Origin of the sequence: Neorhizobium galegae bv. orientalis str. HAMBI 540 (assembly GCF_000731315.1) — a bacterium.
In the GTDB taxonomy this organism is placed as follows: Bacteria; Pseudomonadota; Alphaproteobacteria; order Rhizobiales; family Rhizobiaceae; genus Neorhizobium; species Neorhizobium galegae.
In genome coordinates this window covers 3,780,173-3,836,043 of sequence record NZ_HG938353.1, presented here as the reverse complement: position 1 = coordinate 3,836,043, position 55,871 = coordinate 3,780,173, and the positions used below count along the sequence as shown (strand labels likewise).

56 protein-coding genes and 1 tRNA gene (1 of these 57 cut by a window edge) are annotated in these 55,871 nt (G+C 61.8%); 32 read left to right on the top strand and 25 right to left on the bottom strand.

Annotated features, from left to right (window positions below):
* Positions 1 to 162: 162 nt before the first annotated feature.
* From RG540_RS18680 to RG540_RS18665, 4 genes are all read right to left on the bottom strand, one after another.
* A tRNA-Gly gene (locus RG540_RS18680) sits at positions 163 to 237 on the bottom strand.
* A 193-nt stretch (positions 238 to 430) separates the two neighbouring features.
* On the bottom strand, positions 431 to 1,084 hold the full coding sequence (locus RG540_RS18675; RefSeq protein ID WP_038590999.1) for a hypothetical protein: 654 nt from the start codon (positions 1,082 to 1,084) through the stop codon (positions 431 to 433).
* 13 nt (positions 1,085 to 1,097) lie between these two features.
* Complete coding sequence (locus tag RG540_RS18670) at positions 1,098 to 3,251, bottom strand: xanthine dehydrogenase family protein molybdopterin-binding subunit (protein WP_038590994.1); 2,154 nt, start codon at positions 3,249 to 3,251, stop codon at positions 1,098 to 1,100.
* Between the two features lie 3 nt (positions 3,252 to 3,254).
* Positions 3,255 to 3,713 carry a (2Fe-2S)-binding protein gene (locus RG540_RS18665; RefSeq protein WP_038590992.1) on the bottom strand — a complete coding sequence of 153 codons (459 nt, stop codon included), beginning with the start codon at positions 3,711 to 3,713 and terminating at the stop codon, positions 3,255 to 3,257.
* A 319-nt stretch (positions 3,714 to 4,032) separates the two neighbouring features.
* Here RG540_RS18665 and RG540_RS18660 point away from each other — a divergent pair, with 319 nt between their 5' ends.
* From RG540_RS18660 to RG540_RS18640, 5 genes are all read left to right on the top strand, one after another.
* The gene (locus RG540_RS18660) at positions 4,033 to 4,542 is read left to right on the top strand and encodes a prolyl-tRNA synthetase associated domain-containing protein (RefSeq protein WP_038590989.1); all 510 of its coding nucleotides are present in this window, start codon (positions 4,033 to 4,035) and stop codon (positions 4,540 to 4,542) included.
* 58 nt (positions 4,543 to 4,600) lie between these two features.
* Complete coding sequence (trxA, locus tag RG540_RS18655; protein WP_038590986.1) at positions 4,601 to 5,575, top strand: thioredoxin; 975 nt, start codon at positions 4,601 to 4,603, stop codon at positions 5,573 to 5,575.
* A 171-nt stretch (positions 5,576 to 5,746) separates the two neighbouring features.
* On the top strand, positions 5,747 to 6,424 hold the full coding sequence (locus tag RG540_RS18650) for an LON peptidase substrate-binding domain-containing protein (RefSeq protein WP_038590983.1): 678 nt from the start codon (positions 5,747 to 5,749) through the stop codon (positions 6,422 to 6,424).
* 11 nt (positions 6,425 to 6,435) lie between these two features.
* The gene (locus RG540_RS18645; RefSeq protein WP_037081395.1) at positions 6,436 to 6,624 is read left to right on the top strand and encodes a Trm112 family protein; all 189 of its coding nucleotides are present in this window, start codon (positions 6,436 to 6,438) and stop codon (positions 6,622 to 6,624) included.
* Between the two features lie 146 nt (positions 6,625 to 6,770).
* Positions 6,771 to 7,655, top strand: a complete 885-nt coding sequence (locus RG540_RS18640; protein ID WP_038590979.1) for an alpha/beta fold hydrolase — start codon at positions 6,771 to 6,773, stop codon at positions 7,653 to 7,655.
* Between the two features lie 15 nt (positions 7,656 to 7,670).
* On the opposite strand, the gene RG540_RS18635 is transcribed toward RG540_RS18640, so the two are convergent.
* Positions 7,671 to 8,885 (bottom strand): ubiquinone biosynthesis hydroxylase, encoded by a 1,215-nt coding sequence (locus RG540_RS18635; RefSeq protein WP_038590976.1) that lies wholly within the window; start codon positions 8,883 to 8,885, stop codon positions 7,671 to 7,673.
* A gap of 87 nt (positions 8,886 to 8,972) precedes the next feature.
* Between RG540_RS18635 and tesB the strand changes: the two genes are divergently transcribed.
* The 6 genes from tesB to RG540_RS18605 all read left to right on the top strand — a co-directional run bounded on the left by tesB (position 8,973) and on the right by RG540_RS18605 (position 16,464).
* On the top strand, positions 8,973 to 9,857 hold the full coding sequence (tesB, locus tag RG540_RS18630; protein ID WP_038590975.1) for an acyl-CoA thioesterase II: 885 nt from the start codon (positions 8,973 to 8,975) through the stop codon (positions 9,855 to 9,857).
* Between the two features lie 223 nt (positions 9,858 to 10,080).
* On the top strand, positions 10,081 to 10,419 hold the full coding sequence (locus RG540_RS18625; RefSeq protein WP_007773854.1) for a P-II family nitrogen regulator: 339 nt from the start codon (positions 10,081 to 10,083) through the stop codon (positions 10,417 to 10,419).
* Between the two features lie 29 nt (positions 10,420 to 10,448).
* Positions 10,449 to 11,876, top strand: a complete 1,428-nt coding sequence (locus RG540_RS18620) for an ammonium transporter (protein WP_038590973.1) — start codon at positions 10,449 to 10,451, stop codon at positions 11,874 to 11,876.
* 242 nt (positions 11,877 to 12,118) lie between these two features.
* Positions 12,119 to 14,818 carry an FtsK/SpoIIIE family DNA translocase gene (locus RG540_RS18615; protein WP_038590971.1) on the top strand — a complete coding sequence of 900 codons (2,700 nt, stop codon included), beginning with the start codon at positions 12,119 to 12,121 and terminating at the stop codon, positions 14,816 to 14,818.
* A 75-nt stretch (positions 14,819 to 14,893) separates the two neighbouring features.
* Complete coding sequence (locus tag RG540_RS18610) at positions 14,894 to 15,550, top strand: outer membrane lipoprotein carrier protein LolA (RefSeq protein ID WP_038590969.1); 657 nt, start codon at positions 14,894 to 14,896, stop codon at positions 15,548 to 15,550.
* Between the two features lie 110 nt (positions 15,551 to 15,660).
* Positions 15,661 to 16,464 carry an exodeoxyribonuclease III gene (locus RG540_RS18605; RefSeq protein WP_038590966.1) on the top strand — a complete coding sequence of 268 codons (804 nt, stop codon included), beginning with the start codon at positions 15,661 to 15,663 and terminating at the stop codon, positions 16,462 to 16,464.
* Positions 16,465 to 16,473: 9 nt separating this feature from the next.
* On the opposite strand, the gene RG540_RS18600 is transcribed toward RG540_RS18605, so the two are convergent.
* Both RG540_RS18600 and RG540_RS18595 read right to left on the bottom strand, forming a co-directional pair.
* Positions 16,474 to 16,929, bottom strand: coding sequence for a cyclic nucleotide-binding domain-containing protein (locus RG540_RS18600; protein ID WP_038590963.1), 456 nt, complete (start codon positions 16,927 to 16,929; stop codon positions 16,474 to 16,476).
* Positions 16,930 to 16,938: 9 nt separating this feature from the next.
* Positions 16,939 to 17,622, bottom strand: coding sequence for a response regulator transcription factor (locus tag RG540_RS18595; RefSeq protein WP_007754919.1), 684 nt, complete (start codon positions 17,620 to 17,622; stop codon positions 16,939 to 16,941).
* Positions 17,623 to 17,860: 238 nt separating this feature from the next.
* Here RG540_RS18595 and RG540_RS18590 point away from each other — a divergent pair, with 238 nt between their 5' ends.
* Positions 17,861 to 18,412: a L,D-transpeptidase family protein gene (locus RG540_RS18590; RefSeq protein ID WP_038590960.1), complete on the top strand. Its 552-nt coding sequence runs from the start codon at positions 17,861 to 17,863 to the stop codon at positions 18,410 to 18,412.
* A 63-nt stretch (positions 18,413 to 18,475) separates the two neighbouring features.
* On the opposite strand, the gene leuC is transcribed toward RG540_RS18590, so the two are convergent.
* On the bottom strand, positions 18,476 to 19,885 hold the full coding sequence (leuC, locus tag RG540_RS18585; protein ID WP_038590957.1) for a 3-isopropylmalate dehydratase large subunit: 1,410 nt from the start codon (positions 19,883 to 19,885) through the stop codon (positions 18,476 to 18,478).
* A 322-nt stretch (positions 19,886 to 20,207) separates the two neighbouring features.
* Here leuC and ppk2 point away from each other — a divergent pair, with 322 nt between their 5' ends.
* Positions 20,208 to 21,122, top strand: coding sequence for a polyphosphate kinase 2 (gene ppk2, locus RG540_RS18580; RefSeq protein ID WP_038590953.1), 915 nt, complete (start codon positions 20,208 to 20,210; stop codon positions 21,120 to 21,122).
* Positions 21,123 to 21,318: 196 nt separating this feature from the next.
* On the opposite strand, the gene RG540_RS18575 is transcribed toward ppk2, so the two are convergent.
* From RG540_RS18575 to RG540_RS18565, 3 genes are all read right to left on the bottom strand, one after another.
* A complete protein-coding gene (locus RG540_RS18575; protein ID WP_038594218.1) occupies positions 21,319 to 22,551 on the bottom strand; it encodes a multidrug effflux MFS transporter in 1,233 nt (410 codons plus the stop codon).
* Positions 22,552 to 22,805: 254 nt separating this feature from the next.
* Positions 22,806 to 23,624 (bottom strand): amino acid ABC transporter permease, encoded by an 819-nt coding sequence (locus tag RG540_RS18570; RefSeq protein ID WP_038590951.1) that lies wholly within the window; start codon positions 23,622 to 23,624, stop codon positions 22,806 to 22,808.
* A gap of 4 nt (positions 23,625 to 23,628) precedes the next feature.
* Positions 23,629 to 24,423, bottom strand: coding sequence for a transporter substrate-binding domain-containing protein (locus RG540_RS18565; protein WP_038590948.1), 795 nt, complete (start codon positions 24,421 to 24,423; stop codon positions 23,629 to 23,631).
* 167 nt (positions 24,424 to 24,590) lie between these two features.
* Here RG540_RS18565 and RG540_RS18560 point away from each other — a divergent pair, with 167 nt between their 5' ends.
* Positions 24,591 to 25,871: an MFS transporter gene (locus RG540_RS18560; protein ID WP_038590944.1), complete on the top strand. Its 1,281-nt coding sequence runs from the start codon at positions 24,591 to 24,593 to the stop codon at positions 25,869 to 25,871.
* An 81-nt stretch (positions 25,872 to 25,952) separates the two neighbouring features.
* Entirely contained in the window at positions 25,953 to 26,507 is a 555-nt protein-coding gene (locus tag RG540_RS18555; protein WP_244446588.1) for a nuclear transport factor 2 family protein, read from the top strand.
* Between the two features lie 64 nt (positions 26,508 to 26,571).
* Here RG540_RS18555 and rplS read toward each other — a convergent pair whose 3' ends face one another.
* Positions 26,572 to 27,126, bottom strand: a complete 555-nt coding sequence (gene rplS, locus RG540_RS18550) for a 50S ribosomal protein L19 (protein WP_038594211.1) — start codon at positions 27,124 to 27,126, stop codon at positions 26,572 to 26,574.
* A 265-nt stretch (positions 27,127 to 27,391) separates the two neighbouring features.
* On the opposite strand from rplS, the gene RG540_RS18545 reads away from it, so the two are divergent.
* Positions 27,392 to 28,138 carry a sulfite exporter TauE/SafE family protein gene (locus RG540_RS18545; protein WP_038590941.1) on the top strand — a complete coding sequence of 249 codons (747 nt, stop codon included), beginning with the start codon at positions 27,392 to 27,394 and terminating at the stop codon, positions 28,136 to 28,138.
* Between the two features lie 10 nt (positions 28,139 to 28,148).
* On the opposite strand, the gene trmD is transcribed toward RG540_RS18545, so the two are convergent.
* From trmD to ffh, 5 genes are all read right to left on the bottom strand, one after another.
* Positions 28,149 to 28,844 carry a tRNA (guanosine(37)-N1)-methyltransferase TrmD gene (trmD, locus tag RG540_RS18540; protein ID WP_038590938.1) on the bottom strand — a complete coding sequence of 232 codons (696 nt, stop codon included), beginning with the start codon at positions 28,842 to 28,844 and terminating at the stop codon, positions 28,149 to 28,151.
* A gap of 5 nt (positions 28,845 to 28,849) precedes the next feature.
* Positions 28,850 to 29,416, bottom strand: coding sequence for a ribosome maturation factor RimM (rimM, locus tag RG540_RS18535; RefSeq protein ID WP_038546686.1), 567 nt, complete (start codon positions 29,414 to 29,416; stop codon positions 28,850 to 28,852).
* Between the two features lie 118 nt (positions 29,417 to 29,534).
* Positions 29,535 to 29,900: a 30S ribosomal protein S16 gene (rpsP, locus tag RG540_RS18530; RefSeq protein ID WP_038546684.1), complete on the bottom strand. Its 366-nt coding sequence runs from the start codon at positions 29,898 to 29,900 to the stop codon at positions 29,535 to 29,537.
* A 76-nt stretch (positions 29,901 to 29,976) separates the two neighbouring features.
* The gene (locus tag RG540_RS18525) at positions 29,977 to 30,291 is read right to left on the bottom strand and encodes a chorismate mutase (RefSeq protein WP_038590935.1); all 315 of its coding nucleotides are present in this window, start codon (positions 30,289 to 30,291) and stop codon (positions 29,977 to 29,979) included.
* Between the two features lie 14 nt (positions 30,292 to 30,305).
* Entirely contained in the window at positions 30,306 to 31,895 is a 1,590-nt protein-coding gene (gene ffh / locus RG540_RS18520; RefSeq protein ID WP_038594209.1) for a signal recognition particle protein, read from the bottom strand.
* A 300-nt stretch (positions 31,896 to 32,195) separates the two neighbouring features.
* Between ffh and RG540_RS18515 the strand changes: the two genes are divergently transcribed.
* The 12 genes from RG540_RS18515 (at position 32,196) to RG540_RS18460 (ending at position 44,321) form a co-directional block, all read left to right on the top strand.
* A complete protein-coding gene (locus RG540_RS18515; protein ID WP_038594206.1) occupies positions 32,196 to 32,441 on the top strand; it encodes a type II toxin-antitoxin system VapB family antitoxin in 246 nt (81 codons plus the stop codon).
* The gene (locus RG540_RS18510; RefSeq protein WP_038590932.1) at positions 32,441 to 32,878 is read left to right on the top strand and encodes a type II toxin-antitoxin system VapC family toxin; all 438 of its coding nucleotides are present in this window, start codon (positions 32,441 to 32,443) and stop codon (positions 32,876 to 32,878) included. Before RG540_RS18515 ends, RG540_RS18510 begins: the two co-directional genes overlap by 1 nt.
* Before the next feature lie 63 nt (positions 32,879 to 32,941).
* Entirely contained in the window at positions 32,942 to 34,036 is a 1,095-nt protein-coding gene (locus tag RG540_RS18505; RefSeq protein ID WP_038590929.1) for an MBL fold metallo-hydrolase, read from the top strand.
* A 239-nt stretch (positions 34,037 to 34,275) separates the two neighbouring features.
* Complete coding sequence (locus RG540_RS18500; protein ID WP_051909518.1) at positions 34,276 to 34,806, top strand: RNA polymerase sigma factor; 531 nt, start codon at positions 34,276 to 34,278, stop codon at positions 34,804 to 34,806.
* Positions 34,799 to 35,728: a FecR family protein gene (locus RG540_RS18495; protein ID WP_038590926.1), complete on the top strand. Its 930-nt coding sequence runs from the start codon at positions 34,799 to 34,801 to the stop codon at positions 35,726 to 35,728. The genes RG540_RS18500 and RG540_RS18495 overlap by 8 nt, the downstream gene beginning before the upstream one ends.
* Before the next feature lie 136 nt (positions 35,729 to 35,864).
* The gene (locus tag RG540_RS18490; protein ID WP_038590923.1) at positions 35,865 to 38,411 is read left to right on the top strand and encodes a TonB-dependent receptor; all 2,547 of its coding nucleotides are present in this window, start codon (positions 35,865 to 35,867) and stop codon (positions 38,409 to 38,411) included.
* Between the two features lie 28 nt (positions 38,412 to 38,439).
* Positions 38,440 to 39,030 (top strand): biliverdin-producing heme oxygenase, encoded by a 591-nt coding sequence (locus tag RG540_RS18485; RefSeq protein WP_038590920.1) that lies wholly within the window; start codon positions 38,440 to 38,442, stop codon positions 39,028 to 39,030.
* Between the two features lie 191 nt (positions 39,031 to 39,221).
* Positions 39,222 to 40,154 (top strand): diaminopimelate epimerase, encoded by a 933-nt coding sequence (dapF, locus tag RG540_RS18480; RefSeq protein WP_038590917.1) that lies wholly within the window; start codon positions 39,222 to 39,224, stop codon positions 40,152 to 40,154.
* Complete coding sequence (mtaB, locus tag RG540_RS18475) at positions 40,151 to 41,437, top strand: tRNA (N(6)-L-threonylcarbamoyladenosine(37)-C(2))-methylthiotransferase MtaB (RefSeq protein ID WP_038590914.1); 1,287 nt, start codon at positions 40,151 to 40,153, stop codon at positions 41,435 to 41,437. Before dapF ends, mtaB begins: the two co-directional genes overlap by 4 nt.
* Positions 41,438 to 41,452: 15 nt before the next feature.
* The gene (gene ftsY / locus RG540_RS18470; protein ID WP_038590911.1) at positions 41,453 to 43,033 is read left to right on the top strand and encodes a signal recognition particle-docking protein FtsY; all 1,581 of its coding nucleotides are present in this window, start codon (positions 41,453 to 41,455) and stop codon (positions 43,031 to 43,033) included.
* A gap of 53 nt (positions 43,034 to 43,086) precedes the next feature.
* Positions 43,087 to 43,737 (top strand): septation protein A, encoded by a 651-nt coding sequence (locus RG540_RS18465; RefSeq protein ID WP_038594200.1) that lies wholly within the window; start codon positions 43,087 to 43,089, stop codon positions 43,735 to 43,737.
* A gap of 59 nt (positions 43,738 to 43,796) precedes the next feature.
* The gene (locus tag RG540_RS18460; protein WP_407668914.1) at positions 43,797 to 44,321 is read left to right on the top strand and encodes a DUF2585 domain-containing protein; all 525 of its coding nucleotides are present in this window, start codon (positions 43,797 to 43,799) and stop codon (positions 44,319 to 44,321) included.
* Positions 44,322 to 44,722: 401 nt separating this feature from the next.
* Here RG540_RS18460 and RG540_RS18455 read toward each other — a convergent pair whose 3' ends face one another.
* From RG540_RS18455 to ccmA, 5 genes are all read right to left on the bottom strand, one after another.
* Positions 44,723 to 45,325, bottom strand: coding sequence for a DsbE family thiol:disulfide interchange protein (locus tag RG540_RS18455; RefSeq protein ID WP_038590908.1), 603 nt, complete (start codon positions 45,323 to 45,325; stop codon positions 44,723 to 44,725).
* The gene (gene ccmD, locus RG540_RS18450) at positions 45,322 to 45,492 is read right to left on the bottom strand and encodes a heme exporter protein CcmD (RefSeq protein ID WP_038546646.1); all 171 of its coding nucleotides are present in this window, start codon (positions 45,490 to 45,492) and stop codon (positions 45,322 to 45,324) included. Before ccmD ends, RG540_RS18455 begins: the two co-directional genes overlap by 4 nt.
* A 5-nt stretch (positions 45,493 to 45,497) precedes the next feature.
* The gene (locus RG540_RS18445) at positions 45,498 to 46,256 is read right to left on the bottom strand and encodes a heme ABC transporter permease (RefSeq protein WP_038590904.1); all 759 of its coding nucleotides are present in this window, start codon (positions 46,254 to 46,256) and stop codon (positions 45,498 to 45,500) included.
* A gap of 89 nt (positions 46,257 to 46,345) precedes the next feature.
* The gene (ccmB, locus tag RG540_RS18440) at positions 46,346 to 47,005 is read right to left on the bottom strand and encodes a heme exporter protein CcmB (protein WP_037081467.1); all 660 of its coding nucleotides are present in this window, start codon (positions 47,003 to 47,005) and stop codon (positions 46,346 to 46,348) included.
* Positions 47,006 to 47,234: 229 nt separating this feature from the next.
* Positions 47,235 to 47,879, bottom strand: a complete 645-nt coding sequence (ccmA, locus tag RG540_RS18430) for a heme ABC exporter ATP-binding protein CcmA (protein ID WP_038594197.1) — start codon at positions 47,877 to 47,879, stop codon at positions 47,235 to 47,237.
* Positions 47,880 to 48,149: 270 nt separating this feature from the next.
* Here ccmA and acnA point away from each other — a divergent pair, with 270 nt between their 5' ends.
* From acnA to RG540_RS18410, 4 genes are all read left to right on the top strand, one after another.
* Positions 48,150 to 50,843 (top strand): aconitate hydratase AcnA, encoded by a 2,694-nt coding sequence (gene acnA, locus RG540_RS18425; RefSeq protein ID WP_038590898.1) that lies wholly within the window; start codon positions 48,150 to 48,152, stop codon positions 50,841 to 50,843.
* A gap of 218 nt (positions 50,844 to 51,061) precedes the next feature.
* Positions 51,062 to 51,799 (top strand): sulfite exporter TauE/SafE family protein, encoded by a 738-nt coding sequence (locus RG540_RS18420; protein WP_197560168.1) that lies wholly within the window; start codon positions 51,062 to 51,064, stop codon positions 51,797 to 51,799.
* A gap of 195 nt (positions 51,800 to 51,994) precedes the next feature.
* Positions 51,995 to 52,744 carry a DUF1223 domain-containing protein gene (locus RG540_RS18415; RefSeq protein WP_038590895.1) on the top strand — a complete coding sequence of 250 codons (750 nt, stop codon included), beginning with the start codon at positions 51,995 to 51,997 and terminating at the stop codon, positions 52,742 to 52,744.
* A 292-nt stretch (positions 52,745 to 53,036) separates the two neighbouring features.
* The gene (locus RG540_RS18410) at positions 53,037 to 53,426 is read left to right on the top strand and encodes a DUF2794 domain-containing protein (RefSeq protein WP_038549783.1); all 390 of its coding nucleotides are present in this window, start codon (positions 53,037 to 53,039) and stop codon (positions 53,424 to 53,426) included.
* Between the two features lie 9 nt (positions 53,427 to 53,435).
* Here the strand turns inward: RG540_RS18410 and RG540_RS18405 are convergent, their stop codons facing one another.
* The 3 genes from RG540_RS18405 to RG540_RS18395 form a co-directional block, all read right to left on the bottom strand.
* Positions 53,436 to 53,993 (bottom strand): GNAT family N-acetyltransferase, encoded by a 558-nt coding sequence (locus RG540_RS18405; protein ID WP_038590892.1) that lies wholly within the window; start codon positions 53,991 to 53,993, stop codon positions 53,436 to 53,438.
* Between the two features lie 106 nt (positions 53,994 to 54,099).
* Complete coding sequence (locus RG540_RS18400; protein WP_038590889.1) at positions 54,100 to 54,882, bottom strand: Bax inhibitor-1/YccA family protein; 783 nt, start codon at positions 54,880 to 54,882, stop codon at positions 54,100 to 54,102.
* A 234-nt stretch (positions 54,883 to 55,116) separates the two neighbouring features.
* On the bottom strand, positions 55,117 to 55,871 hold the 3' end of the coding sequence (locus RG540_RS18395; protein WP_038590887.1) for an ABC transporter permease. Its footprint extends 1,789 nt past the window's final position; the window shows 755 of its 2,544 coding nt (coding positions 1,790-2,544); its start codon lies beyond the right edge, outside the window — the gene reads right to left on this strand; its stop codon occupies positions 55,117 to 55,119.

Below are 55,871 nucleotides of genomic sequence, written 5' to 3'. Positions count from 1 at the left end.
TGCCATCTCGCGCATTCGGTGAACATGCGGGGAATCATTAAATTCATGGGGAAAGGGTGATGGAGGGGCAAGCGCCCGCTTTGCATCTGCAACCGGTGCGACGCTGTCGAGCATCTTTGCCCTGCGGCCGGGCTGGTAGAGTATAGTCTTGAAAGGGGAATTTGGAGCGGGCGAAGGGATTCGAACCCTCGACCCCAACCTTGGCAAGGTTGTGCTCTACCACTGAGCTACACCCGCTCATCAATCCATCGGTCCGTGGTAGTAAAGCTTGACCGTGGCGTCGTGGCTCGTTGCCGGCGACGGGCGCTATATGGCCCAGTCCTTTTTCAAATGCAACAGGGAAATGACGATTGGCGCCAAGAAAAATCGCGATCCCGCCAAAGCCCCTGCAAACCGCCGGTTCCGGCCGGAACCGGCGGCCGCTTCATTCTCAGGAGGCAGGGCAGGCTGCTCCGGACTTCACCCAGGCGCTGATCAGCTCGCCGAACTGAGCCTGCGTGCCCGGCACCGGTTCGCGCCCTGCACCTGGGTCCCAGCCCCAGCCGACCAGTTCGTCATGCGCCATGTGCTCGACGATCTGGTCCATGGTCTTGCCGCCGTTGCGGGCCGGGTCCTTGATCTGCTGGCAGATCTGGGCGAGCGACTTGCCGACCCAGGCCATTTCGATCGGCGCCAGATGCCAGGCGGGATTGCCCGGTATGCTCTTGATCGTGTCGGCCTGGCCGACAACGGGCGTGTTTTCCGCGCTGTGGCAGGTGGTGCACTGCATGCCGGGCAGGCCCATGCCGCCGTCGCCACGGAAGACCGGCGGCTGGTGCGGGTGCATGTTGGCGCCCTGCAGCGGCCGGTCGGTCGCCGGGTGACAGTTGACGCAGCGCGGGTGCTGGATGACCTTGCCCGCCTCCTGGAAGAGCGCCACGGAGCGTTCCCGCTCGTTGGCGATCGACTGGAAGGAGGCGGCGGGCTTCAGCGCTTTGGCATCTGTCCTGGCATCCTGGGCGACGGAGGCGGGCGACAGAAGCGTGCCGGCGCCCACGAAAAGACAGAGTGTCGCGACGCCGGTGATAGCGAGTTTCCAATTCATCGGGGTTTGATCCTCAGGCCGAAACGATGTTGACGATGGGCAGCTGCCGGACTGGTGCTCCGGTCAGGCGTCGCCAGGCATTGGCAACCGCCGGGCCGACGGGCGGTACGCCGGGTTCGCCGACGCCGCTCGGCTTTTCGCTCGACTTGATGATCTCGACGGCAACGTCCGGCATCTCGTTGATGCGGATCGACCGGTAGTCGTGGAAGTTCGACTGCACGATCTTGCCGCCCTTTGCCAACGTCACCGCATCGAAGAGGACTGCGCCGAGGCCGTAGCCGATGCCGCCTTCCATCTGCGCCTTGATGACGTTCGGATTGACGGCGACGCCACAATCGACCGCACACCAGACCTTGTGGACACGCGGTGCACCTTCCGGCCCGACCGAAACTTCGACGATCTGGCCGACGAAAGTGCCGAAGCTTTCGACCACCGCAACGCCGCGGGCGCGGCCTTCCGGCAGAGGCGAGCCCCAGTTCGCCATTTCGGCCGCCTTCTTCAGCACGCCCGCATGGCGTGGCTTTTCGCCCAGCAGCGCAAGACGCCCCTCGACCGGATCCTTGCCGATCTTCTGGAACAGCTCGTCCACGAAGGTCTCGACTGCAAAGCCCGTATGGGTATGGCCCACCGACCGCCACCAGAGCGGCGGGATGGAGAGCTGGACGTTGTGGGCGCTGACCTTCAGGTTCGGGATCGTGTAGGGCAGGTTGGAGGCGCCTTCGACCGAGGTCTCGTCGAGATCGGCCTTGCCCATGATCGACTGGCCGACGATCACCTGTTCCCAGGCGGTGATCTGGCCCTGCGCATTGATGGCGCCGCGCATCCTGTGAGCATACATCGGGCGGTAATAACCGCCGCGGATGTCGTCCTCGCGGGTCCACATGTGCTTCAAGGGACGGCTGCGATCGGTTGCGGCATAGACGGCTGCCGCTTCCTGTATGTAGGGCGAGCCGAACTGCGCCTTGCGGCCGAAGCTGCCGCCGGCGAGCTGGGTGTTCACCCGCACCTTCGTTTCATCGAGCCCGAGGATCTTGGCGGCGACCGACTGGTCCATGCCCGGGAACTGCGCGCCGTTATAGATATCGACCGATCCGTCATCCGCCTTGATGAAGACGGCGTCGAGCGGCTCCATCGGCGCATGGGCCAGGAAGGGGAAGACGATCTCGGCTTCCACCGTCTGCAGGCCGGAGCCCTTGAAAGCGTCGTCGACATTGCCGTTGTTGGCCGCCTCCAGACCCTTTTCGCCGAAGAGTTTCCGGTAATCGGCGGAAAGGTCTTCCGAGGAGCGGGTCTCGGCCTTTGAGAGATCCCATTCGATGCTCAGCGCATCGCGGCCCTTGAGCGCCGCGAACGTGTTGTCCGCGTAGACGGCGATGCCCGACGGCACCTGCTTCACGTCGATCACACCCTGCACCTGGCGGGCTTCGGCATCGTTGAAGCTCTTCACCGTCGCACCGAAATGTTCCGGGTGGGCAACGACGGCGATCAACAGGTTGTCAGGCGTGATGTCGAGCGTGAAGATCGCCGTGCCGTTGGTCTTGCCATGGGTGTCGAGTTTCGGCAGTTCGGTGCCGATCAGCACGAAATCCTTCGGATCCTTGAGTTTCGGCTCCGCGGGCGGCGTCTGGCGGGCGGCCTTTTCGGCAAATGCGCCAAAACCGCTCTCCTTGCCGGAACCGGCGTGCTTGATGCGACCTTTCTCGACGGTGATCTCGGAAGCTGGCACCTTCCAGTCCTCGGCGGCTGCCGCGACCAGCATCGCCCGCGCGGTGGCGCCGGCCTTGCGCATCTGCTCATAGGAATTGGCGATGGAACTCGAACCGCCGGTTCCCTGCAGGCCGAACATCAGGTTGGCATAGACCTTGTTGTCGGTCGGCGAGTGGACGGCGCGCATCTGGCTCCAGTCGGCATCGAGTTCTTCGGCGACCAGCGTCGCGAGACCGGTGAACGGGCCCTGGCCGAATTCGATGTGCTTGGCGAGTACCGTCACCGTGTCGTCGGTGCCGATCTTGACGAAGGCATTCATCGGGGCCAGCGCCGGGTCGCCGCCGGCATGCACGCCGGTCGGCGCGGCGGAGAGCATCTTTGGCGCGATGGCGACGCCGATGACGAGACCCGAGCCGGCGAGAAAACCGCGGCGGGTGGTGTTGACGTCCTGGATGGTCATGGCTCAGCCCTCCATCGAATTGGCGGCATTGTGGATCGCCGCGCGGATGCGATGGTAGGTGGCGCATCGACAGATATTTCCGGCCATCGCGCCGTCGATATCGGCATCCGTCGGCTTCGGCACCATCTGCAGCAGGGCAACCGCCGACATGATCTGTCCGGACTGACAGTAGCCGCATTGCGGCACGTCGAGGCCGGTCCAGGCGGTCTTGACCGCATCGGCTTCCGTGCCGGAAACGCCTTCGATGGTAACGACCTCCGAACCCTCGATCGTCGAAATCGGGGTTACGCAGGAGCGTCGCGGCGTGCCATCGAGATGCACCGTGCAGGCGCCGCACTGGGCGACGCCGCAGCCGTATTTGGTGCCGGTGAGCTTTTCGAAATCGCGGATGACCCAGAGAAGCGGGGTGTCGGGGTCGCCGTCGAACGTTCTTTCCTGTCCGTTGAGCGTGAAGGTGACCATGAGGCAGACCTTTCCGTTAAGAAGCCGGGCGCTGCACCGGCACTGGAGATTGAGCGGCTGTTATCGGCCGGGGCCGGTATCGAGAGGCGCGAAAAACCGCGCGGAATAAACTTGAGTTAACTGGAGTAGTTATTATTTATCAATTGGCTACGGGCCGCCGACCGAATAGTCGGAGGCCGGTTCTCCATGTCTGTTTAAATGGTCGCCCATCATTCTGGGTCAAGCGCTTCACGAGATCGTGTGCGCTTCCCTTGGCCGAGCGCTACATTGTGGTTATGGTTACGTCTCAACCGCCCGCCAACAGAGCCAATCTATCAGCATGACCGAGACAGAGCCGAAAACCGCCGAGGATCTTTTCCGTTTCCTCGACAGCCTGAACATTGCGCATTCGACCAAGACGCACCCGCCGGTCTTCACTGTGGCGGAGTCCGAAAGCCTGCGTGACGAGATCCCCGGCGGCCACACCAAGAACCTGTTCGTGAAGGACAAGAAGGACCAGTATTTCGTCCTGACGGTCGAGGAGCGCGCAACGGTCGACCTGAAGACCGTGCACAAGGTGATCGGAGCGTCGAGCCGCGTCTCGTTCGGGCGGCCCGAAATGCTTCTGGAATATCTCGGCGTGGTTCCCGGTTCGGTGACGGTATTCGGTGCCTTCAACGATACCGGAGGCAATGTCACCTTCGTGCTCGACGAAGACCTGATGAAGCACGACATCATCAACGGCCATCCGCTGTCGAACGATGCCACCACGTCGATCGGGCGCGACGATCTCATCCGTTTTCTGGAAGCGACCGGCCATCCGCCGCTTGTCTTGAAAGTGACAGACTGACATACGATCTTTGCAGCCTATATGGCAAAGATGCGAAAGCGTTCCCGGGAGAACATTCATGAGCGGCAGCAATAACCCCTATGGCGGTTCCTACGGCGGGCAGATGACTGCTTCGGCAAGCTTTGGGGCGGCGCCGGCCGCATCGGGTCCTGCCGGGGTCTACGTATCCGACACCAGCACCGCCGGCTTCACCAAGGACGTTCTGGAAGAATCGCGCCGCCAGCCGGTTCTCGTCGATTTCTGGGCGCCGTGGTGCGGTCCCTGCAAGCAGCTGACGCCGGTTCTCGAAAAGGTCGTCAACGAAGGCCAGGGCCGGGTCAAGCTCGTCAAAATGAATATCGACGATCACCCGTCGATCCCGGGCCAGCTCGGTATCCAGTCGATCCCGGCTGTCATCGCCTTTGTGGACGGCCGCCCGGTCGACGGTTTCATGGGCGCGGTGCCGGAAAGTCAGGTGCGCCAGTTCATCGACAAGCTTGCCGGACCTCCGGGCGCCGACCAGGCTGCCGAGATCGAGGCGGCACTCGTCGAGGCGGAAACCCTGCTGGCCGGCGGTGAGATCCAGGAAGCCGCCCAGCTTTACGGCGCCGTCCTGCAGGCCGATCCGGAAAATGCCAAGGCCGCCGCCGGGATGATGCAGTGCCTGATCGCTATGGGCGAGACTGCTCGCGCCAGCCAGATGCTCGCCTCCCTCCCGGAAGAGCTTGCCAAGGATCCGGCGATCCAGGCGGTCGCCAAGAAGCTCGAGCATATCGAGGAAGCTCGCAAGCTCGGCGATCCGGTGGCTCTCGAGCGCCAGCTCGACGACAACCCGGACGACCACGACGCCCGCCTGAAGCTCGCCAAGATCCTCAATGTCCAGGGCGAACGGGACAAGGCTGCCGAGCACCTGCTGACGATCATGCGCAAGGACCGCACGTTCGACGACGACGGCGCCCGCCGCCAGCTCCTGGCGTTCTTTGATGTCTGGGGGCCGAAGGACCCGGCGACGATCGCCGCCCGCCGCCGCCTCTCCTCCATTCTGTTTTCGTAGACAGGGCCTGTTTTCGTAAACACGGGCCTGTTTTCGCGAACACGGGGCTGTGTTCGCAAGCCAAGGCCAATCCTCGAGGATTGGCCTTGCGTTCTCCAGTGGGTGCCCCACATTATTCCAAGCAGCGAATCTTTGGTCTGAGCCAGTGGTCGTCTGGGAGGTGTCGGACCCATGCATGTGGGAAATGCGAGATATCTGAAGCGCGAGGATCTGCCGGAGACGGTTCCTGTCTTTCCTCTTACCGGCGCATTGCTTCTGCCGGGTGGACAGTTGCCACTCAACATCTTCGAGCCGCGTTATCTTGCGATGTTCGACGCGGCGCTTGCAGGTAACCGGCTGATCGGTATCGTACAGCCGTCCCTGCTCGAATCCGGCGAGGCTGCCGAAGGTCCGCGCGCGCCGCTCTCGACGGTCGGCTGCATCGGCCGCATCACATCGTTTGCCGAAACCGGCGATGGCCGGTACATCACCTCGATCAGCGGCATCTGCCGGTTCCGGCTCATCGAGGAAGTCGGCATGGGCCATCCCTACCGCACCTTCAAGATCGCGCCGATGATGACGGACCTCTCCACCGAGGACGACGAGAGCACGGTCGACCGCACCGAGTTGCTGCGTGTCTTCCGCGCCTATCTCGACGCCAACAAGCTGGAGGCGGATTGGGAAAGCGTGGAGCGCGCCGGCAACCGGACGCTCGTCAACTCCCTGTCGATGATGTCGCCCTTCGGACCTGCGGAGAAACAGGCTCTGCTCGAAGCGCCGGACCTGCGGACCCGCGCCGAAACGCTGATTGCGATCACGGAAATCCTGCTGGCGCGGGATTTCGGCGATTCCGACACCATGCTCCAGTAAGGCCCAGGTCCATGGACGAGAAACTCAGCAAGGTCGATCCCAAACTGCTCGACCTCCTCGTCTGCCCGCTCTCCAAGAGCCGGCTGTCCCTCAACCGCGAGACCAACGAGCTCATCTCCCAGAAGGCACAGCTTGCCTACCCGATCCGCGACGGCATCCCCATCATGCTGATTTCCGAAGCCCGCAAGATCGAGGACTGATCAGGCGTCCCTAATCCGCATTCCGGGCACTCCGCCCGTCGACTTCCGCGGAAGCGTTTGGTAGCTAACATCCGGCCGCGCCGCCAGGAATTTCGAGATGCCGACGCGGTGCCTGGATTGTGCCTTTTCCCCAGCGGGAGCCCATCATGAACTCCGTGAATGCGAGTGGCGTGCAGCTTGCCTACGATATTTTCGGCAGGCAAGAGGATGAACCGGTTCTGCTGATCGCCGGGCTCGGTACGCAAATGATCCGCTGGACGTCTCCGTTCTGCGATGAACTGGCGTCGAAAGGTTATCGTGTGATCCGCTTCGACAACCGAGATGCGGGATGGTCGACGCATTTTTCCGATCTCGCGCCTCCGGAGTTCGGCGCATTGGTCGCGGCGCTCATGGCCGGGCGGCGGCCTGACGTTCCCTACAGCCTCCATGACATGGCAGCGGATGCGATCGGCCTGCTCGATGCGCTTTCGATCGACCGAGTGCATGTGGTGGGTCGGTCGATGGGCGGCATGATCGCGCAGATCATCGCCAGTGAACATCCCGATCGGGTCCTGTCGCTCACCTCCATCATGTCGAGTACCGGCAACCCGGCGCTTCCGCAGGCCGCGCCCGATGTCATGGCAATGATGATGCGTCCTGCGCCCGATCCGGTTTCCGACCAGGAAGGTTTCCTGGTGCACAGCCTTGCCTTCGCCCGGCGCATCGCCGGCATGAAGTTTGCGCTCGACGAGGACGCGCACCGCGCTCTCGTTCTGGAAGAGGTGCGTCGAGCGTACGATCCCCATGGCACTGCCAGGCAGATCGCCGCGATGGCCGTGGCGGGTGACCGCCGATTGAGGCTGGCGACCATCGACGTGCCGACGCTCGTCGTTCATGGCGCAGACGATCCGCTGATTCTTCCGGCCTGCGGCATGGATACGGCTGCCTCCATCCCCGGCGCAGAACTCATGCTGGTTGAGGGCATGGGGCATGATCTGCCGCCTGCCCTTTATGAGACGATTGTCGAGGCAGTTGCGCGGACAGCCCGATGAGGGTGCAACCACTCCTTAGATCGCCTCGCCCGCCAGCAGCTTCGGGCCGTCTTCGCCGCTCTTTCCCGCCGCCTGGTCGATGAAGAAGCTTTTCAGCTTCGGCATTCGTTCGACAATGCCCAACCCGAAGTCGCGGGCGATGCGGATGGGGGTGATGTCGTTGGAGAACAGCCGGTTCAGCACGTCGGTCGTCACGCCCATGCGGAACGTGTCGAAACGCCGCCAGGACTGATAACGCTCCAGCACGTTGAGCGCACCGATGTCGAGACCGAGGCGATCGGCTTCGACCACCGTTTCGGCGAGCGCCGCGACATCCTTGAAGCCTAGATTGAGGCCCTGGCCGGAGATCGGGTGGATTCCGTGGGCGGCATCGCCGGCAAGGGCGATGCGCGGCGCGACGAAGGCGCGGGCGAGCGTCAGGCCGAGCGGGAAGGCGCGCTTGTCGCCGACCACCGTCAGTTCGCCGAGCTTGTGGCCGAAACGGCGCTGCAGCTCTTCCTCGAACACCAGGTCGTCCGCGGCAACCAGCCGGTTGGCCTCCGCTGTCCGTTCGGTCCAGACGAGCGAGGAGCGGTTGTTGGTGAGTGGCAGGATTGCAAACGGGCCGGACGGCAGGAAATGTTCTTCCGCCACGCCTTCATGCGGTCGCTCGTGAGCAACCGTCGCGACGATACCCGACTGGCCGTAATCCCAGGTGACGGTCTTAATGCCGGCCATGTCGCGCAGTTTCGAGCGCACGCCGTCGCAGGCGACCAGGAGACGGGTCTCGACGGCCGAACCGTCGGAGAGCGAGACCGTGCAACGGGTGCTGCCGGACTGGAAGCCGGTGGCGGAAAGCCCGTGGCGGATGGCAATCCCGAGGCGTTCGGCGGCGCCGCGCAGGGCCCGCACCATGGCGACGTTCGGCACCATGTGGGCGAACGGCCTGCCTTCCTCGATTTCGCCGTCGAAGGTGAGGAAGACCGGCCGCACCGGATCGGACGTGCGGCTGTCGGTGACAACCATCCGGTTGATCGGCTGGGCGTCCACGGTAATCTCGTTCCAGACGCCGATGACGTCCAGCATGCGGGTTGCGGCGGCGATGATGGCGGAGGCCCGCTCGTCCTTTTCCCAGGCGCCGGAAGGAGCCGCCTCGATCACCTCGATCGTCAGATGCGGCGCCGCCTGCTTGACCGCGACAGCGGCGGCGAGACCCACATAACCGCCTCCTACAACCAGCATGTCCAGCATTTGCCTAAACTCCCGTGAGACTTGAGAATATCATGTGGTGGATATAGATCATCCGACAGCCGCTTCCTATCGCCGGAGTTCGTCATAATGTCGCGCCAGACCGAATCCCCCTCCGCCATGGAACAGCTCATCGCGACGCTCGACCTCGAAAAGCTCGAGGAGAACATCTATCGCGGCACCAGTCCCGATGTCGGGTGGCAGCGGGTTTTCGGCGGGCAGGTCATCGCCCAGGCCCTGATGGCCACCCAGCGGACCGTTGCGGCCGATCGTTTCGTGCATTCGCTGCATGCCTATTTCATGCGTCCCGGCGATCCTTCGGTGCCGATCCTCTATCAGGTGGAGCGTATCCGCGACGGTTCAAGCTTTACCACCCGCCGGGCGGTGGCGGTGCAGCACGGCAAGGCGATCTTCGCCATTTCTGCTTCGTTCCAGGTGGAGGAGGACGGTTATGATCACCAGATCGATATGCCTTCGGTGACGCAGCCGGAAGATCTGATGGGGGAGAAGGAGTTCAAGGAACTCTTCCTCAAAAAGGCGCCGGAGAATGTGCGTCGCTACTGGAGCCGGGAGCGGCCGATCGAAGTGCGACCGACCTCGCTCGTGCACTATCTCACCAGGGACAAGCTCGAACCGCGGCAGGATATCTGGGTTCGTACCGTCGGGCAGGTGCCGTCCGACCGTCACTATCAGGCCGCCGTGCTTGCCTACCTCTCCGACATGACGCTGCTCGACGCATCGCTCTATCCGCACGGCACGTCGATCTTCGATCCGACGCTTCAGGCGGCGAGCCTCGACCATGCGATGTGGTTTCATCGGCCCGTCACATTCGACGACTGGCTCCTCTACACGCAGGACAGTCCCAGCGCCTCCGGCGCCCGCGGAATGACCCGCGGCAGCATTTACACCCGTTCTGGCACACTGATCGCCTCGGTCGCCCAGGAAGGATTGATTCGGAAAAAGGCAAATGATTAATAATTGTGCAATTTTTCAAATTTGCACAAGTTTTGGACGCGATTGCGCCATCCAAATGCCCGTTTTTTGAGACCGGCTGTTTAGTTCTTTACATTTCAATAACTTATAGGGTGTCTCGAAACTGGCACGCCCCTTGAATGTATCTGGCCAGTCGCTGTCATGATCTGACGTCGATGAGGAGAGTCGGCCTTGGCCGAGGACAAACAAAGGATGGGAAAGCCAGATGAAAATCGTGATGGCCATTATCAAGCCGTTCAAGCTGGATGAGGTGCGCGAAGCCCTCACGGCTGTCGGTATCCAGGGCCTGACCGTAACCGAAGTCAAAGGTTACGGACGCCAAAAGGGACATACCGAAATCTATCGCGGTACCGAATATGCCGTAAGTTTTCTGCCAAAACTGAAGATCGAAATCGCAGTCCCCTCCGACCTCGTCGAAAAGGCCGTGGATGCGATCGCTTCGGCCGCCAAGACCGGCCAGATCGGCGATGGCAAGATCTTCGTCTATTCGATCGAGCAGGCCGTGCGCATCCGTACCGGCGAAACCAACACTGAAGCGCTTTGAAGCACGGTTGACAGGGGAGTTTTTTAGCTATGCAATTTAACAGGATTTCCACTCTGGGACGCGTGGGTGCCGCCGCCGCGGCGCTTCTTGCGCCCGCCGTCGCTTTTGCGCAGACGGCCGCCGCACCGGCTGCTGCTGCCGCCGCCGCTCCGGCCATGACGATGGACAAGGGTGACAACACCTGGATGCTCATCTCGACCATTCTCGTCCTGCTGATGACCATTCCGGGCCTCGCGCTCTTCTACGGTGGTCTCGTTCGCGCCAAGAACATGCTGTCCGTGCTGATGCAGGTGTTCATGATCACGGCCGTCGTGATGATCATCTGGGTCACCTACGGCTATTCGCTCGCCTTCACCAACGGCGGTTCGCTGAACAGCTTCGTCGGCGGCTTCTCCAAGATGTTCTTGGCCGGCGTCACCACGTCGTCGCTTGCCGAAACCTTCACCAAGGGCGTCGCCATTCCGGAACTGACCTTCGTCTGCTTCCAGATGACGTTTGCCTGCATCACGCCGGCCCTGATCGTCGGCGCCTTTGCCGAGCGCATCAAGTTCTCGGCCGTCATGCTCTTCGTCATCCTGTGGGTCACGTTCATCTATTTCCCGATGGCGCACATGGTCTGGTTCTGGGGTGGCCCGAGCGCCTACGCGGATCCGTCCGGCCTGATCTTCTCCTATGGAGCGATCGATTTTGCCGGCGGCACCGTCGTGCACATCAATGCCGGTATCGCGGGCCTCGTCGGCGCGATCATGCTCGGCAAGCGCACCGGCTACAAGAAGGACATCATGGCTCCGCACTCCATGACCCTTACCATGGTCGGCGCTTCGCTCCTCTGGGTCGGCTGGTTCGGCTTTAACGCCGGCTCCAACCTTGAAGCCAACGCCTACGCATCGCTCGCCATGATCAACACCTTCGTTGCGACGGCTGCCGCTGCCGTGTCGTGGTGCCTGGTGGAAACCTTCTCCCGCGGCAAGGCCTCCATGCTGGGTGCCGCCTCGGGTGCGGTTGCCGGTCTCGTCGCCGTCACCCCGGCTGCCGGTTTTGCCGGCCCGATGGGCTCGATCGTTCTCGGCCTCATCGTTTCGCCGGTCTGCTACTTCTTCGTCGACGTGGTGAAGAACAAGTTCAACTACGACGACTCGCTCGATGTCTTCGGCGTCCATTGCGTCGGCGGCATCCTCGGCGCCATCGGCACCGGTATTCTCGTCAACCCGGCACTCGGCGGTGCAGGCATCGTCGATTATTCGACGGCCGACTTCGCTGCCTCCTATTCCGGCACCGCGACCCAGGTCTGGGCACAGTTCAAGGGCGTCCTGACCACCCTCCTGTGGTCGGGCATCGGTTCGGCGATCCTCTACAAGGTCGTCGACCTGATCGTCGGCCTGCGCGTCACCGTCGAAGCCGAACGCGAAGGTCTCGACCTCGCGACCCACGGCGAAGCGGCGTATCACGCGTCCTGATCTACGGCTGGCGGCGGCGGGTGACCGCTGCCGCAGCACGTTGCATCGTGGTTTTTGTTAAAACTGCATTGGCCCGGGTTTCGACCCGGGCTTTTTATTCATGTTTTCAGCCTTCGCCAGACCCGTTGTGGTTAAAGGGACATTAACCACCATCGCGCTATTCTCCGCTGGAATTGCGTGGATCAGCTCTCAGGTTGCCGATTCGCGCTTGTAGTTGCGTTCAAGGACGGCGGGCAGACACGATGGGCAGAAGCAGTTCAGCGGCTATGGCAAACCGGTCCACCCGCCTGGTGCTCACCGCGTTCGTGTGGCGCCAGGCGCTGGCGCTCGCCGGTTTCGGGATATTCTTCGCGCTGGCGCTGGCGGTTGCGGCACTGGCAACCTGGAACGTCGCCGACCCAAGCTTCTCCTATGCGACCGACAATGCGCCGACCAATCTCCTGGGCTTCCCGGGGGCTGCCTTCGCAGACCTGATGATGCAGTTCCTTGGACTTGCAAGCCTCGTCGCCCTGCTGCCGGTGCTCGCCTTCGCTCTGGCTTTGATCGCCGGGCGTAAATACGACCGCGTTCCGGCGCGCCTTGCGGCCTGGGGCGGCGGCACGCTGCTGGCGTCTGCGACATTGGGCTGCTTTCCCGCACCGCTCACCTGGCCGATCCCAAACGGCATCGGCGGCGTCATCGGCGATATGATCCTGCGGTTCCCGGCATTGTTCGTCGGCGCCTATCCGACCGGTACCGTCGCGGTCGTCCTCGGCTGCATCTTCACCATCCCCTGCGCCTGGCTGATGCTGTTTGCATCGGGCCTGGTCGGCGAAGCCTTCGAGGACGATGCCGAGGATGACGATCAGCCTGTTGCCGCCGCCAAGACCCGCTCCAAGCGCGAGGAGATCGAGGAAGAAGACGACGAGGACCGGTTTGCCGGTTTCCTGGCGTTCGGCGCTCTTGCTCACTACTGGTATATCGCCCAGGCGCGGTTACGCCGTCTCGCCGGCATCAAGCCGCGCCGCCGGATGGAATTCGACCAGCCCTATGATTTCAACGAGGACGAGTTCGGCACGTTGAACGAGCCGGTTCGTGCGAGATCGGCGCCTGTCGTGCCCGGCCGTCGCATGGAACCTTCGCTCGATGATCCCGCCGAGCGGGTCACGTCGCCGCGCCGGGTGGTGGCCGCTCCGCCGATTTCCAGCCATGACGAAGACGACGACTACGACCCGCCGTTCGACCGGGACGACATGCCGCCGCGTCCCGCGGGTATCTTGGCCGATGACGACGAGGACGATGATGCGCCGTTCGTCGCTTCGCGCGCACCGCAGACCGTCAATGGGGTCCGCGTCCAGCAGCGCGTCGCACCCTCGGCCACGCCGCCGAGACCGAGCGCTCGTGTCGCCCGCGAGGCCCAAGGCTCGTTCATCGCGCCTGACGGGTTCCAGCTTCCATCCGTGCACCTCCTTAGCGAACCGAAGGCCGTTGCCCGCGACGCCTCGCTGTCCGCCGATGCGCTGGAACAGAATGCCCGCCTTCTGGAAGGCGTTCTCGAGGACTTCGGCGTCAAGGGCGAGATCATCCATGTTCGCCCCGGCCCGGTCGTCACGCTTTACGAACTCGAGCCCGCGCCGGGCATCAAGTCGTCGCGCGTCATCGGCCTTGCCGACGATATCGCCCGTTCTATGAGCGCGATCGCCGCCCGCGTCGCTGTCGTTCCCGGCCGCAACGCGATCGGCATCGAATTGCCGAACCGCACCCGCGAGACGGTCTACCTGCGCGAAATGATCGGCTCCAAGGATTTCGAAAACAGCAAGGCAAAGCTTGCCATGGCGCTCGGTAAGACGATCGGCGGCGAGCCTGTCGTGGCCGACCTTGCCAAGATGCCGCATCTGCTCGTCGCCGGCACTACCGGTTCGGGTAAATCGGTTGCCATCAACACCATGATCCTGTCGCTTCTCTATCGCTATACGCCGGAGAAATGCCGCCTGATCATGATCGACCCGAAAATGCTCGAACTCTCCGTCTATGACGGTATTCCCCATCTCCTCTCGCCCGTCGTCACCGACCCGAAGAAGGCCGTCGTTGCGCTCAAGTGGACCGTCCGCGAGATGGAAGAGCGCTACAAGAAGATGTCGAAGATCGGCGTGCGCAATATCGACGGCTTCAACAGCCGCGTCGAGCAGGCGATGGAAAAGGGCGAGGTCCTGACCCGCACCGTGCAGACCGGTTTCGACCGCCACACGGGCGAGGCGATGTACGAGACGGAAGAATTCGATCTCCAGCCAATCCCCTATATCGTCGTGATCATCGACGAAATGGCCGACCTGATGATGGTCGCCGGCAAGGATATCGAAGGCGCCGTACAACGCCTGGCGCAGATGGCGCGTGCGGCCGGCATCCATGTGATCATGGCGACGCAGCGTCCGTCCGTCGACGTCATCACCGGCACGATCAAGGCCAACTTCCCGACCCGCATCTCCTTCCAGGTGACGTCGAAGATCGACAGCCGCACTATTTTGGGCGAGCAAGGCGCCGAACAGCTGCTCGGCATGGGCGACATGCTGTATATGGCCGGCGGCGGCCGCATCCAGCGCGTCCACGGGCCCTTCGTCTCCGATACGGAGGTCGAAGACATCGTCGCCTACTTGAAAACTCAAGGGCACCCCCAATATCTCGATGCGATCACGGCCGATGACGACGAGGACGGCGACGGTTCCGGCCCGGCCGGCATGTCCAACCTCGCGGATTCGGACGATCCCTATGACCAGGCGGTGGCGATCGTGCTGCGGGACGGCAAGGCGTCGACGTCCTATGTCCAGCGCCGTCTCGGCATCGGCTACAACCGTGCCGCTTCGCTCATCGAGCGGATGGAGCAGGAGGGGCTGATCGGGCCGGCCAACCATGCCGGCAAACGCGAAATCCTGGTGCCGACCGAGGGCGACATCCTCGAACGGTAAGGCTTTCGTGATCGCCACGGGCGCGGCCATCAAGCCGCCGCCTTTGGTGCGGAGGAATAAAGAAAGGAGACCAGAATGAAGAACGAAAAGACCATCCTTTCAAACATCAATTCCAGCGCGCTCGGCCGCCGGCAGTTTTCGCTGGGGCTTGCGGGCCTGGCAGCGGCTGCCTTTGCGCCGAACCTCGGCTTCGCCCAGAGCGCCGGCAGTGCTGCGGCCCAGAAGATCGCCGACCACTTCTCGTCGGTCAAAACCATGATGGGCGAATTCGTGCAGTTCGGCCCGCGCGGCGAGCAGACCGGCGGTAAATTTTTTATCGAGCGGCCCGGCAAGCTGCGCTTCAACTTCGAGGATCCGTCGCCGATCCGCGTCATCGCCGACGGCAATAACGTCGTCATCGGCAATATGAAGCTCAAGACCTGGGATATCTATCCGCTCTCCAAGACGCCGCTCAGCCTGCTGCTCGCGAGCCGCATCGACCTCGGCAACCAGATGGTCCGCAACGTCAAGGAAGAGTCCGACCTCACCACGATCGTGCTCGGCAACAAGACCGTCTTCGGCGATTCGACCATCACCATGATGTTCGATTCCAAGACCTACGACCTGCGCCAATGGACTATCACCGATGCCCAGAACAAGGATACGTCGGTGATGATCTACAACGTCCAGAACGGGGTCAAACTCGATGATAAGGTGTTCATCATCCCCTATGAGGACGTCCGCAAGGGCTGACCTTAGCGGGGCCTGAATCAATGAAGGGCTGCGCCGGGCTGCGCGGCCCTTTTTGCTTCTCAGTGACCGAAAAATTCCCTAAAGCTCGCGGCAGAGCCCCGAGGGATATCATGACATTTTCGATTACGACCTGGAATATCAACTCCGTGCGGCTGCGCATGCCGATCGTCCAGCAGTTCCTCGTCCGCCACAAGCCGGACATTCTCTGCCTGCAGGAAATCAAGTGCCAGGAGCCGGAGTTCCCGCTGCAGCCGCTGAAGGACCTCGGTTACCAGCACATCATCATCCACGGCCAGAAGGGCTATCACGGGGTCGCCATCGCCTCGAAAGTGCCACTTCTCGAAGACCATCGTCAGAACTACTGCAATGTCGGCGATGCCCGGCACATTTCGGCGCTCTTCGAGCGCGGCTCGCGGCGCATCCGCCTGCATAATTTCTACGTGCCGGCCGGCGGCGACGAGCCGGACCGGGCGATCAACCCGAAATTCGGCCACAAGCTCGATTTCATCGAGGAGATGAAGGCATTGAAGGCGGATGCCATGCCCGGCATCTCGTCGATCCTCGTCGGCGATCTCAACATCGCGCCGCTGGAGCACGACGTCTGGTCACACAAGCAGCTCCTGAAGATCGTCAGCCACACGCCTGTCGAGACCGAGGGCATGAAGGAGATCATCGCCAAGGGCGGCTGGCTCGACCTGATGCGCCAGCACACGCCGGAGCCGGAGAAGATCTATACGTGGTGGAGCTACCGCGCCAAGGACTGGGAAGCGGCAAACAAGGGCCGCCGGCTCGACCATATCTGGTCCTCGCCCGACCTCGGGCCATTCCTCGAGCGCATCGACGTGCTGAAGGAAGCCCGCGGCTGGAACCAGCCTTCGGACCATGTGCCGGTGACGGCGGTGTTCAAGATTTGAAGGTCATCTTCAGGAAAACCGGTCCTGCATCGCTGCCGCTGCCTTGGCGAGGCTGGCTATATTGTCGCGGATGCGGTTCTCGATCACTCGGCCGACCTGCGGATATTCCTCCAGCAGGCGGTGGAACAGCGAGCGGCTGATCTTCAGGGCTTCGGCATCCTCGATCGCCACGGCGGTGAACTTTCGCTCCACCATGGTCACGAGCGCCAGTTCCGACAGCAGGGTGCCGGGACCGACGGTCGCCTCCACCTTCATCTCGCCACTGCGGTCCGCCATCAGCAGTTCGAAGCGACCCCTTGCGACGATGAAGGCCGATTCCGCCGGGGATTTCTCCCGAAACAGCTGCTGGCCGGTCGTCACCTGCCGACGCTCGGCGCCGAAGGCGACAAGGCGCAGCTGGTCGTCGTTCATGTCCCGGAACAGCGGGACCTGCGAAAGCAGGCGGATATCTTCGGTCAGCGACATCAGGGCTCTTTACGGTACGATCTTGTAGCCGCCGTTTTCGGTGACCAGGATTTCGGCGCTCGACGGATCGCGCTCGATCTTCTGGCGAAGACGGTAGACATGGGTTTCCAGCGTATGCGTAGTGACACCGGAATTATAGCCCCAGACCTCCTCCAGCAGCACGTCGCGGGTTACCACCTTCTGGCCGGCGCGATAGAGGTAGCGGATGATCGCCGCTTCCTTTTCGGTCAGGCGGATCTTCTTGCCGTCCTCGGTGGTCAGCAGCTTCTGGCTCGGTTTGAAGAGATAGGGGCCGACCGTGAAGGTGGCGTCCTCGCTCTGTTCGTACTGGCGAAGCTGGGCACGGATGCGGGCGAGCAGTACGGCGAAGCGGAAGGGCTTCGTCACATAATCGTTGGCGCCGGCTTCGAGGCCGAGAATGGTGTCGGAATCGGTGTCGTGGCCGGTCAGCATGATGATCGGCGCCTTGAAACCGTTCTTGCGCAGCAGTTTCACCGCTTCGCGACCGTCCATGTCCGGCAGGCCGACGTCCATGATCAGCAGGTCGATTTGGGCGTTCTTGGCGGTCTGCAGCGCTTTGGCCGCATTCGCTTCCTGGAGGATTGCGAACTCTTCGTAAAACGACAACTGCTCGACGAGCGTCTCGCGCAGATCGTCGTCGTCGTCCACCAGGAGTATCGTGCGCGCTGCCATGCGTTCTTGCCTTTCGTCTTGCCGTTGCGTCCGGACTGTCATTGCCAGTCAATCGAAGCGCATTTAGGGCTCCTCGATCTAAATCCCTACAGCATCGATCCGAAAATCGGAATCGATTTTCGGAAAGTACGATGTTTCGATATGCTAAGCGTCCTTTGCGTATCCGGAGGATGCGCAGCGCTTTAGTGTGCTATGAATTCAAACGAAATCATATTCAAAGCAAAACCTTGTGAGAGAAATGCAACGTTTTCGCGAGGGAAATCACAAGAAGACGGCTGTCGTCACCGTTCGGCCCGCGCCGCGCGACCGGCGCCGGGCGATCGTCTCCTTCGGCGGCATCACCGTGCCGGCGGCGCTCGGGCGGTCCGGCACCACTCCCTTCAAGCGGGAAGGGGATGGCGCAACGCCGATTGCGGCGATGCGCCTTCTTCATGGATACGTGCGCGGTGAGCGCGTGAAGCTGCCCCCGACGCCACTTTCGATGACGCGCATCGGTAAAGGCCTGCTGTGGTGCGACCAGCCGGAGCACCCGTCGTACAATCGCCCGGTGAAGGCACCGTTCCGGCCAAGTCATGAAGAGATGATGCGGGCTGACGGGCTCTACGACATCTGCCTCGTGCTCGACTGGAACGTCACCTCGCGTGCCCGCAACCGCGGCTCGGCGATCTTCTTCCACCTCATCAAGCCCGGCTACCAGCCGACCGCCGGCTGCATCGCTGTCAGCCTTCCCGACATGAAGCGGCTCATCCGCTTCATGCGCAAGGGTACGGTGGTGAGGGTTCTCGGCTAAGGCCTGAAACGAAAATGCCCGGCGCTGAGGGCCGGGCATCTCGAAATCAAGGCTGGAAGACGCTTATTTCCACTCGCGGATATCGACGAAGTGACCCGCGACTGCGGCTGCGGCGGCCATGGCCGGCGAGACGAGATGGGTGCGGCCCTTGTAACCCTGGCGGCCCTCGAAATTGCGGTTCGAGGTGGAGGCGCAGCGCTCGCCCGGCTTCAGGCGGTCGTCGTTCATCGCCAGGCACATCGAGCAGCCCGGCTCGCGCCATTCGAAACCGGCGTCCTTGAAGATCTTGTCGAGGCCTTCGGCTTCCGCCTGTTCCTTGACGATGCCCGAGCCCGGAACGACCATGGCCGATACGGTCGATGCGACCGTGCGGCCTTCGACCACCTTGGCGGCAGCACGCAGGTCTTCGATGCGGCCGTTGGTGCAGGAGCCGATGAAGACACGGTCGATGGCGATATCGGTGATCTTGGTGCCCGGCTTCAGGCCCATATAGTCCAGAGCGCGCCATTTCGAAGTGCGCTTGGTTTCGTCCGGGATGTCGTCCGGGTTCGGAACGGAACCTTCAACCGAGATCACGTCTTCCGGCGAGGAGCCCCAGGAGACGATCGGCGGCAGGTTGGCGGCGTTGAGCACGACGACCTTGTCGAAATGCGCGCCTTCGTCCGTCTGCAGGGTCTTCCAGTAGTCGAGCGCCATGTCCCAGGCCTTGCCCTTCGGCGCGCGCGGCTTGTCCTTGATGTATTCGAAAGTCTTTTCGTCCGGCGCGATCAGGCCGGCGCGGGCGCCGCCTTCGATCGTCATGTTGCAGACCGTCATGCGGCCTTCCATGGAGAGCGCCCGGATCGCCTCGCCGGCGAATTCGATGACGTGGCCGGTGCCGCCGGCGGTGCCGATTTCGCCGATGATGGCAAGGATGATGTCCTTGGCGGTGACGCCCGGCGGCAGTTGGCCGTCGACGCGCACCAGCATGTTCTTCGCCTTCTTCTGCACCAGCGTCTGGGTGGCGAGCACGTGCTCGACTTCAGACGTGCCGATGCCATGCGCCAGCGCGCCGAAAGCGCCGTGGGTCGAGGTGTGGCTGTCGCCGCAGACGATGGTCATGCCCGGCAGGGTAAAACCCTGTTCGGGGCCGACGATGTGGACGATGCCCTGGCGAACGTCCTTTTCCGAATAATATTCGACGCCGAAATCGCGGGCGTTCTGGGCAAGCGCCTCCACCTGGATGCGGCTTTCCTCGTTCTTGATGCCTTCGTGGCGGTCGGCGGTAGTTGGCACGTTGTGGTCGACGACGGCAAGCGTCTTTTCCGGAGCGCGGACCTTACGGCCGGCGATGCGCAGGCCTTCGAAGGCCTGCGGCGACGTCACTTCGTGAACGAGGTGACGGTCGATGTAGAGAAGACAGGTGTGGTTCTCATCCTCGGAAACGACGTGGTCGTCCCAGATCTTGTCATAAAGGGTGCGAGGTGCGCTCATGGCTGCTGTCCGTTAAGCTGACTGAAACAGGAAATGGGTATCCGGCAGCACGAGGCTGCCTCAAGCTGAGGAAGGTCAGCTAAGTCGGTCGCAAAGCGCCCCGGACACCCGCGCGAAAAAGCGTGCCGGCAGACGCTTGTGGTCCTGCAGCACGACAATCTGGTTCGCGAGGCATCCGAATTTCGATCCCATGGCGGCTGGAATACCAGTTTCCGAAGAAATCGGCAATCGAATTGCGTTGCGGGAAATCTGTCGCATCTCTGTCATAAAGCTTTCGCGGAAACGTGGTTGATCTCAGTTTCCATAACGGAGGAATGCCAAGATGTCCGAACCCATGCAAGACCAGCTCAGCCGCATCAAGGAAGAGATCGCCGACAGCTTCGATGAAGAGCTGGAAATGCAGATGGAAGAGGACCGGCTCGACGAGCTGGTCGCCGAAGGCATGTCCGAGCCCGCCGAGGCGACGATCGACCGCCGCATCTACTTCCGCGAGCTGTTCCGCCTCCAGCACGAGCTCGTCCGCCTGCAGGACTGGGTGCAATACAAGAAGCTGAAGATGGTCGTGCTGTTCGAAGGGCGCGACTCGGCCGGCAAAGGCGGCGCCATCAAACGCGTCACCCAGCGCCTCAATCCGCGCGTCTGCCGCACCGTCGCCCTTCCGGCGCCGACCGAGCGGGAGCGCAGCCAGTGGTATTTCCAGCGCTACGTGCCGCATCTGCCGACGGCCGGCGAAATGGTGCTGTTCGACCGCTCCTGGTACAACCGCGCCGGCGTCGAGCGGGTGATGGGCTTCTGCACCAAGGACGAGCTGGAAGAATTCTTCCGCTCGGTGCCGGAATTCGAGCGCATGCTGGTCCGCTCCGGCATCATCCTCGTCAAGTACTGGTTCTCGATCACCGACGAGGAGCAGGAATTCCGCTTCAAGATGCGCATCCACGATCCGCTGAAGCAATGGAAGCTGTCGCCGATGGATCTCGAAAGCCGCGTCCACTGGGAAGAATATACCAAGGCCAAGGAAGAGATGCTCCAGCGCACCCACATCCCGGAAGCGCCGTGGTGGGTGGTGCAGGCCGTCGACAAGAAGAAGGCGCGGCTCAACATGATCTCCCATCTTCTCGCCCAGGTGCCCTACGAGACCGTGCCGAAGGAGCAGATCGACCTGCCGGGCCGCGTTCGGAACGACGATTACATCCGTCATCCGGTGCCAGCGGACATGTACGTTCCGGAAGCGTACTGACGCCGTTGTCTGGCGCTCGAGGAGAGTAAAACAACTCGGGGCCTTTAGGCGCCAGTCCGTAACTGAAATGTGGACACCGTCTGTCGCAAAACTCTGACTTTTCCGAAAGAGTTTTGCGACAGGAATTTACAGGCGGCTTTCGGGCTGATGAGGCAATTCCTTAGTCTCTCTTTGAGATGGATGAAATTGGTCGCAGCTATAAAAGAGACAGGGAAACACGCCGATCGAGATGAGCCGCATACAACGCCGCAAGCAGTGCGAGCGAGGCGGATGCCAGCATCATAATGAAAAGCGCATGGACAGAATCCGGAAGGAACAGACCGGCGATAGAAGCTACGATGGCTCCGCCTGCAATTCTCATGGCGGCGGCTAGCCCCGCAGCGGTGCCAATAAGATCAGACCGTACAGACATTGCGCCGCTATTGGCTGCCGGCATGGTCAACCCGTTGCCTACGCCGATGAGGATGCAAGGTCCGAAGAAGGCGAGAACGTGCGTCAGGTCAAGTATCGCCAGGATCAAGCCGAGCAGCAATCCTGTGCATGTCAGAAGCCGGGCAAAAACCAGAATCGCGCCTAGCGACTTCTTCGAAGCGTATCGGCCAGCGAGATAGCTACCCAGGATAAAGCCGGCAGGGACCAGCCCCATGTAAAAACCGAGCTTTGCGCTCGATCCACCGAGTGCGTCGCCGATTACCAACGGGGCTCCTCCCAAGAATACATAAAGCACCCCCATCGAGCAGGCCATGCATAGGGTGTAAGCCCAGAAACGAGCCGAGCCGAGAAGTTGCCCATAAGAGGCGAGGTATTTTGTTTTCGACCGGTGCGGCGCAAGAACTCCCTTTAACTCGTGCATAGATAAAACAAAGGCGGCTACTCCAAGGATCACGAAAACAACGAAGCTCGATCGCCACCCGAACAGCTCGTCCAACGATCCACCGAACAAAGGGCCGACCATGGGAGCCAGTGCCCACCCCATGGCGAGGTAGCCAAATTTGCTTGCGGCTTCGCGTCCATCCGATGTTTCTTTAATGATCACCAGAGCGACAGAATAGCATGGCGCGATGCCCGCTTGCATTGCGCGGAATAGAAGGAAAACCCCGATATTCGGGGCGAGAGCACATCCGACCGACGCAACGACGAAGATCGACAGGGAAATTAACACGACAGGCCGGCGTCCAAATCGATCCGATATCGCGCCTCCGATCACCTCTAAGAGTGCGGTGATAATCGCGAAGCCGGCGACCGACATGTTGACCAATGCAAAATCAGCCTCGAACGTCGCGGCAATGTTCGGCAGCGACGGCAAAATCATATTTACCGGCAACACCGCAAGGGCGGAAAGCAAGATGAGAGTTATCAATCGAGGTGGAGCGATAACGGTTCCGCTGATCGTTTCAGCGCTTGGTTCCTGAACAGGATTGCTCGTCATGGTCTCGTCCGTTTTGTCAGCGGGATGATGTGAGGGTCTGACGGGACGCTGCCAAAGCTGCGGGGCATAAAAAAAGGCCCCGTCAGGAGCCTGCTTGCCGCGCATGGGTGCTTTCGCCGGATGGCTACGCCACCGTGCCCATGCGCCCTATCACCACTACGAGAACCGTTGGAATCTTCATGATCAATATAGCTAGACAGAAAACTGAATATCGTCAATGCAGCTAGCGCTGCCCTCCGGGCCGCCTTTTGCTACTAGCGCTCTGTCCTTCTCCGCAAACGTCTTTCGAGGCCGCGCAGGGCCAGCGACAGGCCGATCGTCAGCAGCAGGTAGATATAGGTGACGATCGAATAGGTTTCGAAGAAGCGGAAGGAGCCTGCCGCATAGACCTTGGCCATCTGGGTGATGTCGGCGACACCGAGGACCGAGACGAGCGACGAATCCTTCACCATCGAGACGAAGTCGTTGGAAAGCGGCGGCAGGATCACCCGCATCGCCTGCGGAAAGACGATCAACCGGAAACGCTGCCAGCGACTGAGGCCCAGCGCTTTCGCCGCCTCGATCTGGCCGATGTCGACGGCCTGGAATCCGGCGCGAAAGATTTCAGCGATGAAGGCTGCATAACCGATCGTCAGCGCGATGATCGCCCGCCACAAGAGCGAGACGTCTCGCACCAGAAGCGCCTGGCCCCAGTTGCGTTCGATCAGCGGCGCCAGCATCCAATTGTAGAACGTCACGAAAGCCGGCGCGCCGACGAAGGCGATGTAGAAGAGCAGGACGAGGATCGGGATGCCGCGGATGAGCTCGATATAGAAACGCGCCGCCTGCCTCAGCACGACATTGCCAGACAGCCCCGCAAGCGCGATGCCGAGCCCCAGCAGCGTCGCCAGGAGAAAGGCGGCCAGCGTCACGCCGACCGTGATGCCGATGCCCTTGGCGACGACATTGAAAACTTGGGAATAGAGGTCGTTGAGGGCGATGACCACCGCAAGGCCGAAACAAAGGATCCCGAAGGCGACCAGCCACCAGGGGAAATCCTGCTGTCCGGATGACATGCGGCGCGGAGGCGCCATGCCTCTACTGGCCCATCTTGTAATCGAGGAACCATTTCCTGTTCAGCACATCGAGCGTGCCGTCTGCCTTCAGCACGGCGATCGCCGCGTTGACCGGCGAAACAAGATCGGATCCCTTCTTGAAGATGAAGCCGAAATCCTCGGTGCCGAGCGGCTCGCCAATCAGCTTCAAGGCACCGCCGGAGGCCTTGACGTAACCGTCGCCGGCGGTGCTGTCAGTCAGCACCAGATCGACGTCTCCCGCCTTCAACGCCTGCACGGTCGCACCGAAGGTTTCGAACAGCTTGATCCGCGGGTTCTGCTCGTTGCCGTCGAGGATTTCGTAGGCCGCCGTGTAGAACGGGCTTGTTCCCGGCTGGGCGCCAATCAGTCCGGTCGTCAGGGCGCCAAAACTCTTGGCGTCGGTGAAGCGTTTTTCATCGCCGCGCACCAGCATCAGCTGCTGCGAGCGCATATAGGGATCGGAGAAATCGACCTTTTCCTTGCGGTCGTCCTTGATGGTGATGCCGGTCATGCCGATGTCGTATTGCCCGTCGGAAACGGCCTGGATCATCGTGTCCCAGCTGGTGTTCTGGTATTCGAGCTTGAAATTCAGCCGCCTGGCGATCTCGGCCATCGCGTCATATTCCCAGCCGATCGCCTTGCCGCTCTTCGGATCGACGAATTGCAGTGGCGGATAGGCGTTTTCCGTCACCACCACCACGGTGCGGCCCTTCAGGTCAGGCAGTTCGGCGGCGCTGGCGGCGGGTGCAAAGGCAAGGGCAGCAAGGCCGGAGATCAGCATACGGCGTGAGAGCATTGTGGCACTCCTGACAAATGGCTGGCGAATCCCTCTCATGAAAAGCCAGCCGATAGCAAGCGGCCGGCGGCGAGCATCTTTTTCTTGCCGCGCATGATGGGGTCCCCTACATCCCCTTCACCGAAATACGCTGCTTCCTCTGCGGCAAATGCTTTGGAGTAACTAAGTTGGTTCAGGAAAAAGAGCTAATTTCAAAGATCGTGTGGCGGCTTATGCCGTTCCTCGGCATCCTTTATCTGATTGCCTATATCGACCGTCAGAACGTCAGCTATGCCAAGCTGGAAATGGTCGGCGCGCTCGGCATGAGCGAATATGCCTATGGTCTCGGCGCCTCGCTTTTTTTCATCGGCTATTTTTTGTTCGAGGTCCCGAGTAACCTCTTCCTCAACCGGTTCGGCGCCAGCCGCTGGTTCGCCCGCATCATGATCACCTGGGGCATTGTGACCGTGGCGCTCGCCTACACGCAGAACGCGACGATGTTCTACATCCTCCGTTTCCTGCTCGGCGTTGCGGAAGCAGGCTTCTTCCCGGGCGTCCTCTACCTGCTGACGCTCTGGTTCCCGAAGGATTATCGCGGCCGCATGGTTGGCCTGTTCATGATCTTCAGCGCGCTCGCCAATGCCGTGGGCGCCCCCATTGGAGGCATGCTGCTTGATCTCAAAGGGCTGCTTGGCCATGAGGGATGGCAATGGGTCTTCCTGGCGACCGGCATTCCGGCGGTGCTCGCCGGGATCGTCACTCTCTTTTATCTCGACGACACGCCAGAAAAGGCGAAATTCCTGACGGAGGATGAAAAGCGCTGGCTGCACGATCGGCTGGCGCGTGAGAATTCCGGAATGGAAGAGCATGCAGACAACGGATTCAAGGCGCTCGTCAATCCGCGAGTGCTTCTGATGGCGCTCTGCTATATCGGCTTTCCGCTCGCTGCCTACGGTCTCAGCTACTGGCTGCCGACCATCGTCAGGGGGTTCGGCGTCTCGAACACGACGAACGGCTTGATCAACATCATTCCGTGGGTGATCGTCGCGCTCGCGCTATGGGTGGTGCCGACCGCCGCAGACCGGGCCGAGAGCAAAACTCCCTATATTGTCGGTCCAGCCTTCGTCGGCGCGATATGCCTGGCGCTTTCGGCGCTCGTCACCTCGCCGATCTTGCAGTTCACTTTCCTTTGCGTCGCCGCAGCCGGCATTTTCGCTGGTCAGCCGGTCTTCTGGAGCCTTCCCTCTCGCTTCCTCAGGGGTGCGGGCGCTGCGGCCGGCATTGCGGCGATCAATTCAGTCGGCAATCTCGGCGGCTTCATCGCACAGAACGTCGTCCCCTGGATCCGGGATTCGACCGGCAACGATATCCTGCCGATGGTCTTCCTGGCAGTCTGCCTTGCTGTCGCCGGTGTCCTCGTCATCATCGTCGGCCGAATGTTGGCGGCGAGACAGGCGATCTCCGTCTGACCGGACGTTACTGCCATTGGTTCCCTCTGCGGAACCAATGGCGGCAAAACTGCCTCCTTCCGCCTCATCGGCGTTTCTCCTATGTCTTTTGGCAAGCCAGATCAAAACGCTTGGAGAATGTCGATGATACGAGCTTTGAAACATGCCGCCCTGGGTTTGGTCCTGTTCGGGGCCGCGATGGGTACGCTTACCGCGCCCTCGCTGGCACAGGAGCCGGTGATGGCCGCCCCGGACAAAGACGCGCTTTTCACCAGCACGGACCCCAAGCTGCATGCAAACAAGCAGGTTGTCTACGGCATCGTCCGTGACCTGCTGGAAGCCAATCAGTGGGACAAGGCCGATCAGTATCTCACTGAACGTTACATCCAGCACAACCCGAATGCCGCGTCAGGGCGCGAGGGGGTGGTACGCTATTTCATCGACGTCCTGAAGCGGAAGCCGAGCCCCATTCCGACCAAGATAAAAACGCCGGTCGCCTTTGTCACAGCGGAAGGCGATCTGGTGACCGTGGGGACGGTGCGCGAAATGAAAGATGCTCGCGATCCTTCGAAGAGTTATACCAGCACCTGGTTCGACACATGGCGTATCGTCAATGGCAAGGCCGACGAACACTGGGATTCGGCCGTCAGAAATTAAACCTGTATCGCATAACAAAAAAGGCGGCTCGAAGGCCGCCTTTTCCGTATTCGATATGAAAAGCTTATTCGGCAGTCGCTTCAGCAGCCTTGGCGGCTTCTGCGGCTTCGGCAGCTTCTGCTGCGGCCTTTGCTTCAGCGGCTTCCGCTGCTGCCTTTTCGGCGGCGAGAGCCTGGGCTGCTGCAACCTTCTCGGCTTCGATACGTGCCTTCTCTTCGGCAACGGCCTGACGCTCGGCGTCATTCAGCTTGCGGGCGCGAACGCCGGTGTCTTCGACGATACGAGCCGACTTGCCGCGACGATCGCGCAAGTAATAGAGCTTGGCGCGACGGACCTTACCGCGGCGAACGATTTCGACGCTCTCGACCATCGGCGAGTAGACCGGGAATACGCGCTCGACGCCTTCGCCGTAGGAGATCTTGCGAACGGTGAAGCTTTCGTTGATGCCGCCGCCGGAACGGGCGATGCAGACGCCTTCATAAGCCTGTACGCGGGTACGGGTGCCTTCCGTGACCTTCACGTTGACGCGGACGGTGTCGCCAGCGGAAAATTCCGGAAGCGTGCGCTTGGCTGCAATCTTGGCGGCCTGTTCGGCTTCCAATTCCTGGATGATATTCATCGTCTCAAACCTTTGGTTCTTCTGAAACAGCCAGAGCGCTCGGATATTATCCCTTTGGTCCAAGCCTCGGAGATTTGCCTTTTCGGCAGAGCGAATTCACCATTCTTTGTTGCTGGTCGACGGGATATTTCCCATTTCCGGCTGGGCCAATACACCAAAGACATGGGTTTGTCATCCCGTCGATTGCGATTTTGTGACGAAAAAGCCCGCTATTGCTGCCTTTCGTCGAAGCCGCTATCTGATGATCAGGGATGAGGAAACATCAATGACAATCACAATGATAGCCCTGCTCGCCGCGGCGGGCTTCCTGTCCGGTGCGGTCAATGCGATCGCCGGCGGCGGGACCTTTCTGACCTTCGGAGCGATGACGCTTGCCGGCGTTCCGCCGATCCTAGCCAATGCGACGTCCTCGATCGTTCAGTTTCCGGGCTACGTTACTTCGACGATCGCCTATTGGGACGAAATTTCCAGCCGCTGGCGCAGCGCGCTGGTGCTTGCGCTGGTTTCGGTGATCGGCGCCTTTGCGGGGGCCTTCCTGCTGCTGTCGCTCGACAATCCGTCCTTTCGCGCGCTGGTGCCCTGGCTGCTGGCAGCTGCGACGGCGGTGTTTGCCGCGGGACCGTGGCTGAAACCGAAGGCGTCTGCGGAGCGGTCGGCCAATTCTCCCGGCTCCGTCATCGGGCAGTTGCTGACGGCAATCTATGGCGGGTTCTTCGGCGCCGGCATGGGCATCATGATGCTCGCCGTGCTCGGGGTGACGACCGGCGGCAGTTACCACCATCTCAACGCACTCAAGAACATGCTGGCGATCCTGATCGCGGCGGTCGCCATCATCGTCTTCGTCGGCGGCGGGGTCATCGCCTGGCCGGAAGCGATCGTGATGATCCCGGCAGGCGCGCTGGGCGGTTATGCCGGCGTGTGGATGGCGCGGCGGGTGCCGCAGGCAGTACTGCGCTGGTGTGTGGTGGCCGTCGGGGTGGGTCTGACGATCTATTATTTCGTAACGGGGTGAAGAGGTATTCTTACTTGCCCTTCAGCAAATCCGGCCGCCGCTCCGCGGTCAGCTTTTTTGCCTCCTCAAGCCGCCATTTCTCGATCGCCGCATGATTGCCCGATGTCAGAACGGCCGGGATCTCCCGCCCTTCGAACACTTGCGGCCTCGTATAGTGCGGATGTTCGAGCAGACCGTCCTCGAAACTCTCGTGGGTGCCGGACAGCGCGTTGCCCATCACGCCCGGCAGGATGCGCACCACTGCGTCGAGCAGCGTCAGCGCCGCCGGCTCGCCGCCGGAGAGAACGTAGTCGCCGATCGACACCTCTTCGAGATTGCGGGCATCGATCACCCGCTGGTCGACGCCCTCGAACCGGCCACAGATAATCACGACGCCGTCGCCGGCAGCCAGCTCGCGTACCCTCTCCTGCGTCAGCGGTTTTCCGCGCGGGCTCATCAGCAGGCGCGGGCGCCCCGGGGCCAAGTCATCACCTTCGGAGACGTTGTCGATCGCCTTGGCCAGAATATCCGGCTTCAGCACCATGCCGGCGCCTCCGCCGGCCGGCGTGTCGTCGACGGTGCGGTGCCGGTCCTCGGCAAAATCGCGAATCTGCATCGTGTCGAGCGACCATTGTCCGCGCTCCAGCGCCTTGCCGGCGAGCGAAAAGGCCAGATGACCCGGAAACATTTCCGGGTAGAGCGTCAGAATGGTGGCGCGAAACGTCATCGCGCCTACTTGCCCTTTTTGGGGAAACCCGGCGCGGCGCCGTCGTCTTCCGGGTTCTCGGCAAGGCCTGCCGCCTGCGGATCGATGAGGATCTTGCGGCCTTCGAGGTCGATTTCCAGTACCGCAGCCTCCGAGAAGGGGATGAGGGTAGGGCGGCGGCCGGGACCTTTCAGCTCCAGCAGATCGCCGGCGCCGAAATCATAGACCGCGCTCACCGTGCCGTAGCTCTTGCCGTCCTGATCGACCGCTTCGAGGCCTTCGAGGTCCGCATAATAGAATTCGTCTTCCTCGAGTTCGTCGTCGGGCAGGTTGTCGCGCTCGATGAAGAGCTCGAGCCCGGCCAGCGCTTCGGCCGCATTGCGGTCGTTGATGCCGCGGAAACGGACGATCGCGATGTTCTTCGCCTCGCGGATTTCGAGGATCTCGAAAATACGGCCGTCCTCGCTGTGCAGGTTGCCGTATTCGCCGAGCGCCGTCGCATCGGCCGTATACGTGCGCACCCGCACCTCGCCTCTCAAGCCTTGGGCGGCGCCGATGGTCGCCATCAGAATGGGGTTTTCGAGCTTGGTCATGCGGGTCGTGATCTCGGTTGCCGTGCGCTCATTTAAGCGCTGCGCGATCAAAAGCAAACAGCAAAACGGGCAGCGCGTTGCCGCGCCACCCGTCGATTGCGAAGAATTTCCGCGAAGCTTATGCTTCGGCGGCAGCGGCTGCTGCGTCTTCAGCCTTCTGGGCGCGTTCCTTGACGCGTTCCTGGGCCTTCTTGCCCGGCAGTGCCTTTTCCGGGTTGTTCTTGGCAGCGCGCTGGGCAAGGCCGGCTTCAGCGAGGAAGCGCAGAACGCGGTCGGTCGGCTGGGCGCCGTTGTCGATCCAATGCTGGATGCGCTCGGCGTTGAGTTCAACGCGCTTGGCATCGTCCTTGGCGAGCATCGGGTTCCAGGAACCGAGCTTTTCGAGGAAGCGGCCGTCGCGGGGCGAACGGGCGTCGGCAACGACGACGGTGTAGTACGGACGCTTCTTGGAGCCGCCGCGGGCGAGACGAATTTTCAGGGCCATTTCAATTACTCCTAGGTTTTCTGGCCGCCGTCAGGCGGGCCGGGTTCTTCTTGAGGCCGCCATCAGGCGGGCTGGTTCAGGCTATTTTCGTGCCGACGTGTTCGGCGGCGATGGCTTCATGATGCCGGATGACTTCCTTGATGACGAAGTTCAGGAACTTCTCGGCGAAATCCGGGTCCAGATGCGCTTCCTTCGCCAGGCGGCGAAGACGCTCGATCTGGAATTCTTCGCGCGCCGGGTCGGCCGGCGGCAAATCGTACTGGGCTTTGAGGACGCCCACTTCCTTGGTGCAGCGAAAACGCTCCGCCAGCATGTGCACGAGCGCCGCGTCGATGTTGTCGATCGACTGGCGATAGCTTGCAAGTTTCGCTTTGACCTCGGGGTCAACCATTGGCGTGTCCTCCCTCACTTCTTCTTGGGCAGGCCCGGAAGACCGGGAAAACCGCCGAGGCCGGGCAGCTTGGCGCCACCGAGACCCGGCATGCCGCCGCCCGGAAGGCCCGGCATGGAACCCGGCTTCATCCCCGCTGCCTCGGCCTGCTTCTGCAGCGCTTCGAGCTGTTTCGGATCGAGCTTGGACAGGTCGGGCATGCCGCCCATTCCACCCATTCCTCCGCCCAGGCCGCCCCCCATGCCACCAAGACCCATCTTCGAGGCAAGGCCGCCCATCATCTGCTTCATCATGCCGCCCTTGCCCTTGCCGCCCATCATTTTCATCATGTCGGCCATCTGGCGGTGCATTTTCAGAAGCTTGTTGATTTCGGCGGCATCCGTGCCGGAGCCGGCGGCGATGCGCTTCTTGCGGCTGTGCTTCAGTATGTCCGGGTTAGCGCGCTCGGCCCTGGTCATCGACTGGATGATGGCGATATGGCGAGCGAACGTCTTATCGCTCATGCCGGCGGCCGAAAGCTTGTCCTTCATGCCGCTCATGCCGGGCATCAGGCCCATGATGCCGCCCATGCCGCCGAGCGACTGCATCTGCTTCAGCTGTTCGGCGAGGTCGTTCAGGTCGAACTTGCCCTTGGCCATCTTTTCGGCCATGGCGCGCGCCTTGTCGGCGTCGATATTCTCCGCGGCCTTCTCGACCAGCGAAACAATGTCGCCCATGCCGAGAATGCGGTCGGCGATGCGGCGGGGATGGAATTCCTCCATCTCCGTCATCTTTTCGCCGGTACCGATCAGCTTGATCGGCTTGCCGGTGACGGCGCGCATCGAAAGGGCGGCGCCACCGCGACCGTCGCCGTCCATACGGGTCAGCACGAGGCCGGTAATGCCGACGCGTTCGTCGAAATTGCGGGCGAGGTTGACGGCGTCCTGGCCGGTGAGACTATCGGCGACCAGCAGGATTTCATGCGGGTTGGAGCGGCGCTTGATCTCCGCCATCTCCGCCATCAGCGGCTCGTCGATATGGGTACGGCCGGCGGTGTCGAGGATGACCACGTCATGGCCGCCGAGCTTGGCCGCCTGCACGGCGCGGGCGGCGATCTCGACCGGCGACTGGCCGGCAATGATCGGCAGCGTGTCGACGCCGGTCTGGACGCCGAGCTGGCGGAGCTGTTCCTGGGCGGCCGGGCGACGCGTGTCGAGCGATGCCATCAGCACCTTCTTGCGCTCGCGATCGGTCAACCGCTTGGCGATCTTGCCCGTCGTCGTCGTCTTGCCGGAGCCCTGCAGGCCGACCATCATGATCACCACCGGGGCGACCGCATGCAGGTCGATGCCGACGCCTTCGGAGCCGAGCATCTCGATCAGCTCGTCATGGACGATCTTGACGACCATCTGGCCGGGCTTGATCGACTTCAGGACTTCGGCGCCGACGGCCTTTTCGCGCACCTTGTCGGTAAAGGAGCGCACGACTTCCAGCGCCACGTCCGCTTCGAGCAGGGCACGGCGAACCTCGCGCAGAGCGGCGGACACATCCGCTTCGCTCAATGCGCCACGGCCGGTCAGTCCACTCAAGATGGAGCCAAGACGGTCCTGGAGGCTTTCGAACATCGTTTCTTCCTTCTCGCGTTTCGGGATCACCGAAACGTCGGGTTCTCATCCGCCAAAAACAAGAGACAAAGCCAAAAAGCACCCGAGGGCGCAACGCGCTGTCGGGTGTTGACCTCCGGGCTCAGTCTATCGGCCCCGGTCGGCGGCTCCAAGTCGTAACTTGTCAGCAGATGGGCGGGCTTAAACAGCAAGCGGCCGGGAAAGTCAAGGCTGGCGCGTCGGCTTGTGCCTCGCGCTTGCAGGGATATTCATTTCGACTATAGTGAATATTCCTGCAGCTCTGCAGGGGAGTGGATGGACATGTCTCTTTATATCCGTGACGACAAGGTCGATGAACTGGCAAACGAGGTCATGCGGCGGCTTGGTACGAAGACCAAGACCGAGGCTGTGCGCGTGGCGCTGGAGAATGAGCTGAAGCGGGCCGGCGAGGAGATGTCGTTGGAGGAGCGCGTGAAACATCTGCAAGACCGCATCGCTGCTCGCATGGGGCCGCATGCTGCCGACTTTGATGAAAAGGCTTACATGGACGAGATGTGGGAAAGCTGATGTTTCTCGATGCATCGGCTGTGGTCGCCGTTCTGACCCGCGAGGAGGAAGCTGGGGTCTTGCTTGCCAAGATTACCGATTCCAGAGAGCCTATCCACTATTCATCGGTAACAATGTTCGAGGCCGCGATTGGCATTTCCCGAAAGACTGCAATCAGCCTTTATGGAGATCAGCGCCCCACGCCACCTGAGCTGATCGCTCAAGCTCAGCAAGATGTGGAGGAGTTTATGCGGAGCATAGGTGCCGGTGAAGCTACTTTTTCGCCCGGGTTGCACGGCGCCGCTCTCGAAGCGGCGCGAATCTATGGCCGGTTCGTCGGCCATCCCGCCAAATTGAACTTCGGCGATTGCTTCTCCTATGCTGCCGCGAAAACGCTTCGGTCGCCGCTGCTGTTCGTGGGCAACGATTTTTCCAGGACGGACATAGAGGTCGCGTAAATGTGTCCGTTCCTTGCGCAAGCTCTCTTCCCACGTGCAAGAGGACGCTGATAGACAGCTTTGATGAACCGACGAAAATTCCTGAAATGGTCCGGCATCGGTGCGATCGCCGCCCTCGTGGGCGGGTTCGCGGCAAGGGGAGCCATGGCTGCCAACAAGTATTACTCCGGTCCGGTTTCCGATCATTTCGACGGAACGTATTTCTTCAATCCCGGTGGGGAGCAGCCGCGCGGCGGGCTCGACCTGCTGCGCTGGAAGCTCGGCGGCAACAACATCGCCTGGCCGGACAGTTTTCCGAGCCCGTTTCCGCAGGCCGTGCCGGAAACGCGGGTCTCGGGCGACCGGCTGATCGTCACCATGGTCGGCCATGCGGCGATGCTGATCCAGGTCGCCGGTCTCAACATCCTGACCGATCCGGTTTGGGATGATCGCGCCAGCCCGGTGCGTTTCGCGGGTCCGAAGCGGGTCAATCCGCCCGGCATCCGCATCGGTGACCTGCCGCCGATCGATGTCGTGCTCGTCACGCATAACCATTACGACCACATGGACCTCGAGACCCTCTGGGTGCTGCAGGGCCGCGACAAGCCGCATTTCGTCACGCCGCTCGGCAATGACGCGCTGATCCGCTCGCGTATCGCGGATGCGAAGATCACGGTGATGGATTGGGGCGGCCGCGAGGAGATCGCCGCAGATATCGGCCCCGGTGTCGTCCTGCATTGCGAGCCTTGCCATCATTGGTCAGCGCGCGGCGTTGGCGACCGGCGCATGGCGCTGTGGGCCGCCTTCGTCTTCGAAACGCCTGCCGGCAAGATCTACCATATCGGCGATACGGGCTTCCATCAGGGCATCAACTACCGCGCCGCGCGGGAAAAGCACGGGGCTTTCCGGCTCGCCAACCTGCCGTTCGGCGCCTATGAGCCGCGCTGGTTCATGCAGGCGCAGCACCAGAACCCGGACGAGGCGGTGGAGGGCATGCTCCTTTGCGATGCGGCTTTCGTCGCCGGTCATCATTGGGGCACGTTCAAGCTGACCGATGAAGGGATCGAAGAGCCGCTGGCGGCGCTTCATACCGCTCTCGATGCGCGCGGCGTTTCCCGGGACCGCTTCCGGCCCATGCGCCCCGGCGAAGTCTTCGAAGTGCCGACAATTTCCGTCTGAGCACGCCGGAACTGTTGCGAAAACGCGACAGATGGCCCGAAGCGGCAAAAATTTCAGTCTCTGCCGCCGCCATTGCCTGGCTGCCCAACATGCTGATTTCACATTAAAACATGAGTATAATTGTCATCTTATAGAATGGTCTTTGGATCCATTCCAAATCATTGATGTTGCGCCCCTTTTCAGGCGACGCTAAACGCGGAGCCGTTGGTCGGGCAGGTTTCGGCCTTGGGATTACGGACTTGGATATCAGCCTTATCGAGCAGTTGCAGCAGACCGAGGAGGGGAAGCTGCGGCGGTTCTTTCTTCGGCGCCTGCGCAACAGGGAGGATGCGGCAGACGCGACGCAGGAGACCTTTCTGCGGCTGCTGACGGCATCGCCGAAGGAGGATCTGCGCAATCCGCATGCCTATCTTTTCCAGGTCGCCCGATCCGTCGCCCATGGCATCACCGCCCGGTTGATGCGCGACAGCGCGCTTTTCAGCGATGAGTTGGACCAGACGCAGGTGGCCGACGAAGCGCCAAGTCCGGAGCGTGTGGTCGCCGCGCGCCAGCAGCTCGGACTTCTGATCGAGACGATTTCCTCCCTGCCGCCGAAATGCCGGGTGGTGTTCGTGCTTAGCCGGCTCGAAGGGCTTTCCAACGGAGAGATCGCGACCAAGCTTGGGATCTCCCGAAACATGGTTGAAAAACACATCATCCGTGCACTCATGGCTTGCCGTCAGGCCCGCCTTGCGGCATTGCCTCCCGCCGGGGGGATTGCGCATGACTAATGTTTCAGACAAGGCGCGTGAGGACGCCATTGCGGAGGAGGCGGCAGGCTGGGTCGCGCGTCTCGGCTCCCGCGACGCAACCGATGCCGATCGCCGCCGCTTCGAATTCTGGAAAATGCAGGATCCGGCGCATGCGGCTGCCTTTGAAGAGATGAGCTCTCTCTGGGGCGATCTCGCCGCGGTGCCGAAAACGGTCGTGCCACGCCGGCGCCGGGTGGTCGGGAGTGGCGTTGCCGCCCTGCTTCTGATGGGCTGTCTTGGCATCATCGCCAACGAGACCGGCCTCATCGCCCGGTATCGTTCGGATTTCTACACGCCGGTCGGCGTCATCCAGCGCATCGACCTCGACGACGGATCGGTGGTGACGCTCAACACCGATAGCGCGATCAAGGTGCGATACGGCCAGACCGAGCGCCGGATCGTGGTCCTGCGCGGCGAAGCCTTTTTCGACGTCACCCCGAACGCGGCGCGGCCCTTCGTCGTCAGCGGCGACGAAACCCAGGCGATCGCGCTCGGAACCCACTATGCGGTGCGGGTCGGCGAGCGCGACGAGGTAATGGTCGAGGAGGGGCATGTGGCGGTGACCGCCGGCTCCCAGCGTGCGGTGCTCGAAAGCGGCGGCACCGCGCATCTCGGCACCGATGGCCGCCTGACAACCGGCTCCGGCGATGTCGCCGATCTGACGAGTTGGCGCAGCGGCAAGCTGGTCTTCTCCGGTCGGCCGCTCGGTGAGGTGCTCGGCCAGATCGGCCGTTATCAGCGGGGCCGCATCATGGTGCTCGACGACCAGGCCTCGCAGCTGCGGGTCAGCGGCGTGTTTACTGCCACCGATGTCGATCAGACTTTCACGGCCCTGCAGGAGAGCCTGCCGATCCGCATCATCCGGCTTTCCGACTGGGTCACGCTGGTCCGGTCGCGCTGAGGCAGTCGTTCGAAAATATGAGTACAAAATTCATCTTTTTTTGAAAACCCACATCAGGAGGTGGAGCTCTCTTTCACTCATAACCATCAGGGGCCGCGATGAGAGCGGTCACGAAGTTTGAGTGCAGGGGGTCTAAATGAATTTGAGGGGACCGCTTTATTCGCGGCATGTCCGGATTGCGCTTGGTTGCGCATCCTTGCTGGGCGGCATGGCTCCGGCCTTCGCACAGCAGCCGGCGCAGGGCGTCCAGTCGCAGCAGGTCGCCGTTTCCATTCCCGCCGGGCCGCTTGAAAGCGCACTTCTCGCGCTCGGCCGCCAGACCGACCTGCGTCTCGTCTATCGCAGCGAAATCACTGCCGGAAAGACCACGGGCGGCGTGACCGGTTCGCTGACGCCCTCTGCCGCCCTGTCGCGGCTGCTCTCCGGCACCGGCGTTTCCTTCCGGTCAAGCGGCGGCAATACGGTGACGCTGGAAGTTGCGGGTTCGGCGGCCGCAGCGACTGGTGGTGATCCCGATACGACGCTGGATCCGATTGTCCTGCGCGATGGCGACAATGGCCGCGCTGTCGACGCGCCTTACGAGACGCCGGGTTCGACGAGCTATATCTCGTCCGAGCAGATCCAACGCTTCCGCGGCTCGTCGGCCGGCGACCTGTTCAAGAACACGCCGGGCATCATTTCCGCCAACAACCACAGCAGCGGTTCCGTCAACGTGAACATTCGCGGGCTGCAGGGCCAGAACCGCGTTCGGGTTGCGATCGACGGTACGCAGCAGACGACGACCACCTGGCGCGGTTACGGCGGCGTCGATGACCGCACCTATATCGATCCGGACCTGATCGGCGGCGTCGGCATTTCCAAGGGACCGACGGGCGGCGCGGTGGGCGCCGGCGTCAATGGCGGCGTGGTCGAGATCACCACGTTGAAAGCCAAGGATATCGTTGAGGACGGCAAGCAATATGGCGGCCGCATCAAGATCGGCGCCCAGGACAACACGACGAAAGATTTTACGGTCAATTCCTACGACCAGCAGACGGATTCGGCCGAATTCTTCGATTTCACCAATGGCTCGGGCAGCTTTGCGCTCGGTACGGTGCAGGACAATTTCGATTTCGTCATCGCCGGTGCCCGCCGCTATCGCGGTAACTATTTCGCCGGCAAGCACGGCAAGAATTACTACGAGTTCCAGGGCCGCAATCAATTCCTCTCGCTCACCAAACAGGGTGAAGAGGTCTTCAATTCGTCCAACGAATCCACCTCGTTTCTCGCCAAGGGTACGCTTCGCTTCGATGACGACCAGAGCCTGGAACTGGGCTATATCCGCTATGAAAGCCAGTTCGGCCAGATCATGACCTCGCTTCTGACCTCGGGCGACAACACATTCCGGCAGGCGCCGCTATCCGATGTCACGACCGACACGTTCACCAGCCGTTATCGGTACAATCCCAGCGACCTGATCGATCTCAAGGTCAATGCCTGGCTGAGCATCGTCGACCAGAACTCCATGTCGACGGGTTTCGGCCTATATTACCCACAGTTCAACATTATACCGGGCGACGATCCCCGCTACGCCATGACCCATACCTGGGGCGGCGACATTTCGAACACGAGCCTGCTCGACACGGAATACGGGCCGTTCAAGGCCAATTACGGCGCGTCCTACCTGCTCGAGGATATCGATTCCAGGCGCTATTTCAGTCGCAGTCATACGACTGACCGGGGGGTGCAGATGGATCCCAGCATCGGCAACCGGTCGATCGCCAGCGTGTTCACCGACGGCCAGTGGGAGGCGACCGACTGGCTGGCCCTCAATGCCGGGCTGCGCTATGACGGTTACTGGATGAACGACAAGGGTATCGAATCCAGGACCGGCATCCGGCACAAGGAAGGCGGCCGGTTCAACCCGTCCGTCAGCGTCATCGTGGAGCCGATCGAAGGGCTGCAGTTCTACGCGCTTTATGCCGAAGGCATGCGCCCGCCGACCATGCGCGAAACCATGGGCAATGACGGTAACGTCATCCAGAACCCTTATCTGAAGCCGGAGGTCTCGAAGAACTGGGAAGTCGGCGTCAACTACAGTAAAGATGGCCTGTTGCTCGCCGACGACGCGTTGCGCTTCAAGCTGTCCTATTTCAACAACAACTACACCGACTATATTTCTCGCGTACCGTCCAATGCGGGGCCGGGCCAGCCGGTCTTCACCTTCGACAATCTCAGGAGCACCCGGTTCTCCGGTATCGAAATCTCCGGCTCTTACGAGGCCGGCCCGTTCTTCAGCGAAGGATCGCTGACCAAGTACCTGAGCTACGAGTTCTGCCGCACTCTTTCCACCTGCTCGGACTCGACCGTGTCGATGGATTATGCCGCCAACCACATGCCGCCCGAGATCATGGCGAGCCTGACGCTCGGCATGCGCCTCTTCGACGACAGGCTGAGTTTTGGCACCCGCTTCACGCATGGCGGCGCGCGCCTGTCGCCGGTCACGCAGGAAGCCCGGATGTATACGGGCATGTGGATTCCCTATACGACCGTCGATGCGTTCGCCACCTACAAGATCACCGACCACTTGACGTTCGACCTCCAGGCGGAGAACTTGACGGACCGATTTTACGTGGATGCGCTCGACGGGTTCACTCCCGCTCCCGGCCGAACAATCCGGGCATTCCTGACGGCCAAATTCTAAAACATTTAAGCATCTGGACATAGCACCTATGCAGATCGAACTTGAAACAACCGCCGCACCGACCCGGATCCAGCGTCTGAAGGCTCTCACCGACGCCACTCATGAGCGCCTCGACACGCGCATTATGGCGGCCGATCCCTTCGCCAGCCGCGAGCGGTATGCGCTGTTCCTCGCCGTGCAGCATCATTTCCATGCGGATGTCGATCCGCTCTATCTCGATCCGCGGCTCAACCGCATCGTCCCCGATCTTCCGAGCCGGGTCCGGCTTGAAGCGCTGCGCCAGGATATCGCCGACGTGACCGGAAGCCCGCCGGCCGTCCTCACGGCTGGCACGGATGGGCTCCGTATCCCGGCCGCACTCGGATGGCTGTACGTTGCCGAAGGCTCGAACCTCGGCGCCGCTTTCCTCCTGAAGCAGGCGGCAAGGCTCGGCCTGTCGGAAGAATTCGGCGCCCGCCACCTCGCCGGCCACCCCGCCGGCCGCGGCCTGCACTGGCGCACTTTCGTTGCTGCTTTCAACGGGTTCGAGATGTCAGAAGTGGAGGAAACGGAAATGGCCGAAGGCGCTAAGTCGGCGTTTCGGCGGGTGCATGCGCTGGTGGACGAGATTTTCGTCTGAGGGCGTGGCGTGAGGCCTTCGGGCTTGACCCCGCGGATCCTTGGGCAGCGTGTTCCAGCGTATATGGCCGGTTCCCTCTCCCTGCCTGTCGACCGCTGCCGCGCAGAGGCAAGCCCCCACTGGTAATTCCTCGCCTTTTCCGCCATATACAGCCCGATATGCGGGCATCTGGCCCGGAATGGATTGGCGTCATGACGGAACTGGTGGAATTCGCGCGGATGAACGGGCTTGGCAACAAGATCCTGGTCGTCGACATGCGCGGACGCGCCGACAAGGTGACGCCGCAGGCTGCTATCGCGCTGAATGCCGATCCGGCCACCCAGTTCGACCAGATCATGGCCATCCACGATCCGAAGGCTCAAGGCACCGATGCCTGGATCGACATCCTTAATTCCGACGGTACGATGGCCCAGGCCTGCGGCAACGGCACGCGTTGCGTGGTGCAGGCGCTTAGCTCCGAGACCGGCCGCAAGACCTTTACCTTCCAGACCGTCGCCGGTATCCTCAATGCCGTCGAGCATGAGGACGGCACGATCTCGGTCGACATGGGCAAGCCGGTCTTCGAGTGGGACCGCATTCCGCTTGCCGAGGAATTTTTCGATACCAGCCGCATCGAGCTGCAGATCGGCCCGATCGACGCCCCGATCCTGCATTCGCCGTCTGCCATGTCGATGGGCAATCCGCATGCGATTTTCTGGGTCGACCGCGATCCGATGAGCTTCGACCTCGAACTGTTCGGACCGCTGCTCGAAAACCATCCGATGTTTCCGGAAAAGGCCAATATCACGCTGGCGCAGGTCACGTCGAAGTCGTCGCTGCGCACCCGCACCTGGGAACGTGGCGCCGGCCTGACGCTCGCCTGCGGTTCGGCCGCCTGTGCTGCCGCCGTTTCCGCCGCCCGCACCGGGCGCACCGGTCGTATGGTGACGATTGACGTTGCCTCCAGCCCGATCCGCCAACCGCTCGTCATCGAATGGCGCGACGACGATCACGTCGTGATGACCGGTCCCGCCGAATGGGAATGGTCCGGCAAGGTGGATCCGACCATCGGAACCTTCATCCGCGACGACGAGCCAGAGGCCAATGCAATTCAAAGGGGCGAGCCGGAGGCTCGGGTCAATTGAGCGGCGTCGAGGTCATCACCTTCGGCTGTCGGCTCAATACCTATGAATCGGAAGTGATGCGGGCGGAGGCCGAAAAGGCCGGGCTCAACAATGCGATCCTCGTCAATACCTGCGCAGTCACCGGCGAGGCCGTGCGTCAGGCCCGCCAGGCGATCCGCCGCGCCAGGCGGGAAAATCCGCATGCGCGCATCATCGTCACCGGCTGCGCCGCCCAGACCGAAAAAGAGACTTTTGCGGGCATGGTGGAAGTCGATGCCGTGCTCGGCAACGAGGAGAAGCTGACCAGCGCCTCCTATCGGGCGCTGCCGGATTTTGGCGTCTCGGCGGAAGAGAAGCTGCGCGTCAACGACATCATGAGCGTGCGCGCCACCGCGCCGCAGATGGTCAAGCATATCGATGGGCACGTACGCGCCTTCATCCAGGTGCAGAACGGCTGCGATCATCGCTGCACCTTCTGCATCATCCCCTATGGCCGCGGCAATTCCCGCTCGGTGCCGATGGGCGCGGTGGTCGATCAGGCAAGGCGGCTGACGGAAAGCGGTTATCGCGAGATCGTGCTGACCGGCGTCGACGCCACCAGCTATGGCGCCGATCTCCCCGGCCAGCCGTCGCTCGGGCTTCTCGCCAAGACGCTGCTCAAACAGGTGCCGGAGATCCTGCGCCTGCGCCTGTCCTCGATCGACAGCATTGAGGCGGACAAGCATCTCTGGGACCTGATCGCCGACGAGCCGCGCTTCATGCCGCATCTGCACCTGTCGCTGCAGCATGGCGACGACATGATCCTGAAGCGGATGAAGCGCCGTCACTCGCGCGCCGAGGCGCTTGCCTTCGTGCAACAGGCGCGGCGCCTGCGCCCGGAGATCGCCTTCGGGGCGGATATGATCGCCGGTTTCCCGACCGAGACGGAAGAAATGTTTGAGAACGCCGCGACGCTGGCGGAAGAGGCCGGCACCTCGTTCCTGCACGTCTTTCCCTACAGCCCGCGTCCGGGCACGCCGGCGGCGCGCATGCCGCAGGTGGACCGGGCTGTCGTCAAGGACCGGGCGGCACGGCTGCGGGCGCGGGGCGACCTGCTGTATCGTGCCCACCTCGACCGGATGGTCGGCAGCGAGCAGGCCATCATCGTCGAGAACAACGGCATGGCGCACACGGAAAACTTTTCGCTGGTGGCAGTGCCTCGCCTTATTCCCCGCGAGTTCAAGCGCGTTATGATTACCGGCCATAACGGCAAACATCTGGAAATGCAGGTCGCGTCTGCCCTTGTCCCGTCTCGGGCGGCGTAACCGGAACAGGTTCTCATGGCATTGAGCTTCATCAAGCGCGTCTTCACCTTCGGCAAACCCTCCGAGGAACCGGCACCCGATGCGGTAAAGCCGGAGGACGTCGCCGCCATCCAGGCGGAACTGGAGCCGAAGTCGCGCGACGAAGACCTGCCGGTCTCGCCCGTCGACCCGGTCGCACCGGCCGAGATCGAGACCGCCGGCGGGCCTGTCGCGGATGTGGCGGCGGAAAATGTCGAGCCGGCCGAGCCGGAGACTTCCGAAGAGGATGAACCGGCGCTGCTTTTGGGTGTCGAAGCCGCATCCGAGATCGGAATGGTGCCGTTGGCGCTATTGCAGGCGGAGGCCGAGGCCGAAGAAGAGGCCGTCGCAGCCGCGGAAGCACCCCCCTCTGTCCTGCCGGACATCTCCCCCTCAAGGGGGGAGATTACGGATGCGCCGCCGGCTCCGGCATCGGACGACAGTACAACAGGCTCGGCTGCAGTTTTAGGGGAAGGTGCGGACCACGATTCGATCTCCCCCCTTGAGGGGGAGATGTCCGGCAGGACAGAGGGGGGTGTTTCTTCAGACGAAGAGGTTCCTGCTCTGGGTAAAACGCCTCGCCTAGAACCCACCCTCCCCAAGGGCTTCTCCACCGCCCGCCCGGAACCCACGCCCGAACCCGTCGCCATCCAACCGAAACTCACCTGGTTCCAGCGCCTGCGTGCCGGTCTTGCGCGCACGTCGTCGCAGCTCACTGGTCAGATCGGCGCGCTTTTTACCAAGCGCAAGCTGGACGAGGAAACGCTGGAGCAGCTCGAAGACCTGCTGATCCAGGCCGATCTCGGGGTCGAGACAGCCATGCGGGTCACCGGTGCGCTTTCTTCCGAGCGTTACGGCAAGGACGTGACCGGCGAGGACGTGTCGAGAATCATGGCGGCTGAAATCACAAGGGTTCTGGCGCCGGTCGCCAAACCGCTGGCGCTCGATCTCAATCACAAGCCGCATGTCATTCTCGTCGTCGGCGTCAACGGCACCGGCAAGACCACGACGATCGGCAAGCTCGCCGCAAAGCTCTCCGGTTCAGGCCTCAAGGTCATGCTCGCCGCCGGCGACACGTTTCGCGCGGCCGCGATCGAGCAGCTGAAGATCTGGGCGGACCGCACCGGTTCGACCTTCATCGGCACCAAGCTCGGCGCCGATGCCGCGGGTCTTGCCTATGACGCCTACGAGCAGGCGCGCGCCAACAAATCAGACGTCTTGATCATCGATACCGCCGGCCGGCTGCAGAACCGCACCGAACTGATGGCCGAGCTCGAAAAGATCGTCAGGGTGCTCGGCAAGCTCGATCCCGACGCTCCGCACACCGTGCTGCAGACGCTGGATGCCACTACCGGCCAGAACGCCATGAACCAGGTCGAGATTTTCCGGAACGTTGCGGGCGTCAGCGGGCTTATCATGACGAAGCTCGACGGCACGGCGCGCGGCGGCATTCTGGTGGCGATCGCCGCCAAGCACAAGCTGCCGATCTATTTCATCGGCGTCGGCGAGGGTGTCGACGATCTCGAACCCTTCGAGGCGCAGGATTTTGCGCGCGCCATTGCGGGTTTGACGCATTGATGACACAGAATGACGATTTGGCTTCGCCGATAACGGCCTCAAAGTTGGAACCCATGCAGACGATCGAAAGCGACATCACGCCGACCAAGGAAGAAAAGCAGCATCCGATGCTGAAGCTCGCGCTGGAAATCGGGCCGCTTCTGGTGTTCTTCTTCGGCAACCTGCGCGGCGAATGGCTGGTTGCGCAATTCCCGGCGCTTTCGGCGGTCGGCGGCCCGCTTCTGGTGGCGACCGCGTTGTTCATGGTGGCGACCGTCGCCTCGCTGATCGCTTCGAAGATCGTCTTCCACCATCTGCCTGTCATGCCGATGGTGTCCGGAGTCGTGGTGCTGATCTTCGGTTCGCTGTCGATCTGGCTGCAGGACGAAACCTTCATCAAGATGAAGCCGACCATCGTCAACTCGCTCTTCGGCGTCGCGCTGCTCGGCGGGCTGCTGTTTGGCAAGTCGCTGCTCGGCTACGTCTTCAACGCTGCCTTCCAGCTCGACGAGGCCGGCTGGAAGAAGCTCACCCTGCGCTGGGGGATCTTCTTCCTGTTCCTGGCCGTCATCAACGAGGTCGTCTGGCGGAATTTCTCCGATGTGGTGTGGGTCAATTTCAAGGTCTGGGGCACGATGCCGATCACCATCATCTTCACGATCGCCCAGATGCCGCTGATCATGCGCCACACGATCCAGGAACCGGCACCCGAGGTCGAAAAGTGACGGCAGCGGAATTTTCCCCCTCGAGTTCGTCGCCGAAACGCTGGTTTCTTGCCGCGCTCATCCTTTTCCTGCTCCAGATCGCCATCCTCTACGCGATGGGCCGCATTCCGATCTGCGAATGCGGTTATGTGAAGCTCTGGGAAGGCGGGGTGAATACCAGCGGCAATTCGCAGCATCTCTCGGACTGGTATACGCCGTCGCACATCATCCACGGTTTCCTGTTCTACGGTCTCGGCTGGCTGATCCTGCGCCGCGCCCCGATCGCAGCCCGACTGTCGCTGGCAGTCTTGATCGAGGCCGCCTGGGAACTCCTCGAAAACTCTCCTCTCATCATCGACCGCTACCGCACGGCGACGATGGCGCTCGGTTATACCGGCGACAGCATCCTCAATTCGGCGATGGACACCGTATTCATGGCGGTCGGTTTTTTTGTCGCCTCGCGCCTGCCGGTCTGGCTGACGATTGCGATCGCCATCTTCTTCGAACTGGCGACCGGCTACATCATCCGTGATAACCTGACGCTCAACGTGCTGATGCTGATCTGGCCGGTGGATGCGGTGCGTGTGTGGCAGGGCGGGCTGTAGTGCCGGACGGGTTTTGACTGGGGGCGATTTTCCTCACCCCAAGAAAAATCCGCCCAACCTCATCAACGCTTTAGCCATATTCACTTCCCCTTTCATCCCCGCCTCTCGAACTCATCTCATAATCACCCCCGTCATCGGATGGGAAACCGGGTTCGCGAACCGGCCTCCTCGTCCAAGGGTTTTCGGACCCCGGTTTCCGGTGATGGCTGCAGAGATGGGTGACGAGGGCCTGGCAATTCTCGAAAGATCATCGAAACAGTCGGGGCAGGCACAAACACCTACCTCCCACATACTCGATACCGCCTGCCCCATTCCCAAACCAAAACCGCGCTGGACAAGATGTCCCGCGCGGCCAAAGGTGCTTGCATTCAAGTGGCGGCCAATAAGTTCCCGGCGACTGATCAGCCTTTCGCAGACGCCTTTTCGATCGCCGGCATGAGATCCTGCGTCAAGCTGCGCGCGTCGAACGGGCCGACCCGCTTGTAGAGAATGGTGCCATCAGGCGCGACAAGATAACTTTCCGGAATGCCGTAGACACCCCAGTCGATCGCCGCCTTGCCGTTCGGATCGACGCCGATCGCCTTGTAGGGGTTGCCGAGTTCGCCAAGGAAACGCAGCGCGTTGTCGTTGCGGTCCTTGTAGTTGATCCCGACGATGGTGAGCCGGCCGTCGTTCGCCAGTTCCTTCAGGATCGGGTGTTCCTGGCGGCAGGGGACGCACCAGGAGGCGAAGACATTGACCAGGGTCAGCTTGCCGACGATCGCTGCGGTCGTCAGCGCTGCGGTGTTCGAGCCTTCAAGCGGCGGCAGCGCCAGCGACGGCGCCTTTTTGCCGATCAGGGCCGAGGGGATGGCTGAGACGTCGCGGCCGTTGACGTCCTGATCGTAGAGCATCTTGCCGGCGACGCCGGCAAAACCGAGGAAAATCACCAGCGGGATCAGCGGCAGCGCATAACGCGCCAGGCTTTTGCGCGGGGCTGGCTGGTTTCCGGTCTCGACGCTCATGCCGCGTCACCTGTCGGCTGGGCGGAGCGGCGGCGGATGCCGGAAGCCTCGAGTTCGGCCAGCTCTTTTTGACGCGCGCGCCCGTCCAGCCAGGTCCAGGCGATCAGACAGAGGATGACGACGGCCGCTACGGCATAGGACATGGCGATGTAGAACGTGTGGGTCATGATCTCTAAGCTTCCCGGCCAGCCAAACGTGCGGCCATGCGGCGCTGGGCTGCGACGCGGCGGCGCCAAATCTCGTTGCGCATCGCCATCACATGCAGGGTGAAGAACAGCAGGGTGAAGGCGATCGCCATGATCAGCAGCGGCCAGAGGAATTCCTGGTCGATGGTCGGGCCGCCCATGCGGATGACGCTGGCCGGCTGGTGCAGCGTATTCCACCAGTCGACCGAGAATTTTATGATCGGGATGTTGACGAAACCGACGAGGATCAGCACGGCGGAGACGCGGGCCGCCCGCGACGGATCGTCCATGGCGCGGTTGAGCGCAATCAGGCCGAGATACATCAGGAATAGCACGAAGACCGAGGTCAGCCGGGCATCCCAGACCCACCACGTGCCCCACATCGGCTTGCCCCAAAGCGAGCCGGTGGCGAGCGCGATTAGCGTGAAGGCGGCGCCTAGCGGAGCTGCCGCCTTGTGCGACACGTCGGCGAGAGGATGGCGCCAGACCAGCGTGCCGATCGCCGAAACGGCCATGACCGTGTAGCACATCATTGATAGCCAGGCGGAGGGCACATGCACGTACATGATACGCACCGTCGCGCCCTGCTGGTAATCGCCTTCCGTCGTGAAGCTCAGATAGAGCCCGATCGCGAAGACGATCACGGTCGCCGCCGCCATCCACGGCAGAATACGGGCCGCCAGCGCCAGAAATCGCGTCGGGTTGGCCAGGTCGCTGAACTTGCTGATGGCGAGGCTTTCGGTCATGGGCACTTTCTAATATGCGCGCGGAAAAATCAGCTTGATCCTGGTCAATTCGCTGGTCGTCGATCCGACCCCGTTTAATCCGATTCTAGTCAATCGCCGGCATTGCGCAACGCCAGTGCCGCGCCGAGCGGACCGAGCACGGCAAAAAACATCGTGATCGCCACCAATATCAAGAAAGGCGGCATAAACGGGGCAGGGTCCTCGACAGCCGCATAGGAGGCGCTGACCCCGAAGATCAGCACGGGGATCGCGAGCGGCAGGACAAGGATCGAGACGAGCAGCCCCCCACGCGGCAGGGCGACCGCGACGGCCGCGCCCACCGCACCGATGAAGGTCAGCGCCGGCGTGCCGACCAGCAGCGTCAGCATGGTGGCGCCGATCGCCACCTCGTCCATGTTCATGAACAGGCCGAGCAGTGGCGATGCGATCACCAGTGGCAGGCCGTTGCCGAGCCAATGGGCCAGGCATTTGACCAGCACGGTCAGCACCAGCGGATGTTCCTGCATCAGCAGAAGGTCCAGCGATCCGTCTTCGCGCTCGGTCTGGAACAGGCGGTCGAGGCCGAGCAGGGCCGACAGCAGCGCGCCGATCCAGACGATCGCCGGGCCGATGCGGGACAACAGATTGAGGTCCGGGCCGACGCCGAAAGGGATGACGGCGACGACCGTCATGAAGAAGAGGACCCCGATCAGCGCGCCTCCGCCGGCGCGGACCGAAAGTTTCAGGTCGCGGAGGAGGAGGGCGGTCATAGTGGGAGGCCTTGCGTTTGGGGCTTACCCCCCTCTGCCCTGCCGGGCATCTCCCCCTCAAGGGGGGAGATCGGATGGAGCTGCCGCTTTGCCCCAAAGTCGAGTTTCAGTCTACGGGCGCCAATTCCAAAACGTCCAACATTTGGCGAAGGTCCGACGTCTTGCCGATCTCCCTCCTTGAGGGGGAGATGCCCGGCAGGGCAGAGGGGGGTAATGCGGGGCAGGACGATCACCATCTCTCCTCCGTCACGCCCGCGAACCCCGCCATCCGCAATTCCCTTGCATTCTCCAACCCCAGCGGCTGGTGAGTCGCGGCCAATAAAATACCGCCGGCCGCAAGATGCGCCTTGATCAACTCGGTAAACACGGCCTCCGCGCTCACATCGAGGGCGGCGGTGGGTTCGTCCAATATCCAGACCGGGCGGTAAGCGACCAGCAGCTTGGCAAACGCCATGCGGCGCTGCTGGCCGGCGGAGAGATATCCGAAGGGCAGATGGATGATCCCCCCGAGACCCACGGACTCTGCGGCCTCGCCCGGGGAGATACCCTTGCCGTCCTCCGCATCGCCGAGGAAATCCTTCCAGAAGCCCAGATTTTCAAAGACCGTCAACTCCGCCTTCATCGCATTGCGGTGGCCGAGATAGTGGCAGGCCTCGGCGGCGCGCATGCCTGATTCGGAACTCTCGGAGATCCAGCTCACGCGGCCGGTTTCAGCGTGCAGCAATCCGGCCACGACGCGCAGCAGCGTCGATTTCCCCGATCCGTTGCGGCCAGTCAGGACGAGGCTTTCACCGGCTCCGAGGTCAAAGGAGATATCCGTGAAAATCAGGTCTTCGCCGCGTCTTGCGCTCAGGTTTTCGGCCAAAAGCCGCATGCTGGAGACCTTCATTAAGATTTTAATCATCGCATTCCGAAAATTTATTCGGAATGGGCGCCAAGCGTCTGGAACCCTTCTTAGAAATTATCTATAAGCACTGCAACCACGCCAGCGGCCGGCGTGATTTCAATCTTCCGCCGAACCTGAAGATCCCAAAAGTCTTCTCGTGCGGACAGCGGAAATGGTCGCACCCGCATCCTGATGTGCATGAAGTGCATAGGCGTCCGCACGCGCGTGTTGGCTCTTTAATCAGCGGGGTTATTTTCCGTGGCTAAGTCTCTCGACAGTTTCAATTGTCGCTCCATCCTTACCGTAGGCGGTAAGGATTACGTTTACTACAGCCTTCCGAAGGCCGAACAGAACGGCCTGGCCGGCGTTTCGAAGCTGCCCTTCTCCATGAAGGTGCTGCTCGAAAACCTGCTCCGCTTTGAAGACGGCCAGTCCGTCACCAAGGAACAGATCCTCACCGTTGCCGAATGGCTGAACAACAAGGGTCTTACGGAAGCGGAAATCGCCTACCGTCCGGCCCGCGTACTGATGCAGGACTTCACCGGCGTTCCCGCCGTTGTCGATCTTGCTGCGATGCGCGATGCCATGGTGGCGCTCGGCGGCGATCCGGAAAAGATCAATCCGCTGGTTCCCGTCGACCTCGTCATCGACCACTCGGTCATCGTCGACGAGTTCGGCACGCCGACCGCCTTTGCCAAGAACGTCGAGCTCGAATACGAACGCAACGGCGAGCGCTACCGCTTCCTGAAGTGGGGCCAGCAGGCGTTCAAGAATTTCCGCGTCGTTCCTCCTGGCACCGGCATCTGTCACCAGGTGAACCTGGAATATCTCGGCCAGACGGTCTGGACCAAGGAAGAGGACGGCGAAACGATCGCCTATCCGGACACCTGCGTCGGCACCGATTCGCACACCACGATGATCAACGGTCTCGGCGTTCTCGGCTGGGGCGTGGGCGGTATCGAAGCGGAAGCCTCGATGCTCGGCCAGCCGGTCTCGATGCTTTTGCCTGAAGTCATTGGCTTCAAGCTCACCGGCAAGCTCAAGGAAGGCGTCACCGCGACCGACCTGGTGCTGACCGTCGTGCAGATGCTGCGCAAGAAGGGCGTCGTTTCCAAGTTCGTCGAATTCTTCGGTCCGGGCATGGACAACATGCCGCTCGCAGACCGCGCGACGATCGGCAACATGGGCCCGGAATACGGCGCGACCTGCGGCTTCTTCCCGGTCGATGGCGAAACCATCAACTACCTGACCATGTCCGGCCGCACGCTTGAGCGTATCGCGCTGGTCGAGGCCTATTCCAAGGTCCAGGGCATGTGGCGCGAAGGCGACGGTTCAGACCTCGTCTTCACCGACACGCTGGAACTCGACCTCAACGACGTCGTGCCTTCCATGGCCGGCCCGAAGCGTCCGGAAGGCCGCATCTCGCTCGACAAGATCGCATCCGGTTTCGCCGGTTCGCTCGATACCGAGTACAAGAAGCCCGGCCAGCTCGACAATCGTTACCCTGTCGAAGGCACGGATTTCGACCTCGGCCATGGCGACGTGGCGATTGCCGCGATCACGTCCTGCACCAACACGTCCAACCCGTCTGTGCTGATCGCCGCCGGCCTTCTTGCCCGCAACGCAGTTGCCAAGGGCCTGAAGTCCAAGCCGTGGGTCAAGACCTCGCTTGCGCCGGGATCCCAGGTCGTCGGCGAATACCTTGCCAAATCTGGCCTGCAGGCCGATCTCGACAAGCTCGGCTTCAACCTGGTCGGCTTCGGCTGCACCACCTGCATCGGCAATTCCGGTCCGCTGCCGGCGCCGATCTCGAAGACAATCAACGACAAGGGCCTCATCGCCGCCGGCGTGCTCTCCGGCAACCGTAACTTCGAAGGCCGTATCTCGCCGGACGTCCAGGCGAACTACCTCGCTTCGCCGCCGCTCGTCGTCGCCTATGCGCTGGCCGGTTCGGTCCAGAAGGACCTGACCACGGAACCGCTCGGCGAAGACCAGAACGGCAACCCGGTCTTCCTCAAGGACATCTGGCCGACTTCGAAGGAAGTCCAGGAATTCATCCTGAAATACGTCACCCGCGAACTCTACGAGAGCAAGTATGCGGACGTGTTCAAGGGCGATGCGAACTGGCAGGCCGTCAAGGTTCCTCCGGGCCAGACCTATGCCTGGGACGACGATTCGACCTATGTGCAGAACCCGCCTTACTTCGTCGGCATGGGCAAGACCGGTTCGGGCCTCAAGAACATCAAGGGCGCTCGCGTCCTCGGTCTGTTCGGCGACAAGATCACCACCGACCACATCTCGCCGGCCGGTTCGATCAAGGCTGCTTCGCCGGCCGGTGCCTACCTGACGGGTCATGGCGTCGGCGTTGCCGACTTCAACCAGTACGGCACGCGCCGCGGCAACCATGAAGTGATGATGCGCGGCACGTTCGCCAACATCCGTATCCGCAACTACATGCTCGGCCCGAACGGCAAGGAAGGTGGCTACACCTTCCACTATCCGTCCAAGGAAGAGATGTCGATCTACGACGCGGCCATGCAGTACAAGGCCGAGGGCGTCCCGCTCGTCATCTTCGCCGGCGTCGAATACGGCAACGGTTCGTCGCGCGACTGGGCCGCAAAGGGCACCAACCTGCTCGGCGTCAAGGCGGTCATCGCCCAGTCCTTCGAGCGTATCCACCGCTCGAACCTGGTCGGCATGGGCATCGTTCCTTTCGTCTTCGAAGAGGGCACGACCTGGGCCAGCCTCGACCTCAAGGGTGATGAAGTCGTCGAGATCGACGGTCTCGAAGGCGACATCAAGCCGCGCGAATGGAAGATCGCCAAGATCACCTACGGCGACGGCACGGTGAAGGAAGTCAACATCCTCTGCCGCATCGATACGCTTGACGAGGTCATCTACATGAACAACGGCGGCATCCTGCAGACCGTTCTGCGCGACCTCGCCGCCTAAGCGACAAAGCCACCCGCAGGCTGGGCCTGCGGGTGGTCTTCTGCACAACCCCATCGGTCCTCATTCCTGTGCTTGTCACAGGAATCCAGCCAGCCCAAGTCCTTGGGCTGAAAGAGTCTCCCGACCCGATAGACATCGGGTCACTGGATTCCTGTGACAAGCACAGAAATGAGGGAGGTGGAGGCCCTCGATCCCAGCTGTCCCAAGGTCCCGCGCCCTTGACCGTCGTCATCCTCATCGGAATGGCCGTCACCGTTTTCCTGACATCGCTGCTTTCGGGAATTTTCGGCATGGCGGGCGGGTTGATCCTGCTCTGGGTGCTACTTTTCCTTTATCCCGTCGGTACCGCGATCGCCTTCCACGGCATCATCCAGATGGTCTCAAACGGATCGCGCGCCTGGTTTTCCCGCGCCTATATCGACTACCGTATCCTCGGCATCCTCTGCCTCGGCGTCGCCGTTTCGGCAGCGGTGCTGTTCTCGGTCAATTATGTGCCGGACCTGGTCATCGTGTTGATCGGGGTGGGGCTGATGCCGATCCTGGTCTGGCTGCCCGTCAAGCGGCTGCAGCTCGATGCGTCGAAGCCGCTGCATGCCTTCATCTGCGGGCTGTTTTCCGGGGCGCTGACGATCAGCGTCGGCGTCGCGGGGCCGACGGTCGATATCTTCTTCATCCGCACCCAGATGGACCGCCGCAAGATCATCGCCACCAAGGCGTCGATCCAGACGCTTTCGCATCTCACGAAGGTTGCCTTCTACTGGAGCGCGGCTTCCGGCCTGCCAACCTCCGACTGGATTTCGATCCTGCTCGCCGCGCCGATCGCCATCCTCGGCGCGCATGTCGGCAACGGCATCCTGCAGAAGATGACCGACCAGAATTTCCGCGCCTGGACGCGCTGGGTCGTCACCGGCGTAGGTGCCGTTTATTTTACTCAGGGCCTGCTCAAACTGATTTGACCTCGCCGCATTTTTCGCCAAGTTTGGCGCCCAACGAAACGCATTCGGGAACCGATCAATTATCCGGTCTTCACCCCTTCGTGACTTTCTCTTGAAGGTGCCCGGTGGTTACTTTCCGCCATCCAGTGCGTTAGGCCCTTGATCGCCGCGAGCAATCGTGGATAACAGTTGCCCTGATAAAGAGGTCCACCACCCATGCCCTTTCGTTTTCGCTCCGTACTCCTTGTTGCGGGCCTGTTTTATGCGGGCGCTGCATTTGCGGGAGAGGTGAGAGCGCCGAAGGGCGTGATCGAGCTTTTCACCTCTCAGGGGTGTTCTTCCTGCCCGCCGGCCGACGCAGCGCTGGGCGAGCTGGTGGCGCAGGGCGACATGGTCGTGCTCTCCTACCACGTCGACTACTGGAACTATCTCGGCTGGACCGATACGCTGAGCTCCAAGGAAAATACCGAGCGGCAATATGGTTATGCCAAGTCGCTCGGACGCAGCGGCGTCTATACTCCGCAGGCGGTCATCAACGGCCGCGATCATGTCAAGGGCACGGACCTCACGGTCATCAATGACAAGGTGAAGATGCTCGGCCAGAACGGCAAGGGGCTCGACGTTCCGGTCACCGCTGCGATGCGCGGCGACGAGATCGAGATCGAGATCGGCAACGGCAAGGGACAGGCGGATGTCGTCGTTGCCTACTTCACCAAGCGCCAGCAGGTGGATGTCACCAAGGGTGAAAACAGCGGCAAGAACATGGAATATTGGCACGCCGTCTATGACGTGCAGTCGGTCGGCACCTGGAACGGCCAGAGCATGAAGCTGACCTTGCCGGGCAAGCTGATGGGCAAGTCCAAGAAGGACGGTTGCGCGATCCTGCTGCAGACCTCCGGTCCGGGCGGCGAACCGGCAGCCATTCTCGGCGCGACGGTATTGATGGTGGGTCGCAAAAACTACTGACCGCAGGCGCGGTTCAGGACTGGCTGACTGTATGTGAATTCTTGTTGGCGGCCCGATCCAATAACATTGGGGGGCTGGGGGTAAGGGTCAATGCACCAGACCGGGCCATATGGCGCTGAAAACGGCGCCAACCAACATCGTCAATTTCGCTTCGAAATCGGGCACTCTTTTGTTCGAAATGGGGCAACAATAAAATCGTGCGGTTCGTCCCTGGCGAAATTGCCGGGGTTGATTTTTGCAGCCTCTCGGGCAAACTGTCATGTCTCTGACATTTGACGATTTGGGAGTCTTGATGACAGATCAGCCGGATTTGCCGGGGGGCCAGAGATCCCGGGACACAGCCGTCGTCGTCGATCTCAGTGAATATCGGCAGAATCTCGATCCTGCGCCGGTCACCTTCCACCGGCGCGAACTCGACGCAATCTTGAGGATTTACGGCCGCATGGTCGGCGAGGGAGAATGGAAGGACTACGCTATCGATCACCTCAAGGATCGGGCGGTGTTCTCCATTTTCAAGCGCTCGGGCGAGACGCCGCTGTTCCGAATCGAAAAGAACCCGAAGCTTGCCGCCAAGCAGGGCGCCTATTCCGTGACGAACACCCACGGGTTGATCATGAAGCGCGGCCATGAGCTGCCGCAGGTGCTCAAGGTGTTCGACAAGGTGCTGAAACTGATCGACTGACGCTGATTGCTACTCGGTAAACAGCGAACCCGGATAGACGCTGGGATCCGGATCGGTTTCGTTGCCTTCGCCGAGGGCTGCCTGCATCAGCACGGTATCCTGCCATTTTCCGTGTTTGAAGCCGGTGCCCTTCAGGGTGCCGGTCAGTTCGAAACCGAGGCCGCGATGGAGTGCCACGGACGCCGGGCTCGCGCCGCCGATGACGGCGACCATCTGGCGGAAACCAAGCGCCTCGCAGCGCACCAGCAATTCCTTGAGCAGCGCCTTGCCGACGCCCTTGCCGCGCGCTTCCGGCGCCAGATAGATCGAATCCTCGACCAGCCAGCGATAGGCGGGGCGGGTCCGGAAGGCCGATGCGTAGGCGTAACCGAGGAGCGTGCCGTCTTCCTGTTCCGCTGCGATATAGGGATACCCCTTGGCACGGATCGCCTCGAAGCGAGCCGTCATCTCAGCCTGGTCCGGGGGTAAGATCTCGTAACTTGCGGTGCCGTTCAGCACGCTGTCGCGATAGATCTCGGTGATGGTCGGAAGATCGGCGGGGGAGGCGTCGCGGAGATGGAATGTCATTGAGGCAGGCCGTTGAAAGGAATGGCCAAGCCTATGCCGCAACGCGAAGCCGGGCAACAAAAAAGGCGACCCGGAGGCCGCCTTTTCCTGTTCGAGTTCCTCGAGATTAGTTGTTCCGGTTGCCCAGGAACTGGAGGAGGAACGTGAAGAGGTTGATGAAGTCGAGGTAAAGGGTCAGAGCGCCCATGATGGCCTTGCGGCCAGCAACCGCGACGTCGTCGCCGTCAAAGTACATTTCCTTGATCTTCTGGGTATCGTAGGCGGTGAGGCCTGCGAAAATCAGAACACCAATCGCGGAGATCGCAAAGCCGAGCGCGGAAGACGCCAGGAAGATGTTGACGATCGAGGCGATGATCAGGCCGAACAGGCCCATGATCAGGAACGAGCCCATGCCCGACAGGCTTCTCTTCGTTGTGTAGCCGTAAAGCGACAGCGCGCCGAAGGAAGCAGCGGTGATGAAGAATGTCTGAACGATGCTCTGGGCCGTGTAGACCAGGAAGATCGACGACAGCGACAGACCCATCAGAGCCGCATAGCCCCAGAAGGTGCTCTGAGCAGCGCCGACGCTCATCTTATGAACGCGGAAGCTCAGGAAGAACACCACGGCGAGCGGTGCGAGCATGACGACCCAGCGAAGCGGCGAACCGTAGATCGCAGCGCCAAGGCTGGTCAGCAGGATGCCGTTCGGAAGCCGGGCGACAGCTGCAGCTGCATCCGTCGTCGTTGCGAGGGCCGAGATACCATAAGCGGCGATACCGGTGATAGCCAAGCCGACAGCCATCAGGTTGTAGACCTTGAGCATGTAGGCGCGCAGGCCTTCATCGATCATCGCGCCGGACTGGGCGCGACCCTGCGCCGCCCGGGTCTGGTAGTTGTTAAAGTCAGCCATTGTTTCCTCTTTAAGCTCCGGAATTATTCACGGTGTCGGGCCCCCTTTTTCACGGACCCAGGCGCCGCTGCGGAGCTCCAGCAAGCCTGCGCATAAATATGATGCGAGATCGCTTCACATACAAGAGGTGCGCCAAGCGAAAAACGCAAGCCATAGGCGCTATTTAGCAACCTATGGGACGTTCTGACGGGAATTTGATCCGTGAGTTAACGCGAAATACTACCTCTGGACGAATTAGAGCTCGCGCAGCACAGGTGCGGCTTTCTGCCCTAATATGCGCCAGGTGCCGGCAAGGCCTATTCCGACCGTCAGTACCAGCGAAACGGCGAGCGTCAGCACCGCAACATCAGGCAGGAAGACCGATTGAAGCCGCATGATGCGGCTGACCACGAACCAGGCGGAGAGGCCGCCGGCGACGAGTGCGAAGAGCGCGGTTGCCGCGCCTAGGATCATATATTCGTAGCTGAAGGCGCGCATCAGCATGCCGCGCGTGCCGCCGAGCGTTTTCAGGATGACGGCGTCATGGGTGCGAGCCCGGTTGCCGGCGGCGAGCGCACCGGCAAGCACCAGCACCGAGGCGATCAGCGCAACGGCGGCAGCGGCCCGGATCGCGGTCGCGAGCTGGCCGACGAGCTGGTCGACGATGTCGATCGCATCCTTCACCCGGACGCTGGTGATGGTCGGATAGGCGTTGGTGACGGCGCGCAGGATCGAGGCTTCCTGTTGGGCGGTGGCCGAAGGGTCGCTCAACGTCGCGAGCCAGGCATGCGGCGCGCCGCGAAACGTGTTCGGCGAGAAGATCATCACGAAATTGATCGACAGCGATTCCCACTGAACCTTGCGAAAATTGGCGATGCGCGCGGTGATGTTGCGGCCGAGCACGTTGACGGTGACGGTATCGCCGATCTTCAGGCCGAGTTCGCCGGCCTCTTCAGCCGAGAAGGACACGAGCGGTTCGCCGGTGTAGTCGGCACCCCACCATTGTCCGG

Bases quoted from the DNA above. Each gene is read 5' to 3' on its own strand.
- RG540_RS18675 (WP_038590999.1), bottom strand. From the start codon at position 1,084: ATGAATTGGAAACTCGCTATCACCGGCGTCGCGACACTCTGTCTTTTC.
- RG540_RS18670 (WP_038590994.1), bottom strand. From the start codon at position 3,251: ATGACCATCCAGGACGTCAACACCACCCGCCGCGGTTTTCTCGCCGGC.
- RG540_RS18665 (WP_038590992.1), bottom strand. From the start codon at position 3,713: ATGGTCACCTTCACGCTCAACGGACAGGAAAGAACGTTCGACGGCGAC.
- RG540_RS18660 (WP_038590989.1), top strand. From the start codon at position 4,033: ATGACCGAGACAGAGCCGAAAACCGCCGAGGATCTTTTCCGTTTCCTC.
- trxA (WP_038590986.1), top strand. From the start codon at position 4,601: ATGAGCGGCAGCAATAACCCCTATGGCGGTTCCTACGGCGGGCAGATG.
- RG540_RS18650 (WP_038590983.1), top strand. From the start codon at position 5,747: ATGCATGTGGGAAATGCGAGATATCTGAAGCGCGAGGATCTGCCGGAG.
- RG540_RS18645 (WP_037081395.1), top strand. From the start codon at position 6,436: ATGGACGAGAAACTCAGCAAGGTCGATCCCAAACTGCTCGACCTCCTC.
- RG540_RS18640 (WP_038590979.1), top strand. From the start codon at position 6,771: ATGAACTCCGTGAATGCGAGTGGCGTGCAGCTTGCCTACGATATTTTC.
- RG540_RS18635 (WP_038590976.1), bottom strand. From the start codon at position 8,885: ATGCTGGACATGCTGGTTGTAGGAGGCGGTTATGTGGGTCTCGCCGCC.
- tesB (WP_038590975.1), top strand. From the start codon at position 8,973: ATGTCGCGCCAGACCGAATCCCCCTCCGCCATGGAACAGCTCATCGCG.
- RG540_RS18625 (WP_007773854.1), top strand. From the start codon at position 10,081: ATGAAAATCGTGATGGCCATTATCAAGCCGTTCAAGCTGGATGAGGTG.
- RG540_RS18620 (WP_038590973.1), top strand. From the start codon at position 10,449: ATGCAATTTAACAGGATTTCCACTCTGGGACGCGTGGGTGCCGCCGCC.
- RG540_RS18615 (WP_038590971.1), top strand. From the start codon at position 12,119: ATGGGCAGAAGCAGTTCAGCGGCTATGGCAAACCGGTCCACCCGCCTG.
- RG540_RS18610 (WP_038590969.1), top strand. From the start codon at position 14,894: ATGAAGAACGAAAAGACCATCCTTTCAAACATCAATTCCAGCGCGCTC.
- RG540_RS18605 (WP_038590966.1), top strand. From the start codon at position 15,661: ATGACATTTTCGATTACGACCTGGAATATCAACTCCGTGCGGCTGCGC.
- RG540_RS18600 (WP_038590963.1), bottom strand. From the start codon at position 16,929: ATGTCGCTGACCGAAGATATCCGCCTGCTTTCGCAGGTCCCGCTGTTC.
- RG540_RS18595 (WP_007754919.1), bottom strand. From the start codon at position 17,622: ATGGCAGCGCGCACGATACTCCTGGTGGACGACGACGACGATCTGCGC.
- RG540_RS18590 (WP_038590960.1), top strand. From the start codon at position 17,861: ATGCAACGTTTTCGCGAGGGAAATCACAAGAAGACGGCTGTCGTCACC.
- leuC (WP_038590957.1), bottom strand. From the start codon at position 19,885: ATGAGCGCACCTCGCACCCTTTATGACAAGATCTGGGACGACCACGTC.
- ppk2 (WP_038590953.1), top strand. From the start codon at position 20,208: ATGTCCGAACCCATGCAAGACCAGCTCAGCCGCATCAAGGAAGAGATC.
- RG540_RS18575 (WP_038594218.1), bottom strand. From the start codon at position 22,551: ATGACGAGCAATCCTGTTCAGGAACCAAGCGCTGAAACGATCAGCGGA.
- RG540_RS18570 (WP_038590951.1), bottom strand. From the start codon at position 23,624: ATGGCGCCTCCGCGCCGCATGTCATCCGGACAGCAGGATTTCCCCTGG.
- RG540_RS18565 (WP_038590948.1), bottom strand. From the start codon at position 24,423: ATGCTCTCACGCCGTATGCTGATCTCCGGCCTTGCTGCCCTTGCCTTT.
- RG540_RS18555 (WP_244446588.1), top strand. From the start codon at position 25,953: ATGTCTTTTGGCAAGCCAGATCAAAACGCTTGGAGAATGTCGATGATA.
- rplS (WP_038594211.1), bottom strand. From the start codon at position 27,126: ATGAATATCATCCAGGAATTGGAAGCCGAACAGGCCGCCAAGATTGCA.
- RG540_RS18545 (WP_038590941.1), top strand. From the start codon at position 27,392: ATGACAATCACAATGATAGCCCTGCTCGCCGCGGCGGGCTTCCTGTCC.
- trmD (WP_038590938.1), bottom strand. From the start codon at position 28,844: ATGACGTTTCGCGCCACCATTCTGACGCTCTACCCGGAAATGTTTCCG.
- rimM (WP_038546686.1), bottom strand. From the start codon at position 29,416: ATGACCAAGCTCGAAAACCCCATTCTGATGGCGACCATCGGCGCCGCC.
- rpsP (WP_038546684.1), bottom strand. From the start codon at position 29,900: ATGGCCCTGAAAATTCGTCTCGCCCGCGGCGGCTCCAAGAAGCGTCCG.
- RG540_RS18525 (WP_038590935.1), bottom strand. From the start codon at position 30,291: ATGGTTGACCCCGAGGTCAAAGCGAAACTTGCAAGCTATCGCCAGTCG.
- ffh (WP_038594209.1), bottom strand. From the start codon at position 31,895: ATGTTCGAAAGCCTCCAGGACCGTCTTGGCTCCATCTTGAGTGGACTG.
- RG540_RS18515 (WP_038594206.1), top strand. From the start codon at position 32,196: ATGTCTCTTTATATCCGTGACGACAAGGTCGATGAACTGGCAAACGAG.
- RG540_RS18510 (WP_038590932.1), top strand. From the start codon at position 32,441: ATGTTTCTCGATGCATCGGCTGTGGTCGCCGTTCTGACCCGCGAGGAG.
- RG540_RS18505 (WP_038590929.1), top strand. From the start codon at position 32,942: ATGAACCGACGAAAATTCCTGAAATGGTCCGGCATCGGTGCGATCGCC.
- RG540_RS18495 (WP_038590926.1), top strand. From the start codon at position 34,799: ATGACTAATGTTTCAGACAAGGCGCGTGAGGACGCCATTGCGGAGGAG.
- RG540_RS18490 (WP_038590923.1), top strand. From the start codon at position 35,865: ATGAATTTGAGGGGACCGCTTTATTCGCGGCATGTCCGGATTGCGCTT.
- RG540_RS18485 (WP_038590920.1), top strand. From the start codon at position 38,440: ATGCAGATCGAACTTGAAACAACCGCCGCACCGACCCGGATCCAGCGT.
- dapF (WP_038590917.1), top strand. From the start codon at position 39,222: ATGACGGAACTGGTGGAATTCGCGCGGATGAACGGGCTTGGCAACAAG.
- ftsY (WP_038590911.1), top strand. From the start codon at position 41,453: ATGGCATTGAGCTTCATCAAGCGCGTCTTCACCTTCGGCAAACCCTCC.
- RG540_RS18465 (WP_038594200.1), top strand. From the start codon at position 43,087: ATGCAGACGATCGAAAGCGACATCACGCCGACCAAGGAAGAAAAGCAG.
- RG540_RS18455 (WP_038590908.1), bottom strand. From the start codon at position 45,325: ATGAGCGTCGAGACCGGAAACCAGCCAGCCCCGCGCAAAAGCCTGGCG.
- ccmD (WP_038546646.1), bottom strand. From the start codon at position 45,492: ATGACCCACACGTTCTACATCGCCATGTCCTATGCCGTAGCGGCCGTC.
- RG540_RS18445 (WP_038590904.1), bottom strand. From the start codon at position 46,256: ATGACCGAAAGCCTCGCCATCAGCAAGTTCAGCGACCTGGCCAACCCG.
- ccmB (WP_037081467.1), bottom strand. From the start codon at position 47,005: ATGACCGCCCTCCTCCTCCGCGACCTGAAACTTTCGGTCCGCGCCGGC.
- ccmA (WP_038594197.1), bottom strand. From the start codon at position 47,879: ATGCGGCTTTTGGCCGAAAACCTGAGCGCAAGACGCGGCGAAGACCTG.
- RG540_RS18415 (WP_038590895.1), top strand. From the start codon at position 51,995: ATGCCCTTTCGTTTTCGCTCCGTACTCCTTGTTGCGGGCCTGTTTTAT.
- RG540_RS18410 (WP_038549783.1), top strand. From the start codon at position 53,037: ATGACAGATCAGCCGGATTTGCCGGGGGGCCAGAGATCCCGGGACACA.
- RG540_RS18405 (WP_038590892.1), bottom strand. From the start codon at position 53,993: ATGACATTCCATCTCCGCGACGCCTCCCCCGCCGATCTTCCGACCATC.
- RG540_RS18400 (WP_038590889.1), bottom strand. From the start codon at position 54,882: ATGGCTGACTTTAACAACTACCAGACCCGGGCGGCGCAGGGTCGCGCC.